The 57671-nt window shown below is 40.2% G+C and carries 42 protein-coding genes, 1 tRNA gene and 1 other RNA gene (2 of these 44 running past the window's edge); 16 read left to right on the plus strand and 28 right to left on the minus strand.

Features of this window, described 5'->3' with window-relative positions; all coding sequences use genetic code 11:
- Positions 1-428 carry the 5' portion of a DNA polymerase III subunit gamma/tau gene (dnaX, locus tag FD729_RS01050; RefSeq protein WP_159931441.1) on the minus strand. The gene continues 1489 nt to the left of window position 1, outside the view, so only the first 428 of its 1917 coding nucleotides appear in the window; the start codon lies at positions 426-428; its stop codon lies beyond the left edge, outside the window.
- 1004 nt (positions 429-1432) lie between these two features.
- Positions 1433-1627, minus strand: coding sequence for a hypothetical protein (locus FD729_RS01055; RefSeq protein ID WP_159931442.1), 195 nt, complete (start codon positions 1625-1627; stop codon positions 1433-1435).
- Between the two features lie 1313 nt (positions 1628-2940).
- Between FD729_RS01055 and FD729_RS01060 the strand changes: the two genes are divergently transcribed.
- From FD729_RS01060 to FD729_RS01070, 3 genes are all read left to right on the plus strand, one after another.
- Positions 2941-3099 (plus strand): hypothetical protein, encoded by a 159-nt coding sequence (locus FD729_RS01060; RefSeq protein WP_159931443.1) that lies wholly within the window; start codon positions 2941-2943, stop codon positions 3097-3099.
- Positions 3100-4031: 932 nt separating this feature from the next.
- Positions 4032-4409 carry an Hha toxicity modulator TomB gene (gene tomB / locus FD729_RS01065; RefSeq protein WP_159931444.1) on the plus strand — a complete coding sequence of 126 codons (378 nt, stop codon included), beginning with the start codon at positions 4032-4034 and terminating at the stop codon, positions 4407-4409.
- A gap of 22 nt (positions 4410-4431) precedes the next feature.
- Complete coding sequence (locus FD729_RS01070) at positions 4432-4650, plus strand: HHA domain-containing protein (RefSeq protein WP_159931445.1); 219 nt, start codon at positions 4432-4434, stop codon at positions 4648-4650.
- Between the two features lie 113 nt (positions 4651-4763).
- Here the strand turns inward: FD729_RS01070 and ffs are convergent.
- The 4 genes from ffs to FD729_RS01090 form a co-directional block, all read right to left on the minus strand.
- An RNA gene (gene ffs / locus FD729_RS01075) (signal recognition particle sRNA small type) lies at positions 4764-4861 on the minus strand.
- A 647-nt stretch (positions 4862-5508) separates the two neighbouring features.
- Positions 5509-7266 carry a SmdB family multidrug efflux ABC transporter permease/ATP-binding protein gene (locus FD729_RS01080; protein WP_159931446.1) on the minus strand — a complete coding sequence of 586 codons (1758 nt, stop codon included), beginning with the start codon at positions 7264-7266 and terminating at the stop codon, positions 5509-5511.
- Positions 7267-7278: 12 nt separating this feature from the next.
- Positions 7279-9027, minus strand: coding sequence for a SmdA family multidrug ABC transporter permease/ATP-binding protein (locus FD729_RS01085; RefSeq protein ID WP_159931447.1), 1749 nt, complete (start codon positions 9025-9027; stop codon positions 7279-7281).
- Positions 9014-9175, minus strand: a complete 162-nt coding sequence (locus tag FD729_RS01090) for a hypothetical protein (protein WP_159931448.1) — start codon at positions 9173-9175, stop codon at positions 9014-9016. Before FD729_RS01090 ends, FD729_RS01085 begins: the two co-directional genes overlap by 14 nt.
- 478 nt (positions 9176-9653) lie before the next feature.
- On the opposite strand from FD729_RS01090, the gene queC reads away from it, so the two are divergent.
- Positions 9654-10352, plus strand: coding sequence for a 7-cyano-7-deazaguanine synthase QueC (gene queC, locus FD729_RS01095; protein WP_159931449.1), 699 nt, complete (start codon positions 9654-9656; stop codon positions 10350-10352).
- Positions 10353-11041: 689 nt separating this feature from the next.
- Here queC and FD729_RS01100 read toward each other — a convergent pair.
- From FD729_RS01100 to bolA, 7 genes are all read right to left on the minus strand, one after another.
- Positions 11042-12571 carry a SurA N-terminal domain-containing protein gene (locus FD729_RS01100; RefSeq protein WP_159931450.1) on the minus strand — a complete coding sequence of 510 codons (1530 nt, stop codon included), beginning with the start codon at positions 12569-12571 and terminating at the stop codon, positions 11042-11044.
- A 248-nt stretch (positions 12572-12819) separates the two neighbouring features.
- Positions 12820-13095 carry a nucleoid-associated protein HU-beta gene (hupB, locus tag FD729_RS01105; protein ID WP_159931451.1) on the minus strand — a complete coding sequence of 92 codons (276 nt, stop codon included), beginning with the start codon at positions 13093-13095 and terminating at the stop codon, positions 12820-12822.
- Between the two features lie 240 nt (positions 13096-13335).
- Positions 13336-15669 carry an endopeptidase La gene (lon, locus tag FD729_RS01110; protein ID WP_159931452.1) on the minus strand — a complete coding sequence of 778 codons (2334 nt, stop codon included), beginning with the start codon at positions 15667-15669 and terminating at the stop codon, positions 13336-13338.
- Between the two features lie 189 nt (positions 15670-15858).
- On the minus strand, positions 15859-17136 hold the full coding sequence (gene clpX / locus FD729_RS01115) for an ATP-dependent protease ATP-binding subunit ClpX (RefSeq protein ID WP_159931453.1): 1278 nt from the start codon (positions 17134-17136) through the stop codon (positions 15859-15861).
- A gap of 122 nt (positions 17137-17258) precedes the next feature.
- A complete protein-coding gene (gene clpP / locus FD729_RS01120; RefSeq protein WP_159931454.1) occupies positions 17259-17882 on the minus strand; it encodes an ATP-dependent Clp endopeptidase proteolytic subunit ClpP in 624 nt (207 codons plus the stop codon).
- Positions 17883-18209: 327 nt separating this feature from the next.
- A complete protein-coding gene (gene tig, locus FD729_RS01125) occupies positions 18210-19514 on the minus strand; it encodes a trigger factor (protein WP_159931455.1) in 1305 nt (434 codons plus the stop codon).
- 309 nt (positions 19515-19823) lie between these two features.
- Positions 19824-20141 carry a transcriptional regulator BolA gene (gene bolA / locus FD729_RS01130; protein WP_159931456.1) on the minus strand — a complete coding sequence of 106 codons (318 nt, stop codon included), beginning with the start codon at positions 20139-20141 and terminating at the stop codon, positions 19824-19826.
- A gap of 282 nt (positions 20142-20423) precedes the next feature.
- Between bolA and FD729_RS01135 the strand changes: the two genes are divergently transcribed.
- The 7 genes from FD729_RS01135 to FD729_RS01165 all read left to right on the plus strand — a co-directional run bounded on the left by FD729_RS01135 (position 20424) and on the right by FD729_RS01165 (position 28153).
- Positions 20424-21002, plus strand: coding sequence for a lipoprotein (locus tag FD729_RS01135; protein ID WP_159931457.1), 579 nt, complete (start codon positions 20424-20426; stop codon positions 21000-21002).
- Positions 21003-21935: 933 nt separating this feature from the next.
- Positions 21936-22862: a cytochrome o ubiquinol oxidase subunit II gene (gene cyoA, locus FD729_RS01140; RefSeq protein ID WP_159931458.1), complete on the plus strand. Its 927-nt coding sequence runs from the start codon at positions 21936-21938 to the stop codon at positions 22860-22862.
- A 4-nt stretch (positions 22863-22866) separates the two neighbouring features.
- Positions 22867-24867: a cytochrome o ubiquinol oxidase subunit I gene (gene cyoB, locus FD729_RS01145; protein WP_159931459.1), complete on the plus strand. Its 2001-nt coding sequence runs from the start codon at positions 22867-22869 to the stop codon at positions 24865-24867.
- Positions 24849-25439 (plus strand): cytochrome o ubiquinol oxidase subunit III, encoded by a 591-nt coding sequence (locus tag FD729_RS01150; RefSeq protein ID WP_159931460.1) that lies wholly within the window; start codon positions 24849-24851, stop codon positions 25437-25439. The genes cyoB and FD729_RS01150 overlap by 19 nt, the downstream gene beginning before the upstream one ends.
- Positions 25439-25771: a cytochrome o ubiquinol oxidase subunit IV gene (locus FD729_RS01155; RefSeq protein WP_159931461.1), complete on the plus strand. Its 333-nt coding sequence runs from the start codon at positions 25439-25441 to the stop codon at positions 25769-25771. Before FD729_RS01150 ends, FD729_RS01155 begins: the two co-directional genes overlap by 1 nt.
- Positions 25772-25784: 13 nt before the next feature.
- Positions 25785-26663 (plus strand): heme o synthase, encoded by an 879-nt coding sequence (cyoE, locus tag FD729_RS01160; RefSeq protein WP_159931462.1) that lies wholly within the window; start codon positions 25785-25787, stop codon positions 26661-26663.
- Positions 26664-26788: 125 nt separating this feature from the next.
- Positions 26789-28153, plus strand: a complete 1365-nt coding sequence (locus FD729_RS01165; protein WP_159931463.1) for an MFS transporter — start codon at positions 26789-26791, stop codon at positions 28151-28153.
- A gap of 108 nt (positions 28154-28261) precedes the next feature.
- Here the strand turns inward: FD729_RS01165 and thiI are convergent, their stop codons facing one another.
- Positions 28262-29722 (minus strand): tRNA uracil 4-sulfurtransferase ThiI, encoded by a 1461-nt coding sequence (gene thiI, locus FD729_RS01170; protein ID WP_159931464.1) that lies wholly within the window; start codon positions 29720-29722, stop codon positions 28262-28264.
- A 423-nt stretch (positions 29723-30145) separates the two neighbouring features.
- Between thiI and ispA the strand changes: the two genes are divergently transcribed.
- Positions 30146-31045, plus strand: a complete 900-nt coding sequence (gene ispA / locus FD729_RS01175; RefSeq protein WP_159931465.1) for a (2E,6E)-farnesyl diphosphate synthase — start codon at positions 30146-30148, stop codon at positions 31043-31045.
- Positions 31046-31064: 19 nt separating this feature from the next.
- A complete protein-coding gene (dxs, locus tag FD729_RS01180) occupies positions 31065-32930 on the plus strand; it encodes a 1-deoxy-D-xylulose-5-phosphate synthase (protein WP_159931466.1) in 1866 nt (621 codons plus the stop codon).
- A gap of 817 nt (positions 32931-33747) precedes the next feature.
- On the opposite strand, the gene thiL is transcribed toward dxs, so the two are convergent.
- The 10 genes from thiL to brnQ all read right to left on the minus strand — a co-directional run bounded on the left by thiL (position 33748) and on the right by brnQ (position 45060).
- Positions 33748-34731, minus strand: a complete 984-nt coding sequence (gene thiL / locus FD729_RS01185; RefSeq protein ID WP_159931467.1) for a thiamine-phosphate kinase — start codon at positions 34729-34731, stop codon at positions 33748-33750.
- A gap of 48 nt (positions 34732-34779) precedes the next feature.
- A complete protein-coding gene (gene nusB / locus FD729_RS01190; protein ID WP_159931468.1) occupies positions 34780-35202 on the minus strand; it encodes a transcription antitermination factor NusB in 423 nt (140 codons plus the stop codon).
- A gap of 19 nt (positions 35203-35221) precedes the next feature.
- Positions 35222-35692 (minus strand): 6,7-dimethyl-8-ribityllumazine synthase, encoded by a 471-nt coding sequence (ribE, locus tag FD729_RS01195; protein ID WP_159931469.1) that lies wholly within the window; start codon positions 35690-35692, stop codon positions 35222-35224.
- 89 nt (positions 35693-35781) lie between these two features.
- Positions 35782-36885: a bifunctional diaminohydroxyphosphoribosylaminopyrimidine deaminase/5-amino-6-(5-phosphoribosylamino)uracil reductase RibD gene (gene ribD / locus FD729_RS01200; RefSeq protein WP_159931470.1), complete on the minus strand. Its 1104-nt coding sequence runs from the start codon at positions 36883-36885 to the stop codon at positions 35782-35784.
- Between the two features lie 644 nt (positions 36886-37529).
- Entirely contained in the window at positions 37530-38498 is a 969-nt protein-coding gene (gene secF / locus FD729_RS01205) for a protein translocase subunit SecF (protein ID WP_159931471.1), read from the minus strand.
- 10 nt (positions 38499-38508) lie between these two features.
- The gene (gene secD / locus FD729_RS01210; RefSeq protein WP_159931472.1) at positions 38509-40182 is read right to left on the minus strand and encodes a protein translocase subunit SecD; all 1674 of its coding nucleotides are present in this window, start codon (positions 40180-40182) and stop codon (positions 38509-38511) included.
- Between the two features lie 26 nt (positions 40183-40208).
- On the minus strand, positions 40209-40541 hold the full coding sequence (yajC, locus tag FD729_RS01215; RefSeq protein ID WP_159931473.1) for a preprotein translocase subunit YajC: 333 nt from the start codon (positions 40539-40541) through the stop codon (positions 40209-40211).
- 37 nt (positions 40542-40578) lie between these two features.
- On the minus strand, positions 40579-41694 hold the full coding sequence (tgt, locus tag FD729_RS01220; RefSeq protein WP_159931474.1) for a tRNA guanosine(34) transglycosylase Tgt: 1116 nt from the start codon (positions 41692-41694) through the stop codon (positions 40579-40581).
- A gap of 78 nt (positions 41695-41772) precedes the next feature.
- Positions 41773-42843: a tRNA preQ1(34) S-adenosylmethionine ribosyltransferase-isomerase QueA gene (queA, locus tag FD729_RS01225; RefSeq protein WP_159931606.1), complete on the minus strand. Its 1071-nt coding sequence runs from the start codon at positions 42841-42843 to the stop codon at positions 41773-41775.
- 894 nt (positions 42844-43737) lie between these two features.
- Complete coding sequence (brnQ, locus tag FD729_RS01230; protein ID WP_159931475.1) at positions 43738-45060, minus strand: branched-chain amino acid transport system II carrier protein; 1323 nt, start codon at positions 45058-45060, stop codon at positions 43738-43740.
- A gap of 1164 nt (positions 45061-46224) precedes the next feature.
- On the opposite strand from brnQ, the gene proC reads away from it, so the two are divergent.
- Positions 46225-47043: a pyrroline-5-carboxylate reductase gene (proC, locus tag FD729_RS01235; protein ID WP_159931476.1), complete on the plus strand. Its 819-nt coding sequence runs from the start codon at positions 46225-46227 to the stop codon at positions 47041-47043.
- 488 nt (positions 47044-47531) lie between these two features.
- Here proC and lpxO read toward each other — a convergent pair whose 3' ends face one another.
- The 4 genes from lpxO to FD729_RS01255 all read right to left on the minus strand — a co-directional run bounded on the left by lpxO (position 47532) and on the right by FD729_RS01255 (position 53790).
- Positions 47532-48443: a lipid A hydroxylase LpxO gene (gene lpxO, locus FD729_RS01240; RefSeq protein WP_159931477.1), complete on the minus strand. Its 912-nt coding sequence runs from the start codon at positions 48441-48443 to the stop codon at positions 47532-47534.
- 1195 nt (positions 48444-49638) lie between these two features.
- Positions 49639-50067 carry an OsmC family protein gene (locus tag FD729_RS01245; protein ID WP_159931478.1) on the minus strand — a complete coding sequence of 143 codons (429 nt, stop codon included), beginning with the start codon at positions 50065-50067 and terminating at the stop codon, positions 49639-49641.
- A gap of 1558 nt (positions 50068-51625) precedes the next feature.
- Positions 51626-51698 (minus strand) — tRNA-Thr (locus FD729_RS01250).
- A 1645-nt stretch (positions 51699-53343) separates the two neighbouring features.
- The gene (locus FD729_RS01255) at positions 53344-53790 is read right to left on the minus strand and encodes a flavodoxin (protein WP_159931479.1); all 447 of its coding nucleotides are present in this window, start codon (positions 53788-53790) and stop codon (positions 53344-53346) included.
- Between the two features lie 1311 nt (positions 53791-55101).
- Between FD729_RS01255 and queF the strand changes: the two genes are divergently transcribed.
- Positions 55102-55962, plus strand: coding sequence for an NADPH-dependent 7-cyano-7-deazaguanine reductase QueF (queF, locus tag FD729_RS01260; RefSeq protein ID WP_159931480.1), 861 nt, complete (start codon positions 55102-55104; stop codon positions 55960-55962).
- A gap of 882 nt (positions 55963-56844) precedes the next feature.
- Positions 56845-57671 carry the 5' portion of an amino-acid N-acetyltransferase gene (gene argA, locus FD729_RS01265; protein WP_159931481.1) on the plus strand. It continues 502 nt past the right edge of the window, so the window shows 827 of its 1329 coding nt (coding positions 1-827); the start codon lies at positions 56845-56847; its stop codon lies beyond the right edge, outside the window.

Here is a 57671-nt window from a genome sequence, read left to right on the forward strand (position 1 = left end):
AGAGTTTTTAGTAGTGCGTTAAAGCTATGACGCGATAGCATATGCACTTCATCAATTAAATAAACTTTGAAACGGCCACGTGCAGGCATATACTGTACGTTGTCTATTAGATCGCGGGTATCTTCAACTTTGGTGCGCGAAGCAGCGTCAATTTCAATCAAATCTACAAAGCACCCGTGCTCTATTTCACGGCAACTGTCGCACTTTGCGCATGGAATAGCAGTAATGCCAGTCTCACAATTGAGACCCTTCGCCAATAACCTCGCGATGGTAGTCTTGCCAACACCGCGCGTTCCAGAGAAAAGATAAGCATGATGAAGACGTCCTAGTGACAGTCCGTTCTTTAAAGCTGTCAGGACATGGTTTTGACCAATGACGTCAGCAAACGACTGAGGACGCCATTTTCTGGCAAGCACCTTATATCTCATATAAATAATATTAATTAATGTCAGTTAAACAAAGAGCACAGACGCTACATAACTTCTGCATATCATTCCTGTATGTTAACAGCAACTATGAGACATTGACTCGTCATTTTTCTCTGCATGCGCGGAGATCGTCTCCTTATGCAGAGAGCGAAAAATTGATTAGATGAACTACTACAGTAGTCTAATGGATTAGATCCAAGATCTTTAAAATAAAAAAACGCTGATTATATAGTTAAAAGGGTTAATAAAAAAAGCGATACATTTTACCTCACTATCCACACGACAGATTAGTGTAATCGCCTATTCAACTAGGCCCGCTGTGTCGCCGTAGATAGATATCAGCCACCACTAAAACTACATTGTACAGCTTAATGGAATTTGTGCGTATTGCTAACATATCAGTACAGTACTCTAGTTCATAAAATTCACTGAAAGTTTCAAACGACAAAATATAATATTAGTGTTACGAAGTACGAGTTCGCTGCGTATCTCGCTTGACCTATATTTAGTGCTTCTTGTTAAAAGTGGTAATTGATTTGATTTAGTTGCTAGTGGAAAAAGGGGAGCCTACTGTCCATTGACACGGTGCTTGCGGTACTGGTGATTTTGCAGTATGCACTATGGAAAAAAGCACACAGATTTAAATATCTTTAATGCGCTGCAGTCATCAGCAAGAATTTAATATAGCAACTTTCTTAATACTTTCAGACGTCTTTATCTTAATAAGATGTAATAACTATAAATCTGAACAGGGTTACCCTTCAAAAAACTCCAAAATCAATGTTGTTAATTTAAAAAGCAAAACCCTAAAGATTATTAAAGACCTACTAGGTCGCATCTAAGCCTATCATTAGAACAATCTTGCTTACGATCTACTAGTACTAAGTTATTTACGATAACTTTAAATGAGATCTCGCGCAAGTAGAAGCTAACGCATCCTTTCATTAATTGACAGTTAACAGGTATAAACTATTGAGTAGCAACAAATATATTCGTGAACAATATTATGATAAGGAAGTGGCCGATTTTTTGAACGTTGCTAACGCTAATGTAGAAATAGCTCGCATCTTGTCTTGTACTACGGTCACTTTTCTATCAACGGCCACATTGATAAAGCCACAGTGATTAAAGTGAGCTAGTGCAGAAAGGTATGCTGGAGTTTTTGACATCGCTGTTGACGAAATAAACGACCGGCTCAATTACATTGAGTGCCGTGTTCTTGAACTTAGAATATTCTCTTTTACCAGGAAGAATCGTTCTGCCTTTCTGCCTTCTAGAAGAAGGAACTAACTTGAATGCACCCACTAGTGTCACAGTAATCAGTGATATACTCGTCAACTTGGGAAGCAATAGTAATCGTATTCAGCGTGAACAGCAAAGTTTAATTATGTAAGATTTATATCTTTCAGGAGCACAGCGATAAAGAGCAGATGAATGCCTTATTATCAGCATTTGTAGCCATTATGCTAACCCGGGCAGGTGATGTGCTACAGATAGACCTTACTGATTAAAGCAAGTATTACAGGGCGATTTTTATCGACTGACCTATCTTTGCATGGGTAATATCCATTACCTTAATGCTAGTTAGTGATCTATAATAGAGTCATATATCTTGACACCCACAGTACAAATCCATGTATTTTATCCTAGTACGGATGCAAAAAAGTTGCACAAGTGAGTAACGTAATTTATTGAACAGAATATGCAAGGGATTGATATATTAATTTTATTAATATAGCTACTTTTCTAGCACCTTTAAGTTGACGTTACGCTCTGAATCCGGTACCGCATCTTGATGCCTTGCACGTATCAGGTGAATAATAAATTGCAAATTGCATTGTTACCGTAGATAGGTAGGCATTAACAACAAAATATTGAGGTGAAAAAATCTTTTAAATGCTGGGGATGTAGCGTGGCGTTATTATCGTGCTGATTTTCACAACGATGTACGAGATAAGTGATAATCTCTACCTTATGTTAGAGATGCTAATTACTATTGGCCTGTCGGCAATAGAATATGGCTGCTTTTTCATGAAAATTCAACAAAAAACTTGATGGAGAAAGAAGACATGTGCTGTTAACAGCTAGTATCAAGCATCTCTTGTTTACGTTCTATCCTAATGACTTCTCTAAATTTTATCTGGGTAAATTGCCGCTAGCGATCAGTACTATCTTCAGCTCTAGTGCATAGAGCTCTATCGGAACTGCATAATGGATGGCATGGCTACGGCGATTGCATGTGTGATTTTCTTTATCCCAGCGTTCTTCATATTAGTGCCGTGCTGTTCTAGCAATAAGAAATTAAAATTAATTTTTCTATATTATTTAACTATGTAAACTTTAATTATTATTTTGGCCTCTTTTTTAAAAAAAAGCGGAATAAAAATTCACTAACTTTGGGGGAAATAAGAAAAGAAGAGATATAATCTTGCGTTTTGCAAGAACACCTTTTTAATTGATAAAGTGATAAAGCGAATCCGATTCTTAAAAGAGGTAAGTAAGGTGGTTCTACATGTTAGATCCAAAAGTCAAGATAATTAATGGAATGGGTTTTACCTTCCTCGATAATATAGAGGTGACTATAATCTCCCTCTATAACAAAGTTTTTGCTACTAGTGATGGACTGATCGGTCCACTAAACCGCTTAGAAATTCAACAGCTGCTACCATAGATAAATTAGAGATCATGGCAATCTATTTTAATAATAGCACTTCATACTACGGAGTATCACTTAAAAGTTTTATGGTCCATAATGCATTATGGATGAAATTAAATTTAATGTATAGTGACCAACCATCCATTAAACGTTCAAATACGGTTAGCCTTACTAGTATATACGATCAATCTCTTGCTAAGAAAATAGCAAATCACGGACATACTTAGATTTACTGGAGTCATCTGTAAATCCATCATCCTACCTTGTGCTAACTCAACACTAATAATCGAATTTATTGCTATGTCGGGATAGCCAATTATTATGTTCTTGCAATAAGACAAGAGATTCATTACGACGATTATCCATCCGCCTAGGTAGTGCTATATTGCAATATACTATAAATTATGAGTTTATCGATAACAAAAGGCCTATAAAGTTATTGAACAAAATCAATGATGGGTTTAATGATCAAAGTACGCGATGTGCCAAGACTTTGACAGTAGATTGAAAACAACCTGTTTTAGAAAAATTACAATAGAGGAATTCACTGTACTTATTAACCCGAATTTGTTTAAAATAACTTCACTTCTATCGGGTTAGAGACGGGACAAGTGAAAATATTTCAAGTAAAAAATTAACTAACAGTCATTTTAATAAACTTTGTTAATTTAATAATAGATATTTATTATCTTCCTGTACTTAAATAAAATATTTATTAGAAAAACAGTTTTTGTTACTAAGTTTTATCTAGTAATTTAATTTCTTGAGAACTCAGCATCCTCTAGGGTGATTAATTGTAATATTTGGTAATTTAGATAAGCATATCCAACGATTGCATCTTATATTTGATGTGTCCTTAAATATGCACATTATTTAAAATCGCTTCCTAGCTATTAACCTTAATTTGCAGTCCTACATTATCCCTGTAACCTATAGAAGGAAAAAAGATGGACGAGTACTCACCAAAAAGGCATGATATTGCCCAATTAAAATTCTTGTGTAAGAACCTATTTGATGAAAGTATGTCGAATCTGACCAATAGTTATCATGGCTGGGTTAATGATCCGACTTCAAAGAATAATTTACAGCTTAATCATTTGATTGAACACATAGCTTCTTTCACTATGAACTACAAAATAAAGTATGCTGAAGATGAAACCTTAATTACGCAAATTGATGACTACCTTGATGATACCTTTATTTTATTCACTAATTACGGTATCAATGCGCAGGAACTTAATCGGTGGCAAAATTCTGCATTACGCGTATTTAATATCTTTAAGGAAGAGTGCTCTTTCCTTCAGCAACCCAGTCAATCCACCTAGTTAGAAAAGAAACGGTTTATTTATGAATAATAAAGCCCTTACTAAAAATGATTATTTAATGCGGCTGAGACGTTGCCGCTCAATCGATACGCTGGAACGCGTTATCGAAAAGAATAAGTATGCATTATCTGATGATGAACTAGCAATATTCTATTCAGCTGCTGATCACCGTCTTGCTGAACTCACAATGAACAAGCTTTATGACAAAGTGCCCAGATCGGTATGGAAATTTGTACGTTAATAACTTATTTTTTGAAAAACTAATTTAATCCTAGATACCTTTATACATAACCACGGAATAAACAGCAGGAGATATATTCCACTTTTTTAAAAAGATGCTAAATATGGCGGAGGCCCTGCCAGTGAGTCTCAGCACACGTTTCACCTGCTGCGGCTGCTTCCTTCCGGACCTGACCGAGTTCACAAGTTAGTACATTGCTGGAGAACTAACAGAACCCCCATTGGAGGCCATTCTTACGAATGGGAATGGTCATTATCGAAGAAGTCCTTGGTAATTACAACCACGGTTTCTAGAAAATCGTTATTTTCTTAGATAGTATACATTGTCTTCTTATCCTATATCTGTACTAGAGTGGCGATTTTTCTCTGATCCAAACGTCATGCTGTCATCAATGGACAAAATTTTTTCACAACTCATCTGGCTCATGATTCTCTACAACTTTGCCAAGCACAATACTAATATGACAACATCTCCAACTGATAACTTCTCCCTATCTACTAACAGCTGAGATCGCGTTTAAACATTTTTCCTATTTTCTAGAGATATAGCTTATGACATAAGCATTAGTAGCAATGTTGTACTTCAATGACCATACATACTAATAAGTATGTATGGTCATTGTATCACATCAATATACGAGCATTGTATTCTCATTGGAGAGTAGTGAAACGGTGTTTCAACTAAAAGATAAAAAAGAAGGGGTGCATATTCTTTGTAGGCCGCTGTAACCATTTACAAAATATACACGAGGAAATATTATGGACTAAGGGAACAAAAACGCAAAGAAAAGCTATTTCCAATAATTTTGGAAAGTGAACAAATAAAGAAATTAAAAATTAACCAGCGGTATTTATAATTTTATTCGGTACAATTAATTGCGTCACCTGCTTGTTGTAACTGGTACATCTGCCAGTAGAGTCCCTGACGCGCTAGCAGCGCGGTATGATCACCCTGCTCTACCACCTCCCCGTGGTGCAGCACTAGGATAGTATCAGCTTCTGTAATAGTGGAGAGACGATGGGCGATAACTACCAACGTAGTATGCTGACGCAACGTGCGTAAGGTGTTTTGAATTGCCTGCTCCGTACCTGAGTCAATATTAGCTGTAGCCTCGTCGAGAATAAGTATCTGTGGCATTGCTACTAGTACGCGTGCTAAAGCTAGCAACTGCTTTTGCCCAACCGATAGATTGTTTCCCTGTTCCCCTAATCGAGTTTGAATACCATCAGGCATATTACGTGCTAGAGAAGCAAGCTGTACCTGTTCCAGCGCCTGCCATATTGCCTCTTCGCTAATATCACGGCCGAGACGTATATTTTCTAGCAGAGTATCTGCTAAAATTACAGGGTCCTGCTGGACCATAGCGATGCCGCCGCGTAAAGTATGATGGCTAAGCTGACTGATAGGGCGATCGTCAAGGCGTATCTCGCCGTAAGTTACCGGATAGTACCCCATTAATAAACTAGCGAGAGTACTTTTCCCGCTTCCAGTATGCCCTACTAAAGCGACAAAACCACGTGCAGGAACTTCTAGATTTATATCACTTAGTACATTGCAATGAGGGTGATAAGCAAATCTAAGATGACGCAGAATGATACTTCCAGTTTGCAGAGGGCGATCATCACTACCGTAAGTTTGCTGTACCGCATCCATTAGCTCAAAAATACGCTCTCCCGACACCACTGCCTGTTGCAACATAGACTGCTGCGTAGTAAGTTCAATCAGCGGCTCATTCAAACGCCCAAGATAAGTGATAAAAGCATAGAGTACCCCGACTTTAAATGCACCCGATGACGAGAAGCTAAATAACATTAGTAAACTACACAATATGAGCGCCGAAAAAAGGCTGAGCAGTGGACGCAGCAAAAAACCATCAAGACGTAGAGTTTCCATACGTGCAAGATAGTGTGACCAGCTGGCCGCCTTCATACGTGCACCAAAGCGAATCTGCTGACGAAACTGCTGAATAACGCTCATACCGTTAATTACTTCATTAAAGCCGTTGTTGATATCTGCTAGATAGCTGCGCACACGGCGCGCAATAGGTGTACTATGGCGCTGATAAATCAACATTACCGTTATAACGAGTGGAAAAATTACCATTGCTACTAGTGCCATATGCCAGTTAAGGCTGAACATCGCCACTATCATTGCGCTAATTAAAACCGCGCTGTGTAACACCGTAGCTAACACGGTAACATAGAGATCTTTAATTACTTCTGTGTCATTTGTAACACGGGAAATAATTTGTCCAACTGGCTGAGTATCAAAGGCGCTAAGTGGTTGATGAAGTGCCGCATCCATTACATCACTACGTAGGCGATGTACCACACCAATCGCTGCGCGGTTAAAGAGCAAGGCCTGAAAATAGTGCAGCCCTGCCGCTAGTATCTGCAGAAAAATAAAGCTAAATCCCAGAACGGAGAGGATCTCCCAGGACATTTGGCGTTTAGCTACCATATTATTAATAAAGTTGCTGACTAGCATTGGCCCAGTCACTTCAGCTGCAGCAGCGACCCACAACATTCCTACCGCCAGTGCTAGTGATTTGCGCCAATACTTGCCGTAGGCCAGTAATCGTTTGAGTGTCGGCCATAGACTTTTATATTTCGCCATAGGCAGTTCCTTTTACCGATTTTTTTTATCTAAAGCTGCCTCAAGCTGCTGGTAGCGGTACATATCACGATACCATCCAGGTTGAGTAACTAGCACGTCGTGATCTCCGCACTGGACAACCGCGCCCTGCTGCAGAACCAGAATTTCATTGGCCTGCGTCAGTGCTGACAGGCGATGCGCACTAATTAAAAGGGTGTGTCCTTTGCCCCAAAGTCGCAAGTTATGGAGAATATCATGCTCAGTACGGCTATCAACTGCCGATAGAGCATCATCCAGGATTAAAATTTCTGCATTTATTAACAGCGCACGTGCAATAGAAATACGCTGCTTTTGTCCGCCTGACAGCATCACTCCACGTTCGCCTATTTCGGTATCATACCCCTGTGACAGACGTAAAATATCTTCATGCACGCACGCTAGCTTCGCCGCACGCTCAATCTCATCCTGACTAGTATTAGGCTTACCCAAAGCTATATTGTTTGCAACGCTATCGGAGAATAGGAAAGGCATTTGGCTGACTACCGCTAGCCGACTATGCCAGCTGTCGATACGTAGCTGGGTCAGGGGATAATTATGGTAGCGAATATCACCTTGATTGACATCGAAATGACGTTGCAGCAAGCTGAGCAAAGTACTTTTTCCGCTACCGGTGGGGCCACATAATCCAAGCATTTGACCTGGTTTTAGCTGAAAATGGATTTGTTGCAATACCGGAGTAATACCAGCCGGGTAGTAGAACGCCTGAATCGATACTTGCAATACGCCAGGCGTTGCAGGTAGCTCTACTTCCCCATCTTCTACGGTGGGTACTTCCTCCAGTAGCACCTTTATACGACTCCAGGCAGCGCTGCCTCGTTCTACGATATTAAACATCCATGCTAGCGCTAGCATCGGCCAAATCATTAAGCCAAGGTACATAACGAAACTAGTTAGCTGCCCAAGAGTAAGCCGATCGTGCCATACCATCCAACTGCCACCACCAATAGCTAGAAGATTCGAGAAACCAATAGCGATATAGATAGTTGGATCAAAAAGAGCATCAACGCGAGCAACACTGAGGTTCTTCATTCCGGTGTCGTACGCGATAGCGGAAAATTGCTTTGACTGATATGACTCTAAGCCAAAAGCCTTAATCATACGGATGCTAGTCAGACTTTCCTGTGTCTGATCATTAAGGCTAGAGAAAGCTGCCTGAGCTAGTTTGAAACGATCATGAAGCTGGTTACCGTAGCGGTGAATGAACAGTGCCATAATCGGCATCGGAACTAGTGACAATAAGGTAAGCTGCCAGCTAATTTTCAGGCTCATTACTAGCAGCACCACGCAACCCATTACTAGAGAATCTACTAATGTCAATACACCTTCACCAGCCGCAAAAACAACGCGATCCACATCATTAGTGGCACACGCAATAAGGTCGCCAGTACGATGGCTGAGATAAAAGGCCTGATGCTGTCGGCTGAGTTGGTAGTAGATATCTTCACGTAGCTCGACAGCAAGTTGATAAGAGGCACCAAACAATAGTACACGCCAAACATAGCGCAGTAGATAGGTTGCCACGGCAGTGATCATAATTAAGCTGATCCACGTCATGATTGTGCCTGCACTGATTCTTCGATGTATCATGCCATCAACGATTATGCCCACCAGATGCGGTGTTAGCAACTGAAGGATGGCAATAATGATTAGGAGAGTAACAGCGCCTAGATAGCGCCGAAGCTCTCGGATAAAATACCAACTTAACTGGCTAAATAGTCGCACTACGCTCTTCTCTTTCTTTTGCCTTAGGGCGGGTAACAGGTAACGCGCCGTGTGTATGCATGTATTCCATTTCTTCCATAATAAATCTAGAGGTAATGCTAAGAAGCCACGGTATGCGCTGTTGACAGATGATTCTAAAAGTTATCATAACGCTTCTTCACCCTATGAATACACATTGTAGTCGTACTCGCTTGCTATATGAGTTAAGGGCAGTGCTTCTAGCACGATTGACATATACTACCTTAATGAAGCGCTGATATGGTATTTCTACGACAGCATCTATCTGGGATTGTACTATCTTGCATGCTCGTATACTGTAGCAAAACATATTTTAATGGTAAGTAATTGGCTAATTGGCCATGTGCTCATCTTTACGTTAGTGAGTCAGCTAAAGATTAACTCACTTAGGCAAGCTGAAAACAGCTGATATAATCACAAGCTGCTGTTAGCCATACAATAAATAGTTGGTTAACTACATCTATGTTAATACGTTATGCTAATTTTCCGACTACTTAAAGAAAGATTTAAAATTGTGATTAATGATATAAAACATTACTTAAGGCTGTTTAACGTCCTAGAATGCTAATTAAAATGTGTGAAAATTTCTGATAGAGGGCATATATATAATGAAGCGCAGTGTTGTGGTATTTAGCGGTGGACAAGACTCTACTACCTGCTTAATTCAATCATTGCAACAGTATGACGAAACACACTGCGTTACCTTTGACTACGGTCAGCGTCATAGTAAAGAGATCGAAGTTGCTCGCGAGCTGGCGCTTAAGCTAGGGGTACACACACATAGTATTCTTAACGTTACCATGCTGAATGCACTCGCAGTAAGCAGTTTGACACGCGATAATGTTCCAATGCCATCTTACGATCCTGCTGCCACCAACATACCCAATACCTTTGTGCCAGGACGTAATATCCTATTCCTGACTTTAGCATCGATTTATTCTTATCAAGTTGACGCAGAAGCAGTAATTACTGGTGTTTGCGAGACCGATTTTTCCGGTTATCCTGACTGTCGTGATGAATTCGTGCAAGCTCTAAACCGTGCTGTCATTTTAGGCATGGCGAGGGACGTGCGTTTCGAAACTCCGCTAATGCGGCTGAATAAAGCCGAAACATGGGCACTGGCTGATTACTGGAAAAGCATGACGCTAGTACGCGAAGAAACATTGACTTGTTATAACGGCGTGAAAGGTGACGGCTGCAACAAGTGTATTGCCTGTCATCTCCGTTCCCGCGGGCTGAACGCTTATCTCAATGACCGTAATGGTGTCATGGCAGCCATGAAAAGAAAAAGCAGTTTACTATTTTGAAGATTATTCATCCTCATAGCGATTTTACGCATCTTTGCAGCATGAAAATAAATCGCTTAGCGATAATGTCCCATATGTAATCTCTAATCACCCTCCTAGCACAATTGTTTATCAGTGCAGACAAAATGAAGTGCTGTATTCGGTACTATAATCTCATCGCTTTCCAGTTTCATCACTCAGAGATGATAGAGATACCAAAATGACAGGCGCTGATCTGTTTTAAATACCAGCTAGAGGAACGCCTCTCTTTTCGAGAGATTTTTCAAAAGTATTTCTCTGCCAAAACCTTTAGATCTAGTATCATATGAGTTTAATGTCATCTTAGTAACCCCTCTTCAAAGTACAAAAGTGCTCCCCTCAAGGCAAAAAGCCTATAGTTAGTAATACTTATCCTGTACTTCAGTCGTCTGAAGTAACGTTTGATGCGCCAGTGACTATGTCTAGTACCCCTTATAATTCTACTTGATAACAGTAAACTATACCATTAGAGGTATATGACTTGCTTTCCTAGGAGCGAGGAAACCACTTAATACTTAATTATGTAGATTTATACTAAATCCTTAATCTCTTTAACAAAAGATACATAATGGCATGTAAAACACTAAAACTCAAAATGTAACTATATAAAAAATAAAAGGCCGTTTAAGCTCCCTGTTTTGATCAGTTTTCATTATAAAAAATCAAGAACGTTATTGTATTTGAGTCATAGCGCCATATTTAATCTTGGCCTCTTTGCGTAGGTTAGCGAGTATCGCGTTGAACTCTAGTTGTGTATTCTCTTGCTTTAAGATTTTTATAATTTCATCAATCTGTTCCTGCGGTAGGCTACCTCTGTTGACTTTAGTCAAAGCCACTAGCACCACATTGCCCTGCATATCTTTACTTAAACCCCATGATGGTTTGCCATCGATCGGGGGCGGCAGATTAAAGGCGGTTTGGGCTATTGGATCCTGACTGTTACGATCGACGGTTTTGCTAGCACTTAGATTAAGCTCGGCCATACTCAGCGCATTCAGCTTTCCTGCCTTGATATAGGCCAGTATTTTAGCACCCTGAACTTTTGCCTGCTCTTCAGCTTTATTACGCTTTATAATACCAGTAATTTGTGCTTTCACTTTGACAAGTGATTTCACTCCTGCAGGCTTATGTTCCCTAATATTCAATACTAATAAGCCTCTATCCAAGGTAATAATCTTAGGGTTATTACCTAGTGCTCCTTTTTTGCTACTCAGTTCGCTATTAAAAATCACATTTTTCACAGCATCAAAGTCGAGCTCCCGCGGCACGTTATCACGGCTGAACCAACTAGTTTCCTTGATTTTCACACCCGCATCTTGCGCTGCTGCCACGAGCGCATCATTGTTGTTACTTGCTGCTTCTCTCTGTTTCTGCTGCTGGAAAAATGCTTCGAAAGCATTCTTCTGGTTGATTTTATTCGTCTTATTTTGGTCATGCCAGCTCTGTTTTTTCGAGTGATTGACATTCTTTTGCGACTCAATATCATCTATCTTGATATAGCTGACGCGAAACTGCTCCGGTTCTATAAAAGAATCTTTGTGCTGTTGGTAGTATTCCAATAATTCATTATCTGTGATATTTTGTTTTGCTGTTAATGCATTGATGTCAATGGTTGAGTGTCTGATATCGCGTTTCTGGGACACTAGGTCAATGAGATTACCAGTTTCATCTGGTAGTATAAAATCGGTGTTAGCGATAGTATTAATCAACTGTTGGGCAGCCAGATGCTTACGTAGTGCTTCTGCATAACGATCAGCGTTAGAGCCCATACTGTGAAGTATGGCATTGTATTTTGCATTGTCGAATTTGCCGTTAGTCTGGAATGCTTGTTGTAAGAATATTGCCTGTCTAACTTCATCATCACTGATACTGATGTGTAGATCCTTGATATATTGATCAAGAAGAGCTTGATCTATCAAATTTGATAGAGTTTGCTGACGAAGACGCTGCAAATAGCCGTTATTACTCGTAAGTCGCAAGAACTGATCGCCTAAAATCTGCTGCTGACGCCTCTGTTCGTTGCTAAACATCATATCTAGATATGCCCTACTAATTTCCTGTCCGTTGACTTTTGCAGCATAGTCACTTTTGTCACTTCTGATATAAGTGCCGACGCCTGTTAGCACAAAGGAGAGAATAATCAACCCTAAAATAACTTTGGGCACGAGATGATTAGATGCCGCACGTAAATTGTCTATCATGGTATGATTCTGCTCCATTTTAGTGTGAATGTAAATCATAGAAGTAACTTTCTATCGGATACAAAAATCATTACACCACTGCTATTTATCCAGACAGCTTCAGTTGAATGAAGACCAGTATTATTCTCACTAAACCGAACATAAAGGCACATCACATTTGATGTGCCTTTATGTTATATGAGAGCACACAAGAAAACTTTTCCTCTAATCTAAGCAAGAAAATACTTCTGTATATGGAGGATGCGTTGTCATGCATTAACAGAATCTTTCAGCGCTTTACCTGCTCGAAATCCTGGTACTTTGCTTGCAGCAATAGTAATTTCTTTACCGGTCTGAGGATTACGACCGGTGCGTGCGGCACGTTTACGTACAGAGAAAGTACCAAAACCTACCAGAACCACTTCTTCACCACCCTTTAGCGCGTCGGAGACAGAACTAGTGAATGCTTCTAAAACACGCCCTGCTGCTGCTTTAGAAATATCAGCGTCTGCAGCAATTTTATCGATCAACTGTGACTTATTCACTATCTTCATCTCCCCATTTTATTATTTCACTTCACATCTGCGAGTCCTAACGGATATGAATATAGGCACGCTGAATTGAAACCTGTTAAGCCAAAATAATCGAATTTATCTTACTTACCGTCCCTCAAGTTACATAAATTATCAAGACTAAAAAAAAGCTGGCAAGCAATCATTAGCCTGTCAGCTCCGCTTTTAATGCTTTCTGTCGCTAATCACTCGTTTGCAACAACGAGTTACCTACTATAAGTAAGGGGCATTTACTAGTGCCAAGTTCAATACTTCCTCAATGCGTTTCACAGGATGGATATCTAGATCAGCTACAATATTAGCTGGAATTTCTTCCAAATCTCGTTTGTTATCGCTCGGAATCAGAACCACTTTAATTCCCCCCCGATGCGCTGCTAGCAGTTTCTCTTTTAAACCGCCAATAGGCAGAACCTGACCACGCAGGGTAATCTCGCCGGTCATTGCCACGTTGGAACGTACCGGATTATTGGTTAGACAGGAGACCATTGCGGTACACATGGCGATCCCAGCACTTGGGCCATCTTTCGGAGTAGCTCCTTCTGGCACGTGCACATGAATGTCACGCTTCTCATAGAAGTCGCTGTTGATTCCTAGCTTATCAGAACGAGCACACACCACCGTTAATGCTGCCTGAATCGACTCCTGCATCACCTCGCCAAGTGAGCCAGTATAAGTCAACTTACCCTTACCCGGTACGCAAGCAGTTTCAATAGTCAATAAATCACCACCTACTTCCGTCCACGCTAAACCGGTTACCTGCCCCACACGATTTTCGCTATCAGCCCTACCATAATTGAAGCGCTGTACTCCTAGATAATTTTTTAAATTCTCACCGTTAATGACAATGTGCTTTTTTTCTTTATCTAGAAGCAGCATTTTCACCGCCTTGCGGCAAATCTTTGATAATTCACGCTCAAGGCTACGTACACCTGCTTCACGGGTGTAGTAACGAATGATGCTAATAATTGCACTATCTTCTACTGTCATTTCCTTTTCTTTCAATGCATTACGCTCTATCTGTTTAGGTAATAGATGCTGTTTTGCTATATTGAGCTTTTCATCTTCGGTATAACCGGACAGGCGAATGACTTCCATGCGATCAAGCAGCGGTGCAGGAATATTCACAGAATTAGAAGTCGCGACAAACATTACATCAGAGAGATCATAATCCACTTCTAAGTAATGATCGTTAAAAGAGATATTCTGCTCAGGATCGAGTACTTCAAGAAGTGCAGAAGCAGGATCACCACGCATATCTGAAGATATTTTGTCGATCTCATCCAGCAAGAATAGCGGATTTTTCACACCTACCTTCGCCATTTTCTGGATCAGTTTACCTGGCATCGAGCCAATATAAGTACGGCGGTGACCGCGAATTTCGGCTTCGTCACGCACACCACCTAACGCCATACGCACATATTTACGTCCGGTTGCTTTGGCGATAGATTGGCCTAACGAAGTTTTACCAACGCCTGGCGGCCCCACTAGGCAAAGAATAGGTCCTTTAATTTTGCTAACTCGGCTCTGAACAGCAAGGTATTCTAGGATACGGTCTTTAACACGCTCTAGACCATAATGATCGGTATCCAGTGTTTCTTGAGCTTTACACAGGTCTTTCTTTACCTTACTACGTGCATTCCACGGCACCTGTACCATCCAATCGATATAGCCGCGCACTACTGTTGCTTCAGCAGACATCGGCGACATCATTTTTAGTTTTTGCAGCTCAGCTTCCGCTTTTTCACGCGCTTCAGAGGGCATTTTCGCCGCGTCTATTTTTCGCTTCAAGACTTCATACTCATCAGGAATGTCGTCCATTTCTCCTAACTCTTTCTGAATAGCCTTCATCTGTTCATTGAGGTAGTACTCGCGCTGACTTTTCTCCATCTGCTTTTTCACACGATTACGAATGCGTTTCTCAACCTGTAGCAGGTCGATTTCAGACTCCATCATCGCCATAAGGTATTCAAGACGCTCGTTTACATCTGACATTTCCAATACTGATTGTTTATCTGATAATTTCAATGGCATATGCGCTGCAACAGTGTCGGCTAAACGCGCTGCATCTTCGATATTATTCAGCGAATTCAGTACTTCAGGCGGAATTTTTTTATTTAACTTGATATAGCCTTCAAACTGGTTGATTGCTGTGCGTACTAGCACTTCTTGCTCACGTTCATCAATTTCCGGTGAGATTAAGTATTCTGCCTGCGCAGTAAAGTGATCACCGTTATCCACAAAATTGGTGATGTGAGCGCGTTGCAGGCCTTCTACTAAGACTTTAACAGTGCCATCAGGCAGCTTAAGCATTTGTAATACAGAGGATACCGTCCCCACAGAAAAGAGATCATTCATGCTAGGTTCATCTGTTGACGCTGCTTTCTGAGCCACCAAAATGATTTTCTTGTCATGATCCATTGCTGCTTCGAGGCAACGAATCGATTTTTCCCGACCAACAAATAACGGAATTACCATGTGCGGATAAACTACCACGTCACGCAAAGGCAATACTGGGATTTCAATACGTTCAGGACGCTCAGGATTCATAGAGCTCTCTCTTAGTTAGAGTCCGCCAGGTGATGGCCACTGCATAATGATAAGAATATACAGTTAGACCCACAGATTATGAGTATATAGTGATGATCATCAGACATTCAACGTCATGGAAGCGAGAAAAACAAAAGGGGAAATCCTTTCCCCCTTTATTAATGATATCAATACCATTACTGTGGTGAATTATTTACCAGATGCCTGGGATTCATGTTTGCAGTAGATTAATATTGGCCTTGATTGCCCATCGATCACAGATTCGTCAATCACCACTTTCTCTACGTCTTCCATAGAAGGTAGGTCATACATGGTATCTAGCAGCGTACCCTCTAAAATGGAGCGCAGGCCGCGAGCACCAGTTTTGCGCGCTACCGATTTTTTCGCGATGGCGCTAAGGGCTTCGTCGCGGAACTCAAGAGAGACGCCCTCTAGATTGAATAATGCTTGGTACTGTTTCGTCAGTGCATTCTTCGGCTCATGCAGGATCTGAATCAGCGCCTCTTCATTCAACTCGTTCAACGTAGCAATGATCGGCAGACGACCAATAAATTCCGGAATTAACCCGAATTTAATTAAATCTTCCGGTTCAACCTGCAAGAGTAGTTCGCCTTCAGTAGCTCTCTGAGACTTACCTTTTACCTTTGCACCAAAGCCTATGCCAGAGCCTATTTCCACGCGCCGTGAGATCACTTTATCTAGACCCGCAAACGCACCACCGCAGATAAAGAGGATATTAGAGGTATCGACCTGTAAAAACTCCTGCTGCGGATGCTTACGGCCTCCCTGAGGTGGAACCGCTGCTACAGTGCCTTCAATCAACTTTAGTAAAGCCTGCTGCACACCTTCGCCGGAAACGTCTCGCGTAATGGACGGGTTATCTGATTTACGCGATATTTTATCGATTTCATCAATGTAAACAATGCCACACTGCGCTTTTTGTACGTCGTAGTCGCACTTCTGCAAAAGCTTTTGAATAATATTCTCAACATCCTCACCTACGTAACCAGCTTCAGTCAAAGTGGTAGCATCAGCCATGGTGAAAGGCACATCCAGCTGACGAGCTAATGTTTCCGCAAGAAGAGTTTTACCGCTACCGGTTGGTCCAATTAACAAAATGTTGCTTTTGCCTAGTTCAATACCACTGCTGGTATCACCATTGCGCAGGCGTTTATAGTGATTATAAACCGCAACCGCCAGTACTTTTTTTGCCTCTTCTTGGCCAATAACATAATCATCGAGGTGATGACGGATTTCATGTGGCGTAGGCAGCGCACTACGTTTTTTGTTATGTGGGAAAACTTCTTTTTTAATTTCTTCGCAAACGATGTCATTGCATAGAACAATACACTCGTCGCATATATAAACTGAGGGCCCAGCAATCAGCTTGCGCACTTTATGCTGGCTTTTGCCGCAAAAAGAGCAGTCCAGTAGTTTTTCTGAACTATCTTTGCGCTTATCTGTCATCTGTTAACCTCTTATTAATGCTAATAACACCATATCAGAGCACGATGCTTAGCGCGCTGATATTCATTCAACTCAAACCATTATCTCAGTAACTATAGCTTAAGGAAAGAATCAAACGAGTCTTATTCACGATGTGTCAAGATGGAGTCAACTAAACCATACTCTGTCGCTTCTTTTGCCGAGAGAAAACGATCACGCTCAGTATCGTGTTCAATTTGTTCTAGCGACTTTCCTGTATGTCCTGCCATCAATTCGTTCATGCACCGTTTTACTTTAAGTATTTCTTTAGCATGAATTTCAATGTCAGATGCCTGTCCCTGATAACCGCCCAGTGGCTGGTGGATCATGACACGTGCATTTGGTAGGCAAAAGCGTTTGCCTTTAGTCCCTGCCATTAGCAAGAATGCACCCATTGAACAAGCTTGGCCTATACAAATGGTGCTAATGTCAGGTTTGACAAACTTCATGGTGTCATAGATTGACATGCCAGCAGTGATAACCCCACCAGGGGAATTAATATAGAGATAAATATCTTTCTCAGAATTCTCCGCTTCCAGAAATAGCATCTGAGCAACGATCAGATTAGCCATATGCTCTTCAACCTGACCTGTAAGGAAGATGACACGTTCTTTAAGCAGGCGTGAATAGATGTCATAAGAACGCTCTCCGCGTGAAGTCTGCTCAACCACCATAGGCACCAGCGCATCGCGCGGCGCAGTAAATCCACGATCGCTACTGTATAACATTACAGTCTCCTGGAGATATTCATTATTTTTACTAATTTCATTTAAAAAAAGCCTAGAAGTTGACTGTGTTCTACTTCTTTTAGAAACTTTCAAGGACGGCTGATCAACTAATCTAGTTTTATCATGGATACTTTCTTTAATCTGGGGATGCTATCCAGTGATTTCAAGCATAAGAAAATTTCTCTATTCGCTAACAGGGAAAAAATCTTATAGCAAATAATGTGACGTTTAAATAAACAAATAACAGAAAATCTAGAGCATATCGCCCCAAAAAATCCCATTGCTTGACAGTCGTCGTGGATTTATGCATGGCTAGTAGCCTAGCTATTACGCCATAGTAGCTTGATACATTAGCTCCTGGAAGCTAGTCTCTTTCTCCGTTACTTTTGCTTTTTCTAGAACAGCTTTAACTGCCTGTTCTTCCAGTTCAATGTGATACATATCATTCATCATCTCGTTATTTTTTCTATATAAATTAATTACTTCTTGCGGTTCTTCATAGGCGGAAGCTATTTCTTCAATTAATGCGCTAACGCGTGCTTTATCGGCTTTAAGCTTGTGGATGCGAATTACTTCGCCCAGCAGCAAGCTAGCGATAACACGTTGTCGCGCCGGCTCTTCGAATATCTCTCGCTTTATTTTAGTAACTTGCTTCTTTTTGCCGTGGAAACGCTTCTGATCTTGGCGACGTAATATGTCAATTTCACGATCAATCAGTGCAGCAGGTACCTCGATTTTGTTAGCTTTTAATAGACCGTTGATCACCTGTGTTTTCACACAATGGCGGATAGCACCTTTCAACTCTCGATCCATGTTTTTACGTACTGCCTCACGCAGCTCTTCAACAGAGCCATTTTTCACCCCGAAAAGTTTGATAAAATCTTTAGTAAGTTCTGGCAATGTGCGCGTTTCAATTTTCTTTAGCAAAATCTCAAACTTCACATCTTTGCCTTGTAGGTAGTCTATATGGTAGTCTTCCGGAAATTTAAGGTCGATAGTAAAAATTTCTCCCGCTTTATGCCCGATGATGCCCACTTCAAAACCAGGGATCATGATATTTTGTCCCAAGTACAAAACGAAGTTGGAAGCTTTGTGGCCTTCAAATTCTGCACCATTAATAAAACCAGTGAAGTCGATAGTGGCGCGATCTCCATTTGCTGCAGTCGACTCACTATTTTTCCAAGTAGCTTGCTGATTACGTAGAGTGTCTAGCATCGCATCGATGTCAGCTTCAGTGACTTTAACCAGTGGTTTTTCCACTTCGATGCTGTCCAGACCCTGTAAGTTAACTTGCGGATAGACTTCAAACTCTACTGAATATATAAAATCTTCTCCTTGTCTATACTCAATCGGTAAATAGTGAGGTGTACTAGCCGGATTGATTTTTGCTTGAATAATGGCTGCCACGAAGTTGTCCGTCATCAGTTTTCCTAAGATCTCCTGGCGAACAGAGGCACCGTAGCGTTGTATAATAATACTAGCCGGTACTTTCCCTTTACGAAAACCATCTATACGGACTTTCTTCGCTACTTCCGTCAGTTCTTTTTTTACCGCTGTTTCAATGCTGTCAGAAGGGATAGTAATCGTAATGCGACGGCCCAGACCCTGAGTAGTTTCTACTGAAACTGTCATCTTGTTACCTCAAACAATCACGTGGTCAGTCAACTTCAGACACCATACATTAAGTAATGTGCCGTATTCAAATAACCCGGAATAGCTTCTTTCATAGAAGGGCCACTTATCTCTGTTTCTAGAGGCTCCTAAAAGCATTCCGGAAAAATAAAAAAATCGCGTTATAATGGTATCATCTTCATGAGTCGAGGAAGTAAAATACCCACTTTAAAATGGTTTTTCTGCTTTTTACGCTTGAGAGCACCTCATTGATAGATAGAATCAACTGCTTGCGGGTCTTTTTTCTTTAGACTTTAGAAAAGAAGGTTTTCATGCAAAAGTGCCAGTACCACCACGGCAATTAGGGGAAGCGAGTACTGTATCCTGTAACCCTTCCCATTCTTTTATAGTATAGGTATGTAATGCCAGCGCGTGGACTCCACCTATGAACTCTGCAGCAAGCTCTCCATAAATAGCTCGATGGCGAGTTAAAAATCGCTGGCCAACGAAAAGATCACTGACAATAACTACTTTGAAATGGCTTTCTGAACCAGCGGGCACATTATGGCGATAACTTTCGTCATGCACTTCCAGATGAGCCGGCTGGAAAGCCAGACGTAGCTTCTCTTCAATTTGTTCGCGGATCATTACTCTTTTTTCCTCAATGGTGAACGCTGTGCCCCATCTAGTTAAATATTAGTATGTTTTTATACACCTCCATATAGATGTGTAAAAATATTTCTGCTTTTATTTGGGCCGTCCGGCATAATAGCGCAGTAAGAAAGAAGATCAACTGAGAGTTCTTTATGTTCGGTGAATAAGTCATTTGCAATCCCATTACCTTGCTTAAAAGACTTTTTTACTACTGGATTATGCTATGATAGCCGTAGTTTTTTGCAAACTAACCCATAACATTAATAAGAACAAAGCATGTTAATAAAAACGTTATTTCTTCTGCTGGTTTCTTTCGCTTTAGGTAGTTGCACAGAAAACAGTAATACTTTGACTATTCAGCCAAATATTGAATTACCGCAGCAGGATCCTAGTATGAGTGGCGTGATTATAAGCGTTAACGGGGCTGATCAACGCCGTGATCACTCGCTAGCAAAAATCAATCGTGACGGCAAGCTGGTTGTTTTGACCCCATCACGTGATTTGCGCTTCCTGCTACAGGAAGCACTGGAGAAACAGATGACCGCACGCGGCTACATGATTAGCCCAGACGGCGCCGTTAATCTGCAGATTGTGCTAAATAATCTTTATGCAGATGTTGCTCAGGGTAATGTGCGTTATAACATCACTACCAAAGCTGATATTTCTGTTATCGCTACTGCGAAAAACGGTAATCAGCAGGTGAAGAACTACTGCCAAGTCTATAGTGTAGAAGGCGCGTTCAGCGCCACTAACGAAAAGATTACTAATGCGGTTAACTCAACGCTGAGCGATGTGATCGCTAGTATGGGTCAAGACTCTAGCATCCTGAGTTTCATTAGGAAAAACGCGCACTAATCCGCCTTAGTTAGATTCTAGAGAGGTCACCTGGCATTTGTTTCCAAACTAGAATCAGGCATTATTTATTTTTACCTCAATCATTACAAATACCTACTAGCTGCTTCTGTTGCATAACAGATATCGCTGACATAAAAATGGTTGCTCTGAAAATCATTTTTTTAGATGGGCGCTTACATCTCCGCACTAGCTATGCTGGTTGTTTCCTTTCCTTACTTATAAGTACCTTATTAGAAGTATGTAAATCAGACTTGTTGTACGTCTTAAAGAGCTAGTCAAATATGCATTTTTATCATTGTACTCGTTACCAGTGCGGTATGCTGATTGATGAATTTTAGTACTCCAACTAGCTGTATCGCTATTTCAGTGTGGTAAAGGCGATCTATTATCTGACAATAATTCTAGTGAGCATACTACGGCATTAAACTTATTAACTGTCTGGAAAAATAAAAAAACATGGCAGAGATGCTTTTCTGATGAAGTAAATTCAGGTACCCTCCCCCCTCTATACAAGATTGCATTTGGCACAGGCATTATAATGGATATATTGATATTCTGATATCATGTGTTATTTGTACTTTACTATCAGCTAAAATTTTACACATATTGTAAATACATTTACAAATGTTGAGAAATTACTTTGTCATTATTGTTATCAACAATAATGACTCGGGTATTTTAAAGGAATTAAGTACTAAAATTATTGGTTGTTTTTTAAATTTCTTTAAAAAAAGACTTTTATCTATTTTACTAAATTTTCACCAATTGCTTGTTATAGTTGATTATTTTTTGCTGCAAGCAACATCTATGCTGCCCTCAGTAAAAAGTATTAACACTAATCTCAAACATACTTGTTCTGGTTTACACTGCATAAGTCTTCTCGTAAAATGCGTATACTTAAAAGAGAATCAGTCTTTTCATTGGGGTCGTTAAATGATACTCAAGAAATACAATAAAATTTTTAGAATTTTGTCATTAATTGCAGGCGTTTTTTTAATTAGTGGTTGCGATAGTGCGTTGTTAAATCCTAAAGGACAGGTTGCGGTTGAGCAACGTTCATTAATTTTGACAGCCTTTGGATTAATGTTGATTGTTGTTATTCCTGCAATCTTAATGACTATAATATTTGCGTGGAAGTATCGTGATTCCAACACTTCAGCAAAGTACACACCGAACTGGTCTCACTCCAACAAAGTGGAAGCTGTAGTCTGGACCGTTCCGATTCTTATTATTCTTTTTCTTAGCGTGCTAACCTGGAAATCAACTCACTCACTGGAGCCAAGCAAACCGCTACTATCTGATGTGCAGCCGATTGAGATCAATGTTATTTCTCTGGACTGGAAATGGTTGTTTATTTACCCTAAACAGGGTATTGCTACTGTCAATCAGATTGTTTTCCCAGCTAACACGCCGTTGAACTTTAAAGTTACCTCTAATTCCGTTATGAACTCCTTCTTCATTCCGACGCTCGGAAGCCAGATCTACGCCATGGCAGGTATGCAAACTAAATTGCACTTAATAGCTAATGAGCCAGGCATATTTGACGGTATTTCTTCGAGCTTTAGTGGTCCAGGTTTTTCTGGTATGAAGTTTAAAGCAATTGCAACTAAGAATAATGCGGAATTTCAGCAGTGGGTTACCAAAGTTAAAAAATCACCTAATTTACTAATTACAATGGAAGATTTTGAAAAACTAGCTGTGCCAAGCCAAAACCATCCAGTGACATATTTCTCTGCAGCAAATTCTAAAATATTCAAGCAAGTTATTGATAAATTTATGACTAGCCATAGTCAGATGGACATGATTCATCAAGAAGGCATGGATATGAGCAATACTAATTCCGCGAAAGTCGAGGGATAATACGATGTTTGGAAAATTAACATTAAGTGCAGTACCGTACCATGAACCTATTATCATGATTACGGTTACTGGGATCATTATGGCTGGTCTGGTAATCATCGCTGCCCTCACCTATTTTGGTAAATGGCAATATTTATGGACTGAATGGCTGACATCTGTTGATCATAAAAAATTGGGCATCATGTACATCATCACAGCGTTTATCATGCTGCTGCGTGGCTTTGCAGATGCGATTATGATGCGTACTCAACAGGTAATGGCTTCAGCTGGGGAAGCTGGTATACTGCCGCCGCATCATTACGACCAGATCTTTACCGCACATGGCGTTATTATGATTTTTTTTGTAGCGATGCCTTTTGTGATAGGTCTGATGAATATTGTGGTACCTTTGCAAATTGGTGCGCGCGACGTTGCCTTCCCGTTTTTGAACAACCTAAGTTTCTGGTTTACCGTGAGCGGAGTAGTACTAGTTAACCTGTCGCTAGGCATAGGCGAGTTCGCACAAACCGGCTGGTTGGCCTATCCGCCGCTTTCAGGCACGGAGTACAGTCCTAGCGTCGGGGTCGATTACTGGATATGGAGCCTCCAACTTTCCGGTATTGGAACCACACTAACTGGCATCAACTTCTTTGTAACTATTTTGAAGATGCGTGCACCTGGCATGGAATTATTCAAAATGCCGGTATTTACTTGGGCTGCACTCTGCACTAACGTCCTAATTATCGCAGCTTTCCCAGTTCTAACAGTTACGTTATCTCTGTTAGCTCTTGATCGTTATCTTGGTTTCCATTTCTTTACCAATGATATGGGCGGTAACATGATGATGTACGTAAACCTGATATGGGTCTGGGGTCACCCAGAAGTGTACATCTTGGTTCTTCCAGTATTCAGCATTTTTTCTGAAGTTACAGCAACTTTCTCAAAAAAACGGCTATTTGGTTATACCTCTTTAGTTTGGGCTACTATCGCTATTACCGTACTATCATTCATTGTTTGGCTGCACCATTTCTTTACTATGGGTGCTGGAGCAAATGTTAACGCTTTCTTTGGCATTATGACCATGATTATCGCAATTCCTACTGGAGTGAAAATCTTTAACTGGTTGTTTACTATGTACCAGGGTCGTATCGTGATGCATTCTATTATGTTATGGACTATAGGCTTCCTAGTGACCTTCTCTGTTGGTGGTATGACTGGTGTTCTGCTAGCGGTACCAGGTGCCGATTTCGTGCTACATAATAGCCTGTTCCTGATTGCTCACTTCCATAATGTAATTATAGGTGGCGTAGTATTCGGTTGTATGGCTGGCATTACTTACTGGTTCCCTAAAGCTTTTGGTTTCACTCTAAATGAAACATGGAGCCGATGTGCCTTCTGGTTCTGGATTATAGGCTTTTTCGTTGCATTCATGCCGCTTTATGCATTGGGCTTCATGGGCATGACTCGCCGTTTAAGTCAAGATATTGATCCGCATTTTCATGCCATGCTAGTAGTTGCGGCTGTTGGTGCAGGTCTGATTGCTTGCGGCATCATTTGTCAGCTGATCATGTTCTGGATATCTGTGCGTGACCGCCACCATAATCGCGATCTAACGGGTGATCCGTGGTCCGGTCGTACGCTAGAATGGGCGACCTCTTCACCGCCGCCGTTTTATAACTTTGCCACTATCCCACATGTCCATGACCGCGATGCATTTTGGGAAATGAAAGAAAAAGGCGAAGCGTACAAACGGCCAGAGAAATATGAAAAAATTCATATGCCGAAAAACAGTGGTGCGGCTATCGTTATCGCTGCCTTCGGTACGCTGCTAGGTTTCGCGCTAATCTGGCATGTATGGTGGCTAGCTAGCTTCACCTTCCTAGGTATGATTGTAACTTGGATTGTGAAGAGCTTCGACGAAGACGTGGGCTACTATGTTCCAGTTGCTGAGATCGAAAAGATCGAAAAGCAGCACTTTGAAGAAATTTACAAAGCAGGTCTAAAACAATGTCAATTGAAACTTTGACAAGACACCACCAAGATGCAGGAGCAAATAAAATATTTGGCTTCTGGATTTATTTAATGAGCGACTGCATTATTTTCGCAACTCTTTTTGCGACTTATGCAGTGATGGTCAACAATACTGCGGGAGGTCCTGCAGGCAAAGATATTTTCAAATTGCCATTCATTTTTATTGAAACTATGTCTCTGCTATTAAGTTCTATCACTTACGGTATGGCTGTTATCGCTATGGATAAAGAGAATAACAGTGCTGTTATCAGTTGTCTGATTTTGACCTTTCTACTTGGTATTAGTTTTATCGGCATGGAAATTTATGAATTCCATCATCTGATCGCAGAAGGATTTGGCCCAAGCCGTAGTGGTTTTTTGTCTGGTTTCTTTACTTTGGTGGGTACCCACGGTCTGCACGTTATTTCTGGTCTAATCTGGATGGCAGTACTTCTTTTCCAAATTGCGATTCGCGGTCTGACATCAGTGAACTGTACTAGGATCATGTGCCTGAGCCTGTTCTGGCACTTTTTAGATGTAGTGTGGATTTGTGTATTTACTGTCGTTTATCTAATGGGGACCATGTAATGAGTCAGGTTATAACTAAACATGGTACTTCACACGGCAATATGAAGTCTTATATTATTGGCTTTATCATCTCTGTTATCCTAACGATAATCCCGTTCTTTATGGTAATGAAGAAAGGCAGCATATCTTACGGTATAACTCTAAGTGTAGTGTTAGTCTGTGCAATAGTGCAGATACTGGTCCACCTAATTTACTTCCTGCACCTTGATAGCAAATCTGAAGACGGTTGGAACATGGTGGCTATTGTTTTCTCAGCAATCATTATTTTGATAGTCGTAGTTGGCTCATTGTGGATCATGTGGAACCTCAACTACAACATGATGGCCCTCTAAAGAGTCATACCTAATGGTCAAAAAATACCTGCAAGTAACAAAACCAGGAATTATTTTTGGAAATTTAATTTCTGTAATTGGTGGATTTCTACTAGCATCAAAAGGCAGCATCAACTACATCTTATTTTTCTTTTTGCTGATCGGAGTCTCTCTGGTGATCGCTTCAGGTTGTGTTTTTAACAACGTGATCGACCGAGATATTGATGTGAAGATGGAGCGGACCAAAAATAGGGTGCTAGCCAAAGGCTTGATCTCTTCTAAAGTGAGCTTGATTTATGCTGTTGTTCTAGATATTACCGGCCTTGCATTACTCTATGCTGGTACTAATCCTCTGGCTATGTGGCTAGCTGTCATGGGTTTCGTAGTTTACGTCGGTGTTTACAGCCTTTACATGAAGCGTCACTCGGTTTACGGGACGCTGATAGGTAGCCTCTCTGGCGCAGCACCGCCGGTAATTGGCTACTGCGCCGTCACAAATGAGTTTGATATAGGTGCGCTCATCCTACTAGCTATTTTCGGCTTCTGGCAGATGCCTCACTCCTACGCGATTGCCATTTTCCGCTTTAAAGATTACCAAGCGGCGAACATTCCCATTTTACCGGTAGTGAAAGGTATTTCTGTAGCGAAAAATCATATTGCACTCTATATTCTAGCATTTACGATGGCTACGCTTATGTTGTCGCTAGGCGGTTACGCAGGCTATAAATATCTAATTGTTGCTACTGCTGTCAGTGTGTGGTGGTTGGGCATGGCCTTATCAGGCTATAAGACCGAAAACAATCGAGTCTGGGCACGTAACCTATTTCTTTTTTCAATTGTAGCCATCACTGTGTTGAGTGTGATGATGTCAGTGGACTTTATGTCCCCAATACCAAAAGCTATGCTAGCTTAAGTATGGTACATCTATAAACCGTAAATCATAGACTACAAGTACGAAATCGTGTCCTTTTTTGTCAATTAGTATTGTACCCGCCCTGGCCTTCTCTCTAGAATAAGTGCAAACTGATAGAGGTTGGAATGAATGATAATAAAATGACACCAGCTGAGCTTCGTGCCATATGGGGTTTAGGGACGGTATTTTCCCTCCGTATGCTAGGCATGTTTATGGTCTTACCGGTATTGACTACCTATGGCATGGCCTTGCAACATGCTAGTAAAACGCTTATTGGTTTGGCAATTGGTGTTTATGGACTGACTCAGGCAATATTTCAGATTCCTTTTGGTCTAATGTCTGATCGTATTGGGCGCAAGCCACTAATTATCTCTGGGTTGCTTTTATTTGTGCTGGGCAGCATAATCGCTGCTATTACAACATCAATCTGGGGTATTATTCTTGGCCGTGCTTTGCAGGGTTCCGGTGCCATTGCAGCAGCCGTGATGGCGCTGTTATCAGATTTAACTCGTGAGCAGAACCGTACCAAGGCAATGGCCTGCATCGGCTTTAGTTTTGGCGTTACCTTTGCTATTGCGATGGTAATCAGTCCAATTGTAACCCATGCATTCGGCCTGCACGCTCTGTTCTGGATAATCGCCATCCTCGTATTTTTGGGTATTCTAATCACTCTGCTAGTGGTACCCAATACACCAAACCATCTACTGAACCGCGAATCTGGTATGGTAATAGGTGGCTTCTATAAAGTGCTAGCGAATGTACATCTGATTAAGCTTAACGTGAGCATTCTTTGCTTGCATACTTTGCTGATGTCGAGCTTCGTCGCATTGCCCGGACAATTCGAACAATTAGGCCTCCCTGCTGCCGAACATTGGAAAGTCTATCTTGTGACCATGCTGATCGCCTTAATTGGCGTTATTCCTTTAATTATCTATGCAGAAGTAAAATACCGTATGAAGCAAGTATTCGTTGCATGCATTAGTTTAATTATTGTTGCGGAAATTATGCTGTGGAATGCAAAGTGCTACTTTTGGACTCTGGTGATCGGTGTACAGCTATTCTTCTTAGCCTTTAATCTGATAGAGGCAATTTTACCCTCACTAGTGAGTAAGGAGTCACCTACTGGCTATAAGGGAACCGCAATGGGAGTCTACTCTACCAGTCAGTTTATCGGTGTGGCAATTGGTGGCAGCCTTAGCGGATGGATATTCGGACATTTTGATGCACGGACTATTTTCCTTGTCAGTGCAATCATTGCCATTATCTGGCTATTTGTCGCCGTGACCATGCAGGAACCACCCTATGTTAGTAGTCTAAGGATCGTATTGAGTGATAAAGCGTTATCAATACCAAACTTAGAACAGCATCTGAAAGCTCAGCCGGGCGTATCAGCAGTGCTGATTGTACCGGAAGAAAAAAGCGCCTATATCAAAATTGATAGCAAGGTGACCAGTCGCCCGGAACTAGAAACACTGCTATCTAGCACCTAAAATATTTTTTACAGGTAAAAAAGAAAATTATAGTTTCTTCAAATGGTGACAGCAGCGGGTATTTATGACTAGCGCAATAGTTGAATATACACAAATAACTTCCACATTCTAGTGTCGTCCCACGTATGGCCTATAGACCCTGACGTTCTTAAAACCTTGAGCGCGTAGGTGCAGTGCTTGTAATTTACTCATAATACCGTGTGTACAGTAAAGCAACCAATTTTTGCTTTGATCGAGTTCACTGAACTGAGTGCTGAGTCTGTAGAATGGTAGCGACTTTACCTGTGTATTCTCCAAGGTCAGCGGTTTTTCTTCCTGCTCCTCAATAGAACGAATGTCTAGCACGATATCATCTTTACTTAAAGAGTCCACTGTTTCCACCTCTATTACTTCTTCAGTTCGCTCGGCTATATCATGGATATCAATGTTATTTGCCTCTTCTACCACACGCTGTAAAACAGCATAATCCAAGTTCTGTTCTTGCGATTCAATCGTTGTCTCCACTGCTTTCACTGTCGGGCTTTTAGAAAAAACTCCGCAATATTCCGGTATAGTAAGGGCAAAACCCTCCGTACCAATTTCACGAGCTACCTTGATGATATGCTCTTTATCGTAAGAAATCAAAGGACGCAGAATGAGAGTTTTGGATGCATTATCGATAATGCGTAAATTAGTTAGTGTCTGACTAGACACTTGACCCAGTGCCTCGCCAGTTACCAGAGCTTGCACACCGTAACGCTCAGCTACCATTGAGGCAGCCCGCACCATCATACGCTTCAACACGACTCCCATCTGTCCATCATCTACTTTTTCCATAATTTCTCTGACTACCGGCTCGAAGTTGATCGCCACAAAACGTACTCGATGCGAGCGTCCAAATCGATTCCAGAGATAGTACGCTACCTGACGTACACTAATTTCATGTATCAAACCACCGAGGTTAAAGAAGCAGTAGTGAACACGGCAGCCACGGCGCAGCATCATATAACTAGAAACACTGGAGTCGAAGCCGCCGGAGATCAGAGATAGTACATCCTCTTGAGTACTGATTGGTAGTCCACCTAGCCCGGCATAACGACCAATTACTAATAGCAGGCGATTATCCTCGATTTTTAGATGTACAGTGACGTCGGGCTTTTTGAGTTGCACCTTTGCACTATCAATATGCTGATTTAAACCACCACCTACGTATCGTTCTACGTCCTGCGAGCAAAATTCATGGCTACCTCTGCGCTTTACTCGTACGCAAAAAGTTTTGTTCTGTAGACTGTCGCCGTAAAGTGCTAGTGTTTGCTCAAAAATGTCATGTACATCGCTGTAGGGACGATCCTTTACCGATAGTATATGATGAATACCAGGAATACGCGTAAGTTCAGTGATAATTACACTGTAGAGACTTTTATCTTTTGAACAGACTTCAATATAATCCCAGTGGCACACCACAGAAAGATTGTTGCCAAAGTTTTTTAATATTTTACGGATATTACCATTCAGTATTTTAATAAAACGTAGTCTAACAGACTGACTTTTAATGGTTATTTCAGGGAATAACTTGATGATAAGCTTCATAGTCATACGAATTAAGTGAGTAAACTACGCGTTATTATTTAGCTATAAAAAACAATTGACATCATGTGCATCGCCTAATGCCGCACCTCAACTGTAAAAGTATATCACCTTATTGAATGACTATTCCTACAAATACAGGCACATTGCTAATTTTACTAAGAAAATGCTCTTTATTACTATGATTAATTACCATATAAATTCTTATACATGAGTCAACTTAAATATGCAGAAAAAATCCGAATTAAACTTTAATTTTACAACCTTTTTACAGAGTCTAGAAAAGAGACTAAGTGTATTTGAATACGGTATACAACTTACGCAGAATAACCAGCATATATTAAAACACATCAAGCTACACGTACATATTCTGTTCAGAAAAGATAAAAGTGCTGATATCAGCACTTTTAAGATGGGAAAAAGTTAATGAATTTTACTTCCCTTCTAAGCACTTATCTAGAAAGGGTAAACGCCGCTCTATCGCGCTTGTTAGATCAACTACCTTTTCAGAGTTCTCCTTTAGTTAATGCCATACGCTACGGAACGCTATTAGGCGGGAAACGCCTACGCCCTTTTCTGGTGTATGCTATAGGCAATATGCTCAATGCGGATCCGGCTAGCCTTGATGCTCCCGCCGCTGCTGTTGAATGTATACACGCCTATTCCTTAATTCACGACGACCTGCCTGCAATGGATGATGCTACATTACGCCGTGGTCAACCAACTTGCCATATTCAATACGGGGAAGATACCGCAATACTTGCTGGTGATGCACTACAGGCACTCGCTTTATCTATTTTGGCCAACGAGCCAATGCCTGGCGTCAGCGATACAAGTCGTATCGCAATGATTAATGAGTTGTCACACGCCAGCGGAGTAGCAGGTATGTGTGGTGGTCAGGCACTTGATTTAGCTGCAGAAGGTAAACGTCTTGAGCTTGAACAACTGGAGCAGATTCATCGCCATAAAACTGGTGCGCTCATACGTGCTGCAGTTCGCCTCGGCTCTTTGACAGCAGGTGCGTGCGGACGTACCGCTCTACCGGCATTAGACCGCTATGCCGACGCCATTGGTCTCGCTTTTCAGGTACATGACGATATTCTTGATGTAATAGGCGTCAATGCAATGACCGGTAAGAAACGGGGCGCTGATCAGAATTTGGGAAAAAATACTTATCCTTCACTGCTAGGACTGCAAAACGCCCGTGCTAAGGCTTGGGAGCTTTACCGAGAAGCGCAGAGCGCACTGGATATTCTTGCAACACAATCTTTAGACACAACAGCATTGCAAGAGCTCGCAAGCTTCGTAATTGAACGCGATAAATAACTTTTATAATGAGTTTCTAATGATTTTTGATATTGCAAAATATCCGATACTAGCGCAAGCAAGTACTGTTGAGGAGCTACGTTGTCTCCAGAAAGAGAAGCTTTCGGCATTATGCGATGAACTTCGTCAATACCTATTGGAAAGCGTAAGCCGCTCCAGCGGCCATTTCGCTTCAGGTCTAGGCGTCGTTGAGCTGACTGTCGCACTTCATTACGTCTACAATACACCGTTTGATTATCTGTTGTGGGACGTTGGTCATCAAACTTATCCGCATAAAATTCTTACTGGACGCCGCGACCGCATTGGTACCATTCGTCAGAAAAACGGTCTGCATCCCTTCCCTTGGCGTGGCGAGAGTGAGCATGATGTTTTGAGCGTAGGCCATTCATCGACTTCTATCAGCGCTGGATTAGGCATAGCAGCTATGGCGGAACGAGAAGGTCTGAGTCGTCGAGTTGCCTGCATTATTGGCGACGGCGCAATTACCGCTGGGATAGCGTTTGAGGCAATGAATCATGCTGGCGACATCAAACCTGATATTTTAGTTATTCTGAACGACAATGAGATGTCCATATCTAAAAACGTCGGGGCACTGAATAATCGTCTGGTGCAAATACTCTCTGGAAAAACTTATTTACGCCTACGTGAAGGCGGTAAACGTATGCTGGGTGGTCTACCCCCGATTAAGGAGTTAGTAAAGCGCACGGAAGAGCATCTGAAGGGTATGGTGGTTCCAGGCACGTTGTTTGAAGAATTAGGTTTTAATTATATCGGTCCGGTCGACGGACATGATGTGCTGAAGTTGGTCACCACGCTAAAGAATATGACTAATTTAAAAGGACCCCAGTTCCTGCACATCATAACTAAAAAGGGCAAAGGCTACGCGCCAGCAGAAGAGGATCCAATTAAATGGCATGCAGTACCTAAGTTTGATCCTGCTAGTGGCGAACTACCAAAGAACACTGGAGAGCTTCCTACCTATTCCAAAATTTTTGGAAATTGGCTATGTGAAATGGCACAGGATGATCCAAAGCTGATAGCGGTGACACCTGCAATGCGTGAAGGATCCGGGATGGTTGAGTTTTCCCAACGCTATCCATCGCAGTATTTTGACGTGGCTATTGCCGAACAACACGCGGTTACCTTTGCAGCTGGTATAGCGATCGGCGGCTATAAACCTATTGTTGCCATCTATTCAACTTTTCTACAGCGTGCATACGACCAAGTCATCCATGACGTAGCAATTCAGAAATTGCCTGTGTTATTCGCTATTGATCGTGGCGGCATCGTTGGTGCCGATGGCCAGACCCACCAAGGCGCTTTCGACCTCTCCTATTTACGCTGCGTACCAGAGATGATGATCATGACGCCGAGCGATGAGAACGAATGCCGCCATATGCTGTATACTGGCTATAATTACCAGGACGGGCCAAGCGCGGTACGCTACCCGCGCGGCAATGCGATAGGTGTTGAGCTCACACCGCTGCAGAGCTTACCCCTGGGTAAAGGTGTGGTAAAACGTCAGGGAGAAAAGCTCGCGATCCTAAACTTCGGCACTCTGTTGCCTGCGGCCGCAATAGTAGCGGAAGTACTAAATGCTACGCTGGTGGATATGCGTTTCGTAAAGCCACTAGACGATGTGCTGATTGCCGATCTAGCACAAAGCCACGAGTCGCTTGTCACACTAGAAGAAAGCGCCATAAAAGGTGGTGCAGGAAGTGGTGTTAACGAGACAGTAATGGCAAAACGCCTAAGAGTACCGGTTCTTAATCTAGGACTACCGGATGAGTTTATTCCGCAGGGCACGCAAGATGAGGTGCGTCATGACTACCAGCTGGACGCGCAAGGAATTCAGCAGAGGATCCATGCCTGGTTATCCCAATAAACAAACTTTCTCATTCCATAGTAGGAGCATGTGTGCCTGCTATGCTCATTTAACTTGAGTAATTTTTCAATTACAGAGAAGAAACTATTATGATAACCATGTAGCTATGGGAGCAATGATATTATATTTTCCTCTACTTTATTAGAAGCAACCTCAACCTTTAGCTGCTTTGGTAAGTATTACAAACAGATTAATTATTTAAATCAATTCTTTATCTATGTGCTAACTAACATAGATGATCGCAATTTTTAATATTGAGACTTATTAAAGTAAGAAAAAAAGCAAAAAGTAAAAAGCAAAAAGCAAGATGCATTCCCCGGTTTGTCTATCTAAAGTTATATTTATAATATTTTTAGATCTGCTAATTTCATTCAGAAGAGAAATCATTTTATTTACCAACTATGTTATAAACGTGCGGCAACAAAATCTTTGTGATAGCAAGATAGAAAAGAATGATGCAAGCTATCCCTCTTCTCCAGGTCATGATGATTATAAAGGCATTAGCCTGTAAGCTGAAAGAGTTCATATGGCTTTTAGTTAAAAGACTTTTTTCCGTTCTGTCTCTCGGTACGTTGTATGCCGCACAATGACCCTATCTAGGTCAGGCAAATAAAAAATAAAGTAGAACTAATCTTAGAGGGGAGAATTGATTAATCTGAAAATTAATTTTTAATTGCATCTGGTAGTAAAATTTGAGTAGTAATCAAGAAAAACTATACGTCAATCACCATATAAGACATCTGACATTAACGTTTTCCGCAGTACCCTGAACATATTTGCAAGCACCATCAATCTTCATAGATTGTGCAAGAGTATGCTATCCTTCTTTTACTTTAAAGTGATTAAATTCTTTATAATTAAAGGCAACGCGTTGCCCATGCTCAAATAGCACTAACCCCTCTTTTTCTGGCAGAATTTGGCCGATACACTTAAACGGCACATCAAGATGACCCAGTGTAATATCTAACGCACCACAATTCATCTCAGGTACGGTAAAGCAAAGTTCGTAATCCTCACCACCGCTAAGTGCCCAACGTAACACCTGTTCGAATTCAAAGTTATCCTGCAGAACAGACGAGAGCGGCAGATCATCCAAATTAAGTCGAGCGCCACAAGAGCTCGCTTTAAGGATATGGCTAAGATCTGAAGTTAGTCCATCAGAAAGGTCAATTGCTGCTGATGCAATCGAACGTAGAGCCTGTCCTTGCATAATACGCGGTACAGGACGCAGATGGCGTTTAATCAAAACTTCATGCACTACCGGATCCTCGATACAGCAATGATGCTGCAACAGCGCCAGCCCTGCAGCACTTTCGCCTAGAGTCCCTGTAACATAGATCCAGTCACCAGGATTTGCACCAGAACGCTTCAGCGCGTGGCCCTGCGGTACTAGGCCGTGAATACCAAATGTTAAGCTCATGGGGCCACATGTAGTATCTCCTCCTACGAGCTGTATATTGTAATATTCCATTATCTCGAACATACTTTTGCTAAAAGCTGCGAGCCAAGCTTCGTCTATTTCTGGTAATGTCAGTGCCAGCGTCAGCCATGCCGGATCTGCACCCATCGCTGCTAGATCACTGATGTTAACCGCTAACGCTTTATAAGCTAGATCGGTAGGATGAATGTCGTGTAAAAAGTGGACACCTGCCACGAGAGTATCGGTGCTAGTTGCTAGCATTTTTTTTTCTGGAACGACAAGCAATGCACAATCATCACCAATACCGGTTTCTACATCTAGACGGCTGGGTGTTCTGCGATTGAAATAGCGTGAGATAAGTTCAAATTCATTGCATGACATAGTTATATTCCGCTTATAGAAGTAAAGATCGGCTTGTTAGGTTGAACTTTACTTGCGGTGGGGTCGAATTTGTGGTGCTGCTTTGTCCAGCACACCATTAATGAACTTATGGCTTGCTTCAGCACCAAAAACCTTAGCTAGCTCAATTCCCTCATTGATGGCTACTTTATAGGGCACATCATCACGTTTGATGAGCTCATATAGCGAAATACGCAAAATAGCTTTTTCTACCTGTCCCAACTCTTCCAACTGGCGTGACAACAGATAAGATTTTATTAGCCCATCGAGATACACGTTGTTGGTTGCCACACCGTAGAATAATTCACGAAAATAGGTAATATCGGTGTCTTTGACGTCCTGCTCTGCCAGAAATTGGTATTCCACATCGGTAATATCGTTTTTGGACAACTGCCAAGAGTATAGCGCTTGGACAGCACACGCGCGAGCGCGACGGCGAGCAGCAAGTTTCACAAAATTCCCCTTATAAAAATCAGAATTTTATAGCTTTTAATACGTTAATCATTTCTAGAGCGGTAAGGGCCGCTTCAGTACCTTTATTACCTTTTTTTGTTCCAGCTCGCTCAATAGCTTGCTCAATATTTTCAGTTGTCAGTATTCCAAAGGTCACAGGGACCTCGCTGGTTATCGCCAAGTTGGCAATACTAGAGCTAGCTTCTCCAGCAACATATTTAAAGTGATCAGTACCGCCACGGATCACAGTGCCCAATACTACTATAGCGTCATACTTGCCACTATTCGTCAGTATACGGGCTGCTAGAGGCAGCTCGTAGGCACCAGGTACCCATATAATAGTAATATTTTCATCTTTTACCTGACCGATACGTTTTAAAGCATCGATTGCGCCGTCTAGAAGGCTGTTATTTATAAAATTGTTAAAACGCGCAATAACAATGCCAACATTGGCCTCAGGTGCAGCAACACTAGCTTGAATAATTTTCATATTGAATCCTTGCGGGTTTTTATAATAGCCCAGCAGGGGTGGGAGTCTATCACATTTTTTAGAAGAGTATGCTTACTTTTCCATGGTAATTAGCATGGAGTTAAAGTCAGGCGTATATCAGGACCGATTTGACGTACATCATAGAATGAAAAGTATGGTGCATCAGACAGTTGCTGTAGACCAGGCAGCTGGCACAGACCGCGTGCAGCATCACCTAATAACATCGGTGCCATATATACGATCAGCTCATCTACCACGCTGGCCTGCAGAAGTGCACCGGCCAGTGATGCACCTGCCTCAACCCATAAGCTGCTTACCTGACGTTTACCCAAAAGAAGTAGTAGCTCCACTAGGTCAAGTTTTTCGCCGTGCGATGGTATGGCTATTTGTGTCACAGTCTCCGGCCAAGCCTGGTCATCAAACGCAGTACGCATCAACCAAGTTTCGCCTGGTTGAGTAATAATTTTATGTTGTGGTGTCACCCTATTCCGGGTATCTATAATCACTCGCCAAGGCTGGCGTAATGCTGTTTCGTCCAGCAGCGACTTTGTTTCACTATCTAGTTCATTCCAACGCACGGTCAGCGAGGGATCGTCCAAAAGAACAGTAGAACTGCTACTGAGTATAGCAGAACTTTGAGCACGAAGACGCTGTACATCGCGACGCGAGTCTTCTGAGGTAATCCACTGGCTTTCACCGCTGGCCATGGCGGTGCGGCCATCTAGTGACGCGCCAAGCTTAAGCTGGACCCAGGGAAAACCAGTACGCATCAACCTTATAAAACTGCGGTTCAGCATTTCTGCTTCACACATCATCATGCCATGACTAACTTCAATACCTGCCTGCTGTAACCGATAGAACCCACGTCCAGCAACCTGCGGATTAGGATCTTTCATCGCCGCTACAACACGGCTAATACCGGCAGCAATAAGTGCGTCGCAGCATGGCGGTGTTCTGCCATGATGGCTACAGGGCTCTAGTGTCACGTAGGCGGTCGAGCCATGTGCTTTGTAGCCCGCCATGTGTAATGCACGCACTTCAGCGTGCGGTTCACCTGCGCGCTGATGCCAGCCTTCACCAATCACATTGCCATCGTTCACGAGTACGCAACCTACATTAGGGTTAGGCATTGTGGTAAAACGACCGCGGCGCGCCAGCTCCATTGCTCTAGCCATATAGAATTCATCGGTCATGATTAATCCTATAACTTAAAGATCTTTTCACCAAAATTTTGCATATCTTCAAAGCTTCAATAGACCAAAACGAAGTTTATATAAGCACTCTTATCGAGTTTTTTGAATTTTTTCATCAATAGATTACAAGAATCTCGCTACGTATCTCCCTCTCTCCTCTCCGGTGGTTAGTCATTAGATGTTAATGTGTTAATAACTGCACCACTTTTGACCTCATCAGAGCTAACAGAAAGCTTTTCAATACCAGTGGGATTTTAGAGTAAAACTGGCAATAAAATGTATATCAAAAATAAGTTTTCCGTGTGATTAAAAGGCGTGAAGATTAAAGCAAATGGTGCCATATTATTGTTATAATGAGTAGTGATAATGTTGGTATTTTGAGAAACATCGGGAAAATTTGTATCTATAGGTAAGATGAGTGCTCAGTAATGAGCGGGCATGTTACTAACATGCCCTAGTTGAGGATGTAACTTTAAAATTACAATTCTACGTTCTAGCAAGCTAAGTTGTAGTCGAGCAATTTCTATCGAATTTAAGGGTAATTGATTATAACTTATAATAAGTTCTCGACCTTCATTTAAATATTTTTATAAAAAAATAGAGTGATCTATAAGATAGATTGTCCATGTATTACTTAAAATATGTTAAAACATAATAGAAGTTTGATCAGCTCCCTCTTTTTCTACTTTCTGAACTAGCATATGTTCACGCTTCATACCTAGTTTTATAGCTAGAGCGGAAGATACATAAATCGAAGAGACAGTCCCAATAAAAACTCCGATTAGCATCGTGAGTGAAAATCCTTTTAACATCGTACCTCCGAATATGTATAAAATTAAGATCATTACTATTGTAGTCAGAGAAGTAACCAAAGTGCGGCTTAGAATTTGAGTCAGCGATACATTAGTGATATCACGGGGAGAACCGATGTTTATTTTGCGAAAATTTTCACGAATACGGTCGAAAACCACGATTTTATCGTTAAGAGAATAACCAATCACCGACAGCAGAGATGCAACTATAGTCAAATCGATCTCAATGTGTGCTAATGATAAAACGCCACAAGTGATGATCACATCATGTGCTAATGCTAGCACAGTGCCAAGTGCTAGACGCCACTCAAACCGAAAACCTATATATAGCAAAATTGCAATAAGTGATGCTAGCAGCGCCATCGCCCCAGCCTGCGCTAAATCGCTGCCCACACCTGGACCAACGAATTCAATACGTTTTATTGTTGCATTTTGTCGGGCGGTCTGGTTTATAATAGTAACGATGTTGTTACTTAGCTCTTGACTCATCAGATTGTCCGTGGGAGCCATGCGCACAATCAAATCATGACTGCTGCCGAAGTTCTGCACAATAGGATCGAAATAACCTGCTTTTTCTAACTCGGTACGTAGCGTACCGATCTCGATAGGCTTCTTTAGGTGAATCTCAATCACTGTGCCACCTATAAAATCTTGACCCCAGTTGAAACGGCGCACAGAAATTATAACGATAGAAGCCAAGATCAAAAAACTGGAGATAATAAATGCCATCTTCTCCCAGTACATAAAGTTGATAACTTTACGTCCATAGTTAAGGTTTTTAATTTTATATTCTTGTGCCATAATGCACTCCTCAGATAGATAACTTCTGAATGCATTTACTGCCATATAATAAGTTCACGATAGCACGAGTCCCAACGATTGCAGTACACATAGAAGTGGCAATACCAATTAAAGTAGTAATCGCAAAGCCTTTAATGGAACCCGTACCAACTGTGTACAGGATAATGACCTTAATTAGGGTGGTAACGTTTGCATCTACAATACTACAGAAAGCGCCTTTGTAACCTTCGTGAATTGCCTTCTGTACGGAACGCCCGTTTCTTATCTCTTCCTTAATACGTTCGTTAATTAATACATTCGCATCCACCGCTACTGCTAACGTTAATAGTATACCTGCGATACCTGGCATGGTAAGTGTGGCACCGGGTATCAGTGACATAATGCCGATAATCAATATTAAATTACACAGCAGTGCGCTAGTCGCAATCAGACCAAACTTTTTATAGCGTACCACCATAAACAAAATCGAGGCGATCAACCCCCATAAACAAGCTTCAAGACCTTGCTTAATATTTTGTGTGCCCATAGTTGGGCCGATGATGCGCTCTTCCACAATCCGAATCGGAGCAATTAGTGCGCCCGCGCGTAGTAACATCGAAAGCTGACGAGCTTCATTCAGATTATTGATCCCGGTAATACGGAAGCTATTGCTAAAGCGAGACTGGATATTGGCAATATTAATCACTTTTTCATGTTTTACTAGTACCGTACGACCATTAGTATCTTTCTTACCAATATCTCTATATTCTACGAACAAAGTCGCTATCAATTTGCCGATATTGTGCTCGGTAAAATTAGACATAATTTTACCGCCCTTGCTATCTAGCATGATATTTACCTGGGGCTGATTATAATCATCAATGCTGTAAGTGGAATCTGTAATATGGTCACCGCTTAGGATTACATGTTTATAAAGTACGACCTGCTGCCCTTCTTGCGTCTTTTTCACTTCTGAATCGTTTGGTACGTTGCCATTGGAGACAGATGTAGGATCAATACCAGTGTTTACTAAAAGGAACTCCAGTGTTGCGGTTGCACCGAGAATCTCTTTGGCTCTTGCAGTATCTTGAATACCTGGTAGTTCTACTACGATGCGATCATAGCCCTGACGTTGTACCAAAGGTTCTGCGACTCCGAGTTGGTTAACGCGGTTACGAAGGATATTGATGTTCTGCTCAATAGCATATTCACGCACTTCACTAAGATGCAAGTCATGGTGCAGAGGGCTATCGCTATTCTGCTTCTGTAATTTATCTAGCATAGTGTCTATATCTACTTCCATCAGAAAATGCACTCCGCCGCGTAGATCAAGACCGAGTTTCATTGGCTCAGCTGATAGCATTCTGAGCCAGTGTGGTGTAGTGGGAGCGAGGTTGAGTGCAACAACATACTCTTTGCCCAATTTATTCATTATCGCTTCACGAGCGCGCAGCTGCACATCTATATTAGCAAAGCGTGCCAGAATGGTTCCATTCTCCAGAATGAGGGATTTGCTCTGGATATTCTCTTGTTTTAATATATTATGAATCTGATCTAACGTTTGATCACTGGCGCTACCACCGCGTGCGCCGGTGATCTGAACAGCCAGGTCCTCACTATACAGGTTAGGAAGTGCGTAAAGTAAGCCGAAGAAAATCACAATGACTAACATCACATACTTCCACAAAGGATAATGATTTAACAAACTAGCTTCCTTAAGAGATTAAAAAATCACAGCGCTTTCATCGTACCTTTCGGCAAGACTGCAGCCACGAAATCACGTTTAATAACTACTTCAGTAGTTTCGTTTAGCTCTAAAGCTAGATAGTCGGTTTCAGCTACTTTCGTTACACGACCTACTAAACCACCGTTCGTAAGTACTTCGTCACCTTTTGAGATGGAATCCATCATTTTTTTGTGCTCTTTTGCACGTTTCTGTTGCGGACGCAATATTATGAAATAAAAAATCAGCCCAAATACGACCAGCATGATTATTAAAGAATACGGACTTCCCTGAGACGGCGTGCCTGAGACTGCAGCGGCGTCAGAAATGAAAAATCTCATTTAATTTCCCTCAGTAATAATGATTTTATTAAATACTTCATATCGGAACTTCTTTACACTTCCTTCGGTAAAATTCACTGATAAAGCTCTCCAATTTATTCTCCTCAATAGCTTGGCGTAAACTTATCATCAGTCTCTGATAATAACGAAGGTTATGAATAGTATTTAGACGAAGGCCGAGTATCTCGTTACAACGATCAAGATGATGTAAGTAGGCACGGCTGTAATTGCAACAAGTATTACAATCACAATCCGCATCTAGCGATGAAGTATCATTTTTGTGTTTTACGTTACGAATTTTTACTACGCCGTCGGTGACGAACAGATGACCATTGCGCGCGTTGCGCGTTGGCATTACGCAGTCAAACATATCGATACCGCGACGTACACCTTCGACTAGATCTTCTGGCTTACCGACGCCCATCAAGTAACGGGGTTTATCCTGTGGAATCTGTGGACAAATATGTTCAAGAATACGATACATATCCTCTTTCGGTTCACCTACGGCCAAGCCGCCCACAGCATACCCGTCAAACCCAATCTCTATTAGAACTTTAATCGAGATATCACGTAGATCTTCATAAATAGATCCTTGAATAATGCCAAACAAAGCGTTTTGATTACCTAAACTATCAAAAGAGTTACGACTACGTTTCGCCCAGCGTAATGACATTTCCATAGATCGTTTCGCGTAATCCCATTCTATCGGATAAGGGGGACATTCATCAAAGACCATCACGATGTCTGAGCCTAGATCAAACTGGATTTCCATAGTTTTCTCGGGATCAAGGAAAATTCGCTCACCGTTTATTGGGTTTCGAAAGTGCACACCTGCTTCAGTAATTTTGCAGATATTCCCAAGGCTAAAAACCTGGAAGCCGCCTGAATCAGTCAGGATTGGCCCTGTCCACTGCATAAATTCATGCAGAGTACCATGCATTTTAATAATTTTCTGGCCGGGACGCAGCCAAAGATGAAAAGTATTACTGAGAACAATTTGAGCTCCTGTATCCTTTACTTCTTCTGGCGTCATACCTTTAATTGTACCGTAGGTACCGACCGGCATAAATGCCGGAGTTTCAACCACACCTCGATCAAAAATTAGACGTCCGCGACGTGCACGACCATCTATATTATCACATTCAAATTTCACAGATCCTCCATCAGAGAAAAAATCTAGTACGATGGATTAAAATAAGTAATCTACAGCATAGCTATAAACCGGACGTCGTCAGTCTCTCACTTTTTCTTGCGGAGCATGCGGATTTTTAGTAATAAACATAGCGTCCCCATAGCTGAAGAAGCGATACGACTCGATAATGGCAGCCCGATAGGCTGCCATTGTGTGCTGATAGCCGGCGAATGCCGATACCAACATAATTAAAGTAGATTGCGGTAGATGGAAATTAGTAATTAAAGCATCTATAATTTGATACTCATAGCCAGGATAAATAAAGAGCTGCGTATTATCGAAGAATGGTGCAATTAAAGCCTCTTTACTCGCATGTGCGGCACTCTCTAGAGAACGTACAGAAGTAGTGCCCACTGCGACAACTCTGTTACGGCGTGCTTTACACGCTAGTACAGCATCGACTACCCTCTGTGACACTTCAGTATATTCAGAGTGCATCACATGCTCTTTAATACTGTTGACACGTACTGCCTGGAAAGTACCTGCACCTACATGGAGAGTAAGGAACACCATTTCAATGCCTTTTTCTTCCAGTGCTGCCAACAGAGTATCGTCAAAATGGAGACCAGCGGTTGGCGCTGCCACAGCACCTGGATTCGTGCTATAGACAGTCTGGTAAAGCTCACGGTCGACCTCTTCATCGGGACGACAAATATAAGGTGGTAGAGGAATATGGCCGATATTATTAAGGATATCTAGCACGGAGCGATCGTCTTCAAAAACTATCTCAAATAGTAGGTTATGACGAGCTACCATGATAGCATTTACACTTTCATCGTCGCCTAGGAGCAGTGGTGTACCAGGCTTCAGCGATTTGGAAGCTCGGACATGAGCCATCACACGCTTCCCATCCAGCATACGTTCTACCAGAATTTCAATTTTACCTCCACTAGCCTTACGGCCGTAGACACGCGCCGGGATTACTCGTGTATCATTAAATACCAGTAAATCACCAGCATCTAATTTATCCAGTAAATCAGTAAAAACTCCGTGCTTCAGCTGCCCGTTTAATCCGTCCAGGGAAAGTAAGCAACAACTGCTGCGTTGCGACTTCGGATAATGGGCGATTAAAGATTCTGGTAATTTAAAAGCAAAATCAGCAACACGCATAGCCAATTTTTTTACTCATGTAAAAAAGGAGAGGGGTAATAGTTTAGCGAAAAAGTAGCCTATGTTGAATAAATACCTACGTATCCTCCATACTCCTGGCTATTATAAAGGTCTTTGTTACATAACATGCTAATCTAATTTTTTTAGAACAACATAAGCATAACACTAGTGATCGACTACCTTGGAAAGATTCAGGTACTACATCTAGTGCAACATCCTAAAGCATAAACAGTATCTCCGATATTACGTCCGTCATTCCACATTAGACTCTGAATATGGTTCAAACTGTCTATCTTCTTAAGATGTCAGTGTATCACTTTAGCACTTTTCTGAATATTAACCATTAAGTAGCATAAATATTCGCTTTATCAGTAATCACACTGCTTATCGACACTGTTTAGGACTTTTTTTTAAGAACAAATTTTTAATATGTGCTACAATAAGTAAAAAATTATTCCTTGAGCACGAATAGAATATGACTACACAAATGTGTACGAAAACTATTTTTAATAGAGAAACTCGTAAAGTAAAAGGGCAATCCTGCTCCGCTCCATATAGAGCGGAATGTTTATATTCCAAAAATCAATCGATCAGAGAAGCCTATATTATCCTCGGGTATAAGATTAACAGGACTTAAAACATTTGTACCTGATCTTTAGGGTTTATCCTGCGGTGATATATATCTCTTTAATGTGACTATAGGAGAATAAAACATTGTTTTAAACAACGTTGTATTTTACTACAACCATACCTTGTGTAAAAAAACTGCCGTTGCTGATAGAAAATCATGAAGAAAAAGGACTAGCTGTTACGATTGATGATAATCACTTTCCTTAAAATTATTTATTGAATAATAGAGTGAATTAGACGATCTACGTAGAGATTACAAAGAGATTACAAATGAGTTGTAACCTGCTTGCGTCCTTTAATGCGATCGACAACCGCAGCTATTAGCATCATTATCATTGCAGGTGGTAACCAGGCAAGTCCCCGATTTGCCAAAGGTAAATGCTGACTAAATACTGGCAATATATCCTTAAAACTAGTAGTTTTGACTCCGTCAATCACCCCAAAAATCAAGCTAACTATCATCGTAGGCGCAATCAGACGGCTACTCTTATTCCACCATCTTAAAGTAAAACTCAACATAATCAGTACAATGCATGGAGGGTAGATTGCTGTTAGCACCGGAATTGAAATTTGAATTAGATGGTTCAGACCGAGGTTTGACACCACCATAGAGAAAATACTTAGAATAAAGACTAGTGATTTATACGATAAGGGCACATGTTGTGCAAAAAATTCTGCACAGGCACAAGTTAGACCCACTGCCGTTACTACACAAGCGAAGAAGATTAGTGCCGCAAGGAAGAAGCTCCCCATACTTCCAAAGGTCCACTGGACGTAAGCGTGTAAAATAGCTGCACCGTTTGCGCTCTGTGCCACCAGCGCGCTACTGCCGTTACCTAGCTTAAATAGACTGAGATAAACTAGCGTCAAACCGACTCCAGCAATTAAACCCGCCAGTATAGTGTAACGCGTTAACAGTTTAATGCTTTCCACGCCGCGTAACCGTGCTGCATTAACGATAACTATGCCAAAGACCAACGCACCGAGGGTATCCATAGTAAGATAACCGTTAACAAAACCGTTAGAGAAGGCTGCGCGCTGATAATCAGCCGTTGCAATCGGAATAGTCCCCGCTGGACAAAACAGTGCCGCGATTCCCAGAACTGCTAGAGCAGCAACTTTTAGAGGTCCAAGAAAGTGACCAACAGTATCCAATAAATTGCCAGGATAAAGGGATATGCTCACTACCACTGCAAAATATACAAGACTGTAAAAAAACAATGGCAGTGTGCCGTCGCCAATCAAAGGGACGATACCCACTTCAAAAGACATAGTAGCAGTACGCGGCGTGGCAAATAGAGGCCCGACTACTATATAACAGACAGTCGCTAGAAATAAACTAGAGGATTTACCAATGAGCGAGCCGAGAAGTGCGTCAATTCCCCCACCAACGCGCGCTAGTGCAATAATGGTTATGACCGGTAGACCAACGGCACTGAGTAAGAATCCAACAGCAGCCGTCCAGATGTATTCACCTGACTGAATCCCGACCATTGGTGGGAAAATAATATTCCCAGCGCCAACGAATAGGGCAAAAGTCATAAAGCCCAGCGCGAGGATATCCTTAGAAGTTAAATGATGCTTCATACCACTGTGTTGCCTGTTACAAATGTTGCAGTGAAAGTTAGGTTTTCGATGTAAAAACCATTATTTAACAAAATTTTACTACAAATATCGGAGAAGTATACTTTTAGATTAGATATACTTCTGGTGATGAAATCCGTTTCTTCATAAATAATCATGATGTGAAACTGTCGTAATTAGACAGTTTCTAACGAAAAAAGGCAATACAGAATCAGAAAAGAGTGATCTTTTTTTGTAAGCAAATAAAAATTAGCTAAAAATCTTTAACACAAATCATAAAATGCTATTTTTATATATCTACATGCATGATTTTACGATATTAGCCGCGATACCTGACTAGCAAGGATCTCAGGAAAGGAAAATCGTGAAACTTATATAGCTGTAGCTCTAGATAATTTTAGCTAGAGAGAGCAAATTAAGAATTTCGTCAACTATATTAACTTCGTAATGAGCAGTATCGCGATAGAGTGAACGCTCTTACTAAGAATGTTTCTCATTTCTTCTGCAATAGGGATGACCAGTCAAAGTAAAACTCTACTCCTCTTTCGGCTGACCTTCTAGACGTTGGGATAGAACACGAGATGGAGCACTAAGCCAGATAGCCTACTACTTTTCACGCATACAACGACTAACGACGATTATGTTCAGCCAGTACCATACCACCGCCTGTATGCAATTACCGTATCAAGCGCGGGGGTTGCCTTCGAATCCTTCGTCAAAAACAATCTGCGGAATACTGCACTGTGTGATGCATTTCAAATGAAAATGAGTATTACTAAAGACTTAGGTAAATACATACTGGGGCAAGTTCTTAGCCGTGGTAACCCATATATATCACTATAAGAGGTCAAATCTTGATTATCTTAACTAGAATTTAGAAAATTACAAATACTCTACAAATACTAAATTAATTTTGCACGAATTAACCGTGCATATTTTGCAAAGAATAAGGTTAGATAACAATGGCAAATGTGCGTAACTGGTGGATTTTACTTGATTATTCAGATGTTCGTCTAGTTATGAGCTGTGTAGAGCGATGCCACAAGTCTTATTGTTCTACTATCTATTAGTTTCATCCAATGTGATATTTTGCTACTCTAATTAGCTGAAACATTAGAATTCACGTCTAAAAGTATTTTTTTAAAAAATTTTATTAAAGAGAAAAAAATGCTACAGAAAGAAGTTGGTTTTATTGGTGGCGGTAATATGGCCAATGCGATTATTGGGGGGCTGGTAAAAAGTAGCTACATTGCACCAAAGAATATCTGGGTTTTTGACCACAAGCCAGAAATTAACCAATTACTAGTAGACAAGTATGGCGTCAATGCAGTTAATAACGCTAACGCACTTGCGTGCAAGGTCGATATCCTTTTTGGTACAGTAAAACCCAATGTGATACTAAAAGTGCTAAAAGACTTAGCACATCAGCTGAAAAAAGATGTATTGGTTGTGTCAATTGCTGCCGGTATTACACTCGACTCGTTGACTACAGTATTAGGCCATAATCGCAAGATTATGCGTGTAATGACTAATATAGCAGTACTAGTCAACGAAGGCATGTCTTCATTAACACCAAACGCTCTGGTTAAGCAACCGGAAATTGACCAAATAGTGGCAATGTTTGAAAGCTTTGGTAAAGCAGCGGTAGTAAATGAAAGTCTCATTCATTCTGTAGTAGGCGTGAGTGGTTCAGCACCTGCTTACGTCTTTATACTGATCGAAGCCATGGCAGATGCCGCTGTGCTTGGCGGTATGCCACGCGCACAAGCTTACCAATTTGCCGCACAGTCGGTAAAAGGCTCCGCCCAGATGATATTGGAAACCTGTAAACATCCTGGCGAGCTAAAAGATATAATCTGCTCACCAGGTGGAACTACTATTGAAGCAGTAAAAGTCCTTGAAGAGAAATGCTTTCGTGGAGCTGTGATTGAAGCTATGATGCAGTGCATGGCCAAATCTGAAGCTATAGTAAAAATGCACAGATGAACTTCTCATAAAAGATCCATTTTTTTAGCAAAACATTATACCTGTTACTAGATTTCTACCATATTCATTATTAGAATTTTCTCTATAATCATTTACTGCTATTGCATTAGCATCAATATATTAAGGAATGGATAAATAGTGAAGAATTCATAACCGTAAATGGCAAAGAGTAACTTAAAAATAAGTACACATGATCTGCTATATCTCTAGGGGTCTTTTATCACGTATAATCAAAAGTCGTGCTCTGTAATCTGTAAATAGACAACTTTACTTTTGAGTTAATAGGCTGAAAACTTAAGTAAATATGCTAAGGCAACACCGTAATAATGATTTATTACTTTGATTTTTTCTCTTTGTTATTATCGTAATATTATTCGGTAACATGCATCTACTTATAAAAATAAGTATAATAAAAACATAATGTTAAGTCTTATGCAGAACATAAAGTTAATTATTTCCCATATTTAAAAATTTACACAAGTACGAATTTAGAATAATATACTAGGCACTATAACTAAAGCGAATATTACAAAAATGAGAGTGCGCTTTACACAGTAGTAAAGTTTACGGTTATATTTTTTCAAATTCTGACCAGTAGTGTGTATGACATAAATATATTTAAAAATGCGGTTGATAAAGCCGGTACGATCGTTTTCATCGTTTGGCGCAGCTGCTGCTGCCATCAGCCAACTGCCTACCCAATGATTAATTAACTGAGCCCAATGCCATTTCATAGGACGTTCAATATCACAAAATAAAATAATTCGTGTTTGGTTGCTCTTGTTTTGCGCCCAGTGTACATAAGTTTCGTCAAAAATTACAGCTTCACCGTCGCGCCAGCTGTAGCGCTGATTATCCACTTCGATAAAGCAGCGATCGTCATTGGGTGTTTGCAGTCCTAGATGATAACGAATAGATCCCGCATAGGGATCGCGATGTTTACCTAAATGGCTACCTGCAGGCAATTCAGCGAACATTGCCGCCTTCACTGAAGGGATACGATTAACTAGATTAGTAGTGATCGGACAAAGCTCTTGTGCAGAGGGATACGCACTACCATACCATTTTAGATAAAAACGTTTCCATCCACGTTTAAAGAATGTATTAAAGCCGGCATCGTTATTACGCTGTGCTGCTTTAATATGATCCTGTAAACGTATTGCCTCCTCGCGAATTACGTGCCAATTATCGGTAAGCTGTTGTAGCTCAGGAAAATCCTTTACTGGGAAATATGGTTGGTTGCCTGGCAAGCTTGAAAAGCTGACCATAAACATATTGATAGGTGCCATAAACGTTGAGTGATCAAAAAGTTGTCGCGACAATGATTGTTTTTCAACGCCACGAGAATGAGCATAAACAACGCTAAGAATAAAAATGCTGACAATAATTGTAGCCACCATACATCGGGCTCCTTATGTTGACATAAAACGTTCCTATCACAGGGAGAACAATGAGATAGAAAAAATTCAATATTCATTGAAAAATTTTAATAATTTTTTAGCAGAAACTCATTCATCAATCAATAAAGTATCAATTTTGACACGAGATCAATAAAACGGTAAAATTTTGCGCAAATTTGCAACGGCGATCGCACTACCTTGCATGACAACAAAAAAGGTCACTAGTTGATTGAATAACCGTAGCAGAGAACCGTCTATGTTGATATCCCTATGGCTAACTACACCACTACTAACATTAGTAGTTTGAATTTTGTTGCAACCCCTATGCCTAGTTTTTCTTCTGAAATGTATCACCGCCCGGGTTGATAATGTTGAACAGTAAGTATATTTACTTACACCAGATAAAAAAACACTTAGAGAGCATATTCATACTAGAGAATATCCTATAATGTATTGTTAATAATCATCTGTAGTGGCAATGGTCCTTAAATTCTCTACCGATACACCGACACCAGAATCCATTTTCCTCATTATTTAAAATAGGGTGTGAAACGATAGAAGATTTCCTCTAAAAGGGAAACCTTGACATAGGCTCCGTGTTAGAGGAAATTTTTCTTAAATGCATTTTTTAAGAAAAGATCTTTTAAATCTTAATATTATAAATAAGAGCCTCTTTGGACAAAGAGGCTTGTTTTGAATTATTTGCGTTGTGAACCATATGAAAGTAAAGTATTCCTAATATTGCAGCGTAACTATTATGCAATGAGTCGTAACGCTGAGATATCTGATGGCTATACCTTTAATTTTTTTTCAAATTTTATATTATCTTAAGTGATCTAGCTAAGAGCGTTCTTCTCTTGATAGGAGAAACATATAACACTGGTCAGGTAAAATCTGTTCCGATTGTAATGAGATCAATTCATAATTAGGTGAATTGATCCCAACAGCTCCACTAATGAAAATACCTTAACTACACAACTAAAAAATCATCTAGCCCTTTAGAGCTATACACCATCTATCAAATAGGCAGTAAAAGCCAATAGCAGCATAGTAACATAATTTTTATTTTTCCGGTAGATACTAATGAAGATCACTCTTTTCGTATAATTAAAAAAATACACATCATCCGGCTGTATCCACTGTTGCATTTTGCTGAAAATGCAACGACGTTTCCCTCAACTGGCAACAGGCTAAATCAATTATTCAAAATATAATTGAGGGTTATGTCAGTATGGAGCACACGTGAAACCGGACAACTTAGTTTTGCTTTTTGGATTATTTCATCAAATTTGACTTTGTCAACGCCTGGCAAGTTAATGGTGCTGTTTAGCGCAACTTTAGTAATAGCAAATCCTTCACTTTTTTTATCCAGCGACACTTCAGCAGTAGTATCAATACTTTCAGGCTTATACCCTGCCTTACCAAGCATTAGTGACAACGCCATCGAGAAACAGGCAGCATGAGCAGCACCTATTAGTTCTTCCGGATTGGTACCCTTAACTCCTTCAAAACGTGTATCAAAACCGTAAGCAGTCTGGCTTAGTACACAGCTTTCAGTGCTGACAGTACCTTTGCCTTTAATATCTCCTTCCCAGCGCGCCGATCCTTTTCTATAAATGGTCATTTTTTATTAACTTCTTTTAGTCGAGAATCAAGTTAGTATAGACGGTTCAACTAATGGTACAAGAACATATTGCTTTTACACCGTTACACGATGTAGTTTCTACCCAAGGTTTCGTGAGTGTTATGTTATAGGTAATGAATTTGATAGCATTTGATATCAGTATAATACATATCACGTTCTCAACCAGTTAGAGTGAATAATTATTCAAAACCGTATTCACTATATTTTTACAATATAACTCATTATTATATACATTTATTTTTAATATCCATACTCTGTAATTCTTATCACAAGAAGAGTGATAGGTAGACTCCTCCATATTGCAGGCCTATTGAAGATCTTGTAACGTCTTAAAAAATAAGATATATTATCACTAATATTAATGCTTTCAATTATCTAAGTATCTTTAAATGAAAAATAAATTTAAGTTAATTTAATATGAACTTTGAGAAGTTTATACTGTAAGTTACTAAAAATCTTGTAGTTGCTCTAATTTTTAATCAGGGCAACTACAAGACAAGGCGCTGAAATAAAATATAGCAAAGTGATTTTTCTTCTTTTTTTTATATTATAAAAAATACGCTCAGTAATCTTGAATGAGGATCAGGGTAAAGAAGGGCTAGAAAGATAAAATAATTTTTTTATATGTAGTATCTTTTTTATATAAAAGACAATATTATTACTTCTTAATAATAAGTTCTATTGCAGAACTTATTACATATTTAATGGTGAAACACACATCGATTATGGAATATATATTCCATAGTATATAATATATATAGTTATCCCATAACTAGATAGTACATCTATACCTGCTTTTATATTAAAAATATTCATAAAAAGTAATTTTATGTAAAGTGATGAACGAAAGTTCATTCAGTTACCCTTTACCTAAAACCAAGCAATCAAGCTATAAGAAAGATAAAAACCTGATATTAATCCTACATTTTTATCATTAATATGATATTCTAAAAATTAGAATAATCTATCATTTAATTCATATTGAATGACTTATTTTGATTAAAAACCTATTATAATTTAATTATTCACCAAATATCATATTGTATATATGAAAGATAATATTTATATTTAAAATATTATTTAACTATAAACAAATATAGTAAATGATATTTACTTATTTAAAATAACCGACCTATACTAATGAATAATAGCCAATCCATTACATTAGAAAAATTATTTCTTACAAAGAGACAAGCATGTTGATTTTTATCCTAGGAGTAAAATTAATCCTAATTAAGGTAGTTAACTGCTAAAATTAATTAATATAGGTATATGGTATATTCTAATTAGTGAGGTTCCACTTTATACCTCCATAGAATTATTTATGGCACAATTATTTTAATGAGCTTTCTTTTATATTATATTAAAAGTATAGGAATTTATCTATTAGAATACTACTCTAAACTGATAACGGCAAGCATTCTTAATTTTTTGTTAAAAAAATTTATTCAAAAGTGAATGAATTACATGGGAACAATTTTAGTAATGTGTTTTAGAAAAAACCTTTTATACTAAAGCAAGAATAAATATTGATTGATGCCGGAAGCAGGAGTTGAACCTACGACCTTCGCATTACGAATGCGCTGCTCTACCAATTGAGCTATACCGGCGTTTTGATAGAAACTATAAAGAACATCTAATTTAGTAACATGCTAAATTAAAACATATTTATCATCCTACTGTATTACACACAGTCCTAATAGAGTATGTAACACAGCTATTTTACACTTTAGTGCTAGTACGTACACTACTTCCACACCTAATTACGGTGCAGTACCGTACCTAAGAAAGATCTCCAATCCAACATCTACTTTAAAATGATATTTGTAGCATTATCTTAATATTTAAGACCACCAACATGGAGAATCTTTCATACAACAAGTGATAAAGCTGAAAAATAGGTATTAAGCACTACATTGGAACCATAATCACCGCTCATAGTTGCTGGTATTACCTGCTAAATTATCACGTTAATTAAATAGATCATCAAGATACGCTCAGAGAGCATAGCTATACTGTTATGCGCTTTAATTTTACTCCTTATAGGAGCTGTCCTTTTGTATATATACCTTAAAAATTAGGGCAATTGGCGCTTAATCCTAGTAATTACTAACAGGTAACCAAACGATCCAGCTCTCATTATACCATAATGAACAACCTTAATAAAATAGGGAAATATATTGCTTATATGGATAAAAATATAAAGCAAAAGAATAATTTTACTACATAGGTCCCTATTAAATAAGCACTTTAACTTAAAAATACTCTTTAAAAGAGATAACACAGAACTGTAATACTCCTTTAAGTCTTTTCTTTTAAAAAAAACTTAAGATATACTGCACTACCTATCACTATTATACTAAGAGCTCTTACATCCGTCCTTAAAAAGCAGGATAAAGAGTTTTATTTAGAACAGGTATAGACAGAAAGCAAATCTAGTTATGCTTGATGTTCAATAGCAACAGGCATGAAATTTAGTAGTTCAAAGAAACCTGTGACCTAGTATCATCTCCAAGCGTAAATCCTTTAACAGTACTTTTAGAGTGATATAAAATTACGTAGTTTTATATTTCCCTCACTGATATACAATTACCAACTCGGTTAAGCCGTTAAGTAGACGGATTCCAGTAGAACTACTCAGTAACGCCACACTAGTTCTACATAAAGTTTCATTAATTAATAATAACCTAATGTGATAACCCAGTACTAGGTAATATTAAATGTTTTACGTAGTAACCACAAACTTGATTCAAGAGTACCCAAAATTAGGTAGTTTCAGACAGTAATAATACATAGTTGTTTAATTTCAATGAAGAAGTATAATTCAGAACATATCTTCTTCCATTCAAAAGAAATTATACCGCTAGAGTAACTAGCTAACATTACTTGTAGGTTGCAACGACGCATTATGTTACTTTACATAGTAGCCGTTAAATTTTATGCAACTGTAAGCGATGTGATATTTCTCTCTACAGAGATTTCATATAAATCTTCAGATTGGATTCAACTTCAAGCCTTACACGAGATTATTACTAGCATAATTTAAATTAATATCAACTAAATCCTAATACCTACGGCGATGGTACGATGGAATAAGTTATTTCGCAACTCAGAACGTCGCTCCTAAAGCTTGTCATAGGCTGATTAGTGTGAAATTTGCACCCAGTTGTAATTGTTCAATTGGGTGCTGGTTCTGGTTACCTAATATAATAATAGTACGTACATAAATTATTTAGTTGTAAGATAGTAAATAATTTAAAGTTGTTTGCCCCATGCTTCAACCCAAGGTGAAGAGATCAACTCCGGTTCAGGATCCTCTACAACATCTAAGAGCAGTATGTTGCCGATACGCTGAGCACGTTGCTGCTGCAATAGCGCATCAAAAGTCTTGCCCGCTCCACAGAAGTTGGAGTAGCTGCTGTCGCCTAGTGCTATGACGCCGTAACGTAAATTGAGCTGATAGTCAATCTTACCTTTTACATCCTGATAAAGCCTAGCGATGGTATCAGGAAAATCACCCTGACCCGTAGTGGACGTAATCACTAAGGCTACATCGCTGACGTAGTCCTGCCATTGATCTAACGTTGGATCATCGAATACCGCAACTTCATGCCCTTGCCTCTGTAGAATTAGCTGCGCCTCTTCTGCTACCAACAATGCATTGCCATATACTGTGCCCACAAAAATGCCAATTTTTTCCATTTTATCTGCCTTTTAAACTGAAATTCTATTATTGACTATCGCTTCAGTATACCCAAACACTGCAGCAGCAACCGCTGCTAGAAAGCGGAGTTTGCTGGGTTCTAATTTTTAGTCCTGGTGCAAATATCTGGCAGATTGCCAATGAATGGATGTCTATCAATGCTAAGACCCTAAAGGGCACGATCAAAAGCTCTATGCCACAATATTTCACCGTGCCAGTGATACTTACGCCAGTGAATGAAAAAACCGTGGTCAAATCGATACAGTTATTTTCCTCCAACCTAACCTTATTTATAATAAATAATATGAATTCACTGTGCTTGCTAGTGATGTATGCTATTCGTGCGCTACTGTGTAAATAGACGCCTAAATGCATTATATAATACCCATTAGATAAAACTAGTTGAGGTCAGGGTAATCAAGGTGCTATAGAACTGTAAAAATTTTCTAATTAATTTAGTCGCGCATGACGTACATTACAATTTTTTCATTACGAGCTAATTCGGCTCTTGTTAAACCAGCTATTAGTCTTAATAAATAAGCTCTAGTATGGGACGAAGATCTTCAAAATTATACGAAAGAAAGTTATTATATAGGATGGCGACATGGCTCTGGGTGGTAGGTTATAAACGAGCCTCCTTTAAAAAATTTTGAATAATAGATTTAGATTTAGATTTAGATTGTAGTGCTGCTCCAGCAAAAAAAAGCCGCTTCTAACCACCGTAGCGTACTCATTAACTAGAGGCTCCACCAGGCGAAGGTACGCATTAATAAAAACTTTTTACAACCCCTGTAAAAATAGTAAGGGATGAACCATATTCCTACAATTAGGAACAAACTGCACGATAAGGGTATTATACTCGGGACACAAAAAGAAGACACACAATTAAAATAATGTCACGAGTTCTCCTGTGACTTTCTTGCTACGCAGCTGCTCTCTACTCTTCCTGTCTCCTCTCCTGTCCAGTTTTTCCTATATGTCATATAAAAAAAATGATAATTACTTTAGAATGCGGTGCTGAGGATAGGCACGTACCATGTATGATCTTCACTCTTATTGTGAAGAGATACCTATCACTTCTTTTTTTGAAATATATATTAAGGGCGGTGGGGTCACAATTGATAAAGATATTAGAGTACGGAACACCATAAAGCATCTAGCTAGACTAGTCTTTTCAGATAAAATGCTGAATAATAATATTTATTCAGATAATCAATTCACGTGAAAGTGTTTATTATCTATCGCATAATCATTTTCTCACTTCTGATTACAGTACACGTATAAAATTTGTCTCAAAGGAAACCGCTATTATGCCCTTACATGAAAACAATCAATTGCTGAGCAACCTTACTTTGGGGAAAAAAATAACTTCTTATCATAATAAATACAACCCTAGCCTGCTGCAAGCAGTACAGCGCAGCCTAGGCCGTACGTCGCTGGACTTTACGTTAGACTTACTTCCCTTTTTTACAGGCGCGGATATCTGGACTCTTTACGAACTCTCCTGGCTCAATAGTAAAGGGGTACCGCAGATTGCGGTAGGTGAAGTGGTACTAGAGGCCACTAGTGAATACTTTATTGAGTCAAAGAGCTTTAAGCTTTATCTAAATAGCTTTAACCAGACATGTTTTGATAACTGGAGCAAAGTCCGTAAAATTCTGGAACGTGATTTAAGCACTTGTGCACAGGATAAAGTCAGAGTAACTCTGTTTCACTTAAGCGAAGTGGAAAATCAGCATATTTGCAAATTTAGCGGCTCCTGTATCGACGAACAGGATCTTACGATTACTGACTATAACTTAAAATCACGGTATCTCGCCGATGCTGTAGCAGAACTCGAGATAGTTGAGGAAACGCTATTCAGCAATCTGTTAAAATCTAATTGTCCAATTACCCAGCAGCCTGACTGGGGTTCAGTGATGATCCACTACAAAGGTATGCGCATCAATCGTGAGGCGCTGCTGCGATATCTGGTTTCCTTCCGTCTACATAATGAATTTCATGAACAGTGCGTAGAGCGTATCTTTACTGATGTGCTTCACTTCTGCCAACCGGAATACCTCACGGTTTATGCACGTTACACACGACGTGGTGGTCTGGATATCAATCCATGGCGTAGTAATAGCAATGTTCCTTTTACCCCAGGGTTGTCGCGGTTAGCACGTCAGTAACTTTTTAAAATCTTCTTACAACTTATATGTTAGAGGTTTTTTAAATGTCACCTTGGTTGAAAAGTTATTACAATAGATTAATCCTATCTAATACCATTATATCAAAAAAACTTTTGAGCATTTGTGCATATTAGCACAGTATTTCATCTTTACGGATTAGTATCGTCGACATAACGAAAAATCTAGTTTACCTGTCGGGTATTATAATGAATCCGTAGAACTATAAATAGGTGCTCCCCATGATCTCTATTGGACCGTTAGAGAAAGTTAACTCCTTATATATGCTTAACTATTTTATCGTCCACATATATGATAAAATAACACGCAAATATTATCATCAAACCAGCATTAACAATCCGTTCGTTGCAGGGAAAAGCCTAATAAAAAAGTTATATTCTAAGAAGTTATATTCTAAGAAAAGAAAACATCCTGGCAAAGCTGGTGGTAGTAGTGCCCACAGATTTAAATGTTAAATTTAGCATTTTTGTCAAATCTATATAGGCTGTACTTTATGCGGCATCTATTGAATTGACATATTTCAGAATTTAGCGTCTCATTTGAATAAATCCATGAGTACCTAACGCGAATAGCTTCAACATATTTTTTACTGCTAAAACAAGCGTGGCTGATGGTCAGTTAGAGTATAATAAATTACTCCATACATACATTTATTTTTTTGTCTAAAAAACACTATGTAATAAATTACAGTGGGAATTTTAGCCTATCAATTCTAGTGCATTCATCCGGAAAAAATAAGTGCAATTTATTGTCATATTTTACATCAAAAAAACTTAAAGTTACATCAGGTTTATTTCTTGCAAAGAGTGTCTTAAAAAAATAAAAATATACAAATTATGAATAATAATTTATTGAGGATTTACCGTGAAGGAACGTAGTACTGAGTTGGTGGACGGTTTCCGCCATACCGTTCCCTATATCAATGCCCATCGGGATAAAACTTTTGTTATTATGTTGAGTGGCGAGGCCATTGAACACGAGAATTTTTCTAGTATTATTAATGATATCGGCCTATTACACAGCCTAAGTATTCGTCTGGTAGTAGTTTACGGCGCACGCCCACAAATCGATGCCATCCTAGCTGATCATGGGCTTGATCGAAGATATCATAAATATACTCGCGTTACCAACGCGCAGTCTTTAGAGCTGGTAAAACAAGCAGCAGGTAGACTACAGCTTGATATTACAGCGCGTCTTTCAATGAGCCTTAATAATACCCCACTGCAGGGCGCCCATATCAACGTCGTCAGTGGCAACTTTGTTATCGCGCAGCCGCTTGGTGTAGATGACGGCGTTGATTATTGCCACAGCGGGCGCATTCGCCGTATTGACGAAGGTGCAATCCATCAGCAACTGGATAATAATATGATTATTCTGCTAGGTCCGGTGGCGGTTTCTGTAACTGGTGAGAGTTTTAATCTGACATCAGAAGAGGTGGCGACCCAGATTGCAATTAAGCTAAAAGCGGAAAAAATGATTGGCTTTTGCTCTGAGCAAGGTGTTATTCGCCACGACGGCACAATTATTTCTGAGTTGTTTCCTAAGGAAGCACAGGCTTACATAGAGGAAATGGAAAACAACATCGACTCCCTGACCGCCACAGTGCGCTTCTTGCGTGGTGCTGTAAAAGCATGCCGCCACGGCGTACGCCGTAGCCATCTCATCAGCTATCGGGAGGATGGTACGTTACT

It is taken from the genome of Pantoea sp. Nvir, from assembly GCF_009829915.1.
GTDB lineage: Bacteria > Pseudomonadota > Gammaproteobacteria > Enterobacterales > Enterobacteriaceae > Pantoea.

What these genes read in the sequence shown, in the direction of transcription:
- ribE (WP_159931469.1), bottom strand. Translation starts at nt 35,692, where the DNA reads ATGAAAATTATTCAAGCTAGTGTTGCTGCACCTGAGGCCAATGTTGGC.
- bolA (WP_159931456.1), bottom strand. Translation starts at nt 20,141, where the DNA reads ATGATCCGCGAACAAATTGAAGAGAAGCTACGTCTGGCTTTCCAGCCG.
- ispA (WP_159931465.1), top strand. Translation starts at nt 30,146, where the DNA reads ATGAATTTTACTTCCCTTCTAAGCACTTATCTAGAAAGGGTAAACGCC.
- ribD (WP_159931470.1), bottom strand. Translation starts at nt 36,885, where the DNA reads ATGACCGATGAATTCTATATGGCTAGAGCAATGGAGCTGGCGCGCCGC.
- secF (WP_159931471.1), bottom strand. Translation starts at nt 38,498, where the DNA reads ATGGCACAAGAATATAAAATTAAAAACCTTAACTATGGACGTAAAGTT.
- queA (WP_159931606.1), bottom strand. Translation starts at nt 42,843, where the DNA reads ATGCGTGTTGCTGATTTTGCTTTTAAATTACCAGAATCTTTAATCGCC.
- queF (WP_159931480.1), top strand. Translation starts at nt 55,102, where the DNA reads ATGCCCTTACATGAAAACAATCAATTGCTGAGCAACCTTACTTTGGGG.
- clpP (WP_159931454.1), bottom strand. Translation starts at nt 17,882, where the DNA reads ATGTTATACAGTAGCGATCGTGGATTTACTGCGCCGCGCGATGCGCTG.
- clpX (WP_159931453.1), bottom strand. Translation starts at nt 17,136, where the DNA reads ATGACAGATAAGCGCAAAGATAGTTCAGAAAAACTACTGGACTGCTCT.
- FD729_RS01150 (WP_159931460.1), top strand. Translation starts at nt 24,849, where the DNA reads ATGTCAATTGAAACTTTGACAAGACACCACCAAGATGCAGGAGCAAAT.
- tig (WP_159931455.1), bottom strand. Translation starts at nt 19,514, where the DNA reads ATGACAGTTTCAGTAGAAACTACTCAGGGTCTGGGCCGTCGCATTACG.
- FD729_RS01060 (WP_159931443.1), top strand. Translation starts at nt 2,941, where the DNA reads ATGTTAGATCCAAAAGTCAAGATAATTAATGGAATGGGTTTTACCTTC.
- FD729_RS01255 (WP_159931479.1), bottom strand. Translation starts at nt 53,790, where the DNA reads ATGGAAAAAATTGGCATTTTTGTGGGCACAGTATATGGCAATGCATTG.
- brnQ (WP_159931475.1), bottom strand. Translation starts at nt 45,060, where the DNA reads ATGAAGCATCATTTAACTTCTAAGGATATCCTCGCGCTGGGCTTTATG.
- FD729_RS01135 (WP_159931457.1), top strand. Translation starts at nt 20,424, where the DNA reads ATGTTAATAAAAACGTTATTTCTTCTGCTGGTTTCTTTCGCTTTAGGT.
- yajC (WP_159931473.1), bottom strand. Translation starts at nt 40,541, where the DNA reads ATGAGATTTTTCATTTCTGACGCCGCTGCAGTCTCAGGCACGCCGTCT.
- cyoE (WP_159931462.1), top strand. Translation starts at nt 25,785, where the DNA reads ATGGTCAAAAAATACCTGCAAGTAACAAAACCAGGAATTATTTTTGGA.
- FD729_RS01165 (WP_159931463.1), top strand. Translation starts at nt 26,789, where the DNA reads ATGAATGATAATAAAATGACACCAGCTGAGCTTCGTGCCATATGGGGT.
- FD729_RS01100 (WP_159931450.1), bottom strand. Translation starts at nt 12,571, where the DNA reads ATGATAGACAATTTACGTGCGGCATCTAATCATCTCGTGCCCAAAGTT.
- tomB (WP_159931444.1), top strand. Translation starts at nt 4,032, where the DNA reads ATGGACGAGTACTCACCAAAAAGGCATGATATTGCCCAATTAAAATTC.
- dxs (WP_159931466.1), top strand. Translation starts at nt 31,065, where the DNA reads ATGATTTTTGATATTGCAAAATATCCGATACTAGCGCAAGCAAGTACT.
- FD729_RS01090 (WP_159931448.1), bottom strand. Translation starts at nt 9,175, where the DNA reads ATGATAACTTTTAGAATCATCTGTCAACAGCGCATACCGTGGCTTCTT.
- cyoB (WP_159931459.1), top strand. Translation starts at nt 22,867, where the DNA reads ATGTTTGGAAAATTAACATTAAGTGCAGTACCGTACCATGAACCTATT.
- thiI (WP_159931464.1), bottom strand. Translation starts at nt 29,722, where the DNA reads ATGAAGCTTATCATCAAGTTATTCCCTGAAATAACCATTAAAAGTCAG.
- cyoA (WP_159931458.1), top strand. Translation starts at nt 21,936, where the DNA reads ATGATACTCAAGAAATACAATAAAATTTTTAGAATTTTGTCATTAATT.
- queC (WP_159931449.1), top strand. Translation starts at nt 9,654, where the DNA reads ATGAAGCGCAGTGTTGTGGTATTTAGCGGTGGACAAGACTCTACTACC.
- FD729_RS01080 (WP_159931446.1), bottom strand. Translation starts at nt 7,266, where the DNA reads ATGGCGAAATATAAAAGTCTATGGCCGACACTCAAACGATTACTGGCC.
- FD729_RS01245 (WP_159931478.1), bottom strand. Translation starts at nt 50,067, where the DNA reads ATGACCATTTATAGAAAAGGATCGGCGCGCTGGGAAGGAGATATTAAA.
- proC (WP_159931476.1), top strand. Translation starts at nt 46,225, where the DNA reads ATGCTACAGAAAGAAGTTGGTTTTATTGGTGGCGGTAATATGGCCAAT.
- thiL (WP_159931467.1), bottom strand. Translation starts at nt 34,731, where the DNA reads ATGTCATGCAATGAATTTGAACTTATCTCACGCTATTTCAATCGCAGA.
- lon (WP_159931452.1), bottom strand. Translation starts at nt 15,669, where the DNA reads ATGAATCCTGAGCGTCCTGAACGTATTGAAATCCCAGTATTGCCTTTG.
- FD729_RS01070 (WP_159931445.1), top strand. Translation starts at nt 4,432, where the DNA reads ATGAATAATAAAGCCCTTACTAAAAATGATTATTTAATGCGGCTGAGA.
- lpxO (WP_159931477.1), bottom strand. Translation starts at nt 48,443, where the DNA reads ATGGTGGCTACAATTATTGTCAGCATTTTTATTCTTAGCGTTGTTTAT.
- FD729_RS01155 (WP_159931461.1), top strand. Translation starts at nt 25,439, where the DNA reads ATGAGTCAGGTTATAACTAAACATGGTACTTCACACGGCAATATGAAG.